Below are 56,645 nucleotides of genomic sequence, written 5' to 3'. Positions count from 1 at the left end.
CGGCGCGTGGGCTCGATCCCGACGACAAGGCCCACTACTTCGCCATGGCGGGGCGGACCGTGCGGGACTTCGTCTCCGCTCAGTTGCCGTTGTCCATCAAGGAGGTCCTGCACGCCACCGGAATTTCCGAAACCGTTGTGCGCCATTTCATTCCGCATCAGGCCAATGGCGCGATGCTGCGCGATCTCGCGCCCGCGCTCGAACTGCCCAATGCCAGCCATCATCTGGTGGTCGAGCAGTTCGCCAATACCGGTGTGGCGTCGGTGCCCATCGCCCTGGACGCCGCGCAGCGGGCCGGGGCCCTCGCGCCGGGGGATCACATACTGCTGTCCGCGTTCGGCGGCGGCATGTCCATCGGCAGCACCGTGCTGCGCTGGGGGCGCTGACCTGGATCCGAATCGACGCCGAATCGCGCTGGGCCACTTAGCATTCCTGAGCATGCGGGAATTAAGCGGTTTGCTTTACAAAATCAGGCACGGCCTGGACACCCAGGTGAGCCTCGCGCGGCTGCGGCGGCACCGCACCCTCGCGGACGCCGCGGCCGGGCGCACCGTGCTGATCACCGGGGCCTCCTCCGGCATCGGGCGGGCCGCCGCGCTGCGACTCGGCGCGGCCGGGGCCACCGTGCTGCTGGTCGCGCGCCGCGCCGACGAACTCGACAGCGCCGTCGCCGAGATCGAGGCCCGCGGCGGCCGCGCGGTCGCCTACCCATGCGACCTCAATGATTTCGACGCGCTCGACGCCATGGCCGCCAAGGTGCTCGCCGACCACGGTCGCGTCGACATTCTCGTCAACAACGCGGGCCGCTCCATTCGCCGCCGCCTCGACGAGTCCTACGACCGCTTCCACGACTACGAACGCACCATGCGGCTCAACTACTTCGCCGCGGTCCGGCTCATCCTCGCCTTCACACCGGCCATGCGCGCGCACGGCGACGGCCAGATCATCAATATCCTCTCCCTCGCCAATCTCTACGGCGGTCCCGGCTATGCCGCCTACGTCGCCTCCAAGGCCGCCCTCGACTCGCTGGCCACCAACCTGCAGGCCGAAACCCACACCGAGAACCTGAGATTCACCGCCGTCTACCTGCCGCTGGTGCGCACCGACATGATCACCGCCAATCCGGTCTACCAGCAGGCCACCGCCAACGCCCTCACGGCCGAGGAGGGCGGTGACATCATCTGCGACGCCATCATCGACCGACCCCGCCGCCTGGCCCCGGTCATGGGCCGCATCGCCGCCCTCGTCGACTCCGTTCTCCCCGAACGCGCCGACGCCATCCGCAACGCCCGCTTCACCAGCGGAATGTAGTGCGCGCCTTCATCGAATCGAAATGACGCGCGCCGTCGCCGTCGCCGTGGCGACGAGTTCCTCGTCCGCGCTACGCAACTCGCCCGCCAAGAACGCGATGTCACCGTCGCGGCGCAGCACTCGGCCGGTACCGCGCAGCCGCCCGACGCGGGCGGGGCGCAGGAAGCTCACCTGCAAATCGAGGGTGGATTGGAATTCGCCCGGACCGAGGGTCGCCAGCAGCGCGGGCCCCACGGTGTCGTACAGCATCGCGGCGAGGAATGCGCCCAGCACCTCACCCATGGGGTTGGTGAACGCCTCGGTCGCGGTGAACGCCACATCGATGGTTCCCAATTCGGGGTCGGCATCGACGAATTCGAATCCCAGCGTCTGCGCCGCTCGCGGCATTGGAGCACGCCCCTCGACCGCATCCCAGAAGATCCCCGTCCGCGCCTCGCTCATCCGACCAGTCTGCCGCGAAAAACACACTGCGCCACGAAAACAGCCGAGTGCCCGGCCACCGCATGGTGGCCGGGCACTCGCACCTATCTCCGCTAACGACCAGGCCCGGTCACCGTCAGGTGACCGGGCCTGGTCTTGTTCAATTCCGTTGCCGGAGGCGCGGACTAGAAGTCCATGCCGCCCATGCCGCCGGTCGGGTCGCCCGCGGGGGCGGCCTTCTCCGGCTTGTCGGCGACGACGGCCTCGGTGGTCAGGAACAGGGCCGCGATGGAGGCCGCGTTCTGCAGGGCCGAGCGGGTGACCTTGACCGGGTCGGCAACGCCGGCGGCCAGCAGGTCGACGTACTCGCCGGACTCGGCGTTCAGGCCGTGGCCCGCCGGGAGGTTCGAGACCTTCTCAGCGACGACGCCGGGCTCCAGGCCCGCGTTGAAGGCGATCTGCTTCAGCGGCGCGGACAGCGCGACGCGAACGATGTTCGCGCCGGTGGCCTCGTCACCGGTCAGGGACAGGGCGTCCAGCGCGGGGGCGGCCTGCAGCAGGGCCACGCCACCACCGGCGACGATGCCCTCCTCGACGGCAGCCTTCGCGTTGCGGACGGCGTCCTCGATGCGGTGCTTGCGCTCCTTGAGCTCGACCTCGGTCGCGGCGCCGGCCTTGATCACCGCAACACCGCCGGCCAGCTTGGCCAGGCGCTCCTGCAGCTTCTCACGGTCGTAGTCCGAGTCCGAGTTCTCGATCTCGGTGCGGATCTGCGAGACCCGGCCCTTGATGGCCTCCGGGTCGCCCGCGCCCTCGACGATGGTGGTCTCGTCCTTGGTGATGACGACCTTGCGGGCGGTGCCCAGCAGCTCCAGACCGGCGGTCTCGAGGGACAGGCCGACCTCTTCGCTGATGACCTCGCCACCGGTCAGGATGGCGATGTCGGCCAGCATGGCCTTGCGGCGGTCGCCGAAGCCCGGGGCCTTGACGGCGATGGACTTGAAGGTGCCGCGGATCTTGTTCACGACCAGGGTCGAAAGCGCTTCGCCCTCAACGTCTTCGGCGATGATCAGCAGCGGCTTGCCGGCCTGGATGACCTTCTCCAGCAGCGGCAGCAGGTCCTTGACGGTCGAGATCTTCGAGCCGACGAGCAGGATGTACGGATCCTCGAGGACCGCTTCCTGACGCTCCGGGTCGGTCACGAAGTAACCGGAGATGTAGCCCTTGTCGAAGCGCATGCCCTCGGTCAGCTCCAGCTGGAGGCCGAAGGTGTTGCTCTCCTCGACGGTGATGACGCCTTCCTTGCCGACCTTGTCCATGGCCTCGGCGATGAGCTCACCGATGGACGAGTCGCCCGCGGAGATACCGGCGGTGGCGGCGATCTGCTCCTTGGTCTCGACCTCCTTGGCGGTGCCGAGCAGCGAGGAGGTCACGGCCTCCACGGCCTTCTCGATGCCGCGCTTCAGGCCGAGCGGGTTGGCGCCGGCGGCCACGTTGCGCAGGCCCTCGCGGACCAGCGCCTGGGCCAGCACGGTGGCGGTGGTGGTGCCGTCACCCGCGACGTCGTCGGTCTTCTTCGCAACTTCCTTGACGAGCTCCGCGCCGATCTTCTCGTACGGGTCCTCGAGCTCGATTTCCTTGGCGATGGAGACACCATCGTTGGTGATGGTGGGGGCGCCCCACTTCTTCTCCAGCACCACGTTGCGGCCCTTGGGGCCCAGGGTCACCTTGACAGCGTCGGCGAGGCTGTTCAGGCCACGCTCGAGTCCGCGGCGAGCCTCTTCGTCGTACGCAATTGTCTTGGCCATTGCGTTGAGATCCTCCAGATCAGGGATGGGCATGATCTGGTCAGCTTCGGTGCCCGCGACGGACGACCGGAGGTACCGGCCTCACCGTTCCGACCTAGCACTCACGGGTACGGAGTGCCAAAGCCATTTCTAGCACTCGACCCCAACGAGTGCAAGGTTGCCCGGAACCGGCGAATGGCCGCACGAGTCGTCTCGGCGGCCGAGTCCCCCGAGGAGCTACCGGAAACGCACCCGAGGACTACGAGAAGTGCGAACGGTCGTCCACGCGCAGCAGCAGGGCGATCAGGGCATCGGTGCGGCGCTCCTCCGGCGTGCGGGGCTCGCCGTGCTCGACGGTCACGAGTTCGGCGTCCTGCAGCAGCAGTTCGGCCTCGATGCGCATGATGGCCCGGATGAATGGCGGTGCGACCTCGGGTGGGAGGTCACCATTGACGATGTAGCCGCCGTCCGGCGTGTCCTCGGTGGTGACATAACTGAGCGCGCGCAGCAGATCGGCGCGCTTTTCCCCCGCAACTAGGTCGGAACCCTCGTCGCCCGCCATTCCACAATCGTATCTGGCGCATCATTCACACCATGGGACCCGGTGCGGCGGGATCGGTCACGAGCCCTACAACACCAGGTCGATGGCATGGTGGAGCGACACGCCGACTACTCCGAGTCGGGGGCGGGGGCGGTCAGACCGGGGATCGGCAGCGCGCCGAGCAGCTTCCCGATATCGGCCGACACCGAGTCCTTGTCCAAGCCCAGTCCGGTCAGCACACCGGAACCGTTCTCGAGATCCAAGAGGGCCAGGAGGAGATGCTCGGTGCCGATGTAGTTGTGGCCGAGGCGCAAGGCCTCACGGAAGGTGAGTTCGAGAACCTTGCGGGCCTGGGCATCGAAGGGAATCAGAGCGGGTACCGGGTCGCCGGTGGCGGCGGGGAGCGCGGCGGTGGCGACCCGACGCACGGCGTCGGTGGACACCCCCTTGCCCTCGATCACCTTGACCGCCAAGGATTCCGGCTCGGCCAGTAGCCCGAGGATCAGGTGTTCGGGACGGGTTTCGAGATTGCCGACGGCCCGGGCCTCCTCCTGCGCGGCCATCACGACGTGGCGGGCGCGGGACGTGAAGCGAGCGAACCCGGCATTGGGATCCAGGGCCGCGGCCTGGCTCGGGTCGGCGGGCGCCTTGGGCACGAAGCGTTTCTGCGCGGCCTGTTTGGTGACGCCCATGCTCTGGCCGATATCGGTCCAGGAGGCGCCGGAGCGGCGGGCCTGGTCGACGAAGTGGCCGATCAGATGGTCGGCCACCTCGCCGATGTGGTTGCCGAGGACCACGGCGTCGGAGAGTTGTTCCAGGACATCGTCGGGACGGGCCTTCTTGATGCCCTCGATGAGATCGTCGAGGCGGATGGAGTTCGTCATGCGTCAACTCTAGGTTGACCGCCTTGCTGTGGTCAACCTCTGGTTGACGATTTTACGTAGCTGGTTCAGAGCTTCGCCGCCCGTCCGACCGCGCTCACGATCTGCTCCTTGATCCAGGCCGCCGGGCGACCGGTGATCGCCACGCTGCCGTTCGAATCGTCGGCCTTCATGAACTGCACCAGACCGTCGTGGCGACCCAGGCTCATGCAGGTGAGCAGGAACCGGGGCTTGAACCCCGCGGGCTGCTTGCCGCGCGACCGGGCCGCGACCGCCGCGCCCAGGTACTTGCCCGCGGGCTGCGCGGCCTGGCACGACATGCGCGCCTCGCGGCCGTTGAAGCCGACCATGACCGCCGCGTCACCGACCGCGTAGACGTCGGCGAGGTCGCGCACCCGCAGCCGGTCGTCGACCAGGACCCGGCCGCGCCCGTCGACCGGCAGACCCGACCGGGCCGCCACCTCGGGCACCGTGAAACCCGTTGTCCAGAGCACGATGTCGGCGTCGATGCGACCGCCGTCCACCAGGTCGAGGCCGGTGGCGGTCACCGCCGCCACCTTCGCGACCCGCACCTGAATGCCGAGGCGGTCCAACACCTTTCGAATGTGCGCCACGGCCTTGGGGATCAGCCAGCCGCCCGGTTCGTCCGAACTGACCAGCACGACGTCGAGATCGGGTCGGGTTTCGGCCAATTCGGTGGCGGTCTCGAGACCGGTCGCACCCGCACCGACCACGGCCACCCGACCGGTGAGCGCGGGAATGCGGCGCACATCCTCGGAAGTGGCGACGGTGTGGGCGAATTCGGCCGCGCCGGGCACCATCGAGAGGTCGGCGCGGCTGCCGAGGGCGTAGATCAGGGTGTCGTAGGCGACGGCGTCGCCGCTGGCCAGTTCGACGCGGCGGGCGGCGGTGTCGATGCGTTCCGCGCGTCCGTTGATGAACTCGATCCCCTTGGCGGCCAGGGTTTTCCGCAGTTCCCAGCGCGCCACGTCCTGTCCGGCGACGACCTGGTGCAGGCGCACCCGGTCGACGAATTCGGTGTGCAGGTCGATGACGGTGACGTGCGCGTCCTTGGCCTTGACGGCTTCCCGCGCCGCGGCCAGTCCCGCGTAGCCCGCGCCCAGGATGACGATTCGATGCTGTCCGGTCATGAGAGTGCTCCCTTTCGCTTCAGGTACACCGTCGGCCCCATGCGGCGACCGACACCCTCTAGACCGGACAGCCCCGCGATCCCTGACAGCTTCCGGACGTGTCCTGCGCCACAGGCCGAATCGTGGCGCGAAACCCGCCGCTATCCAGCGGTTTCGTCGGTGAGCGCGCGCTCCACACGGGCGAAGTAGGCCAGCTTGTCCGGGTTCACCACGAACTGAAGCCCGGCGATCCGCTCCCCGTCGAAGGTCACCGACATGACGCCCACCAGGCTCTGCCCCTGATGGACCACGAAGGCCGGAGCGGCATTGATCTCCTCGATCGCGAAGGTGGCATCGGGAACCTTGGCGAACAGACCCGCCAGGTAGCGCAGCACGGCCGCGATGCCGACAATGGGCCGCTTGGCCGCGTGGACCTTCGCGCCGCCATCGGCCACGGCCACGATATCGGCGGTGAACATGGACTCGAGCGCGGCCAGATCGCCGGATTGCGCCGCGCTCAGGAACTTCTCGACCAGCTCGCGCGCATGCGCCGGCGCGGACTCGAAGCGCGGGCGCTCCTCCCGCACCCGGTGCGCGGCCCGCCGATACACCTGCTGCGCATTGGATTCGGTGAGCCCGAGCATGTCGGCGATCTCGCGGTGCGCGTAGCCGAAGGCCTCGCGCAGCACGAAGACGGCGCGCTCGGTGGCGCTGAGCCGTTCGGCCAGGGTCAGGAAGGCCATCGAGACCAGTTCCCGCTGTTCGGCCGATTCCAGCGGGCCGAGTTCGCCGCGGCCGGTCGGGACCGGTTCGGGCAGCCAGGGGCCGACATAGGTCTCGCGGCGGGCGCGCGCCGAATCCAACCAGCTGCGGCACAGATTCACCAGGACGGTGGTCAACCAGGCTTCGGCGGAACGGATTTCGGCGCGATTGGTGGCATCCCAGCGCAGGTAGGTCTCCTGCACGGCGTCCTCGGCCTCGGCGGCCGAGCCCAGCATGCGATAGGCGAGCGCGAACAAGCGCGGCCGATGTCGCTCGAATTCGACCAGCCCGTCGGCGTCCATCGGTACCCCAGTCCTCGTATTACGCAATCGTTTGAGGACGATACGCCTGCGGCGGCGGCCCGCGGCGGTGAGTATCCACACGTTGCCACGGTGCGCCCGGCCGCTGATGGGTCGCCAATGGATCCCCAATGGAGATCGACGGCGAAATTACCTGGGAGCCACCCGGATTACTTGGGGGCCACCCGGATTGCGACGGCCACCGGCATATTGGCATACGTCGAGGCCAGGCAGGCCAGCTTGGCCGTGCCGAGGGCCATATTGGCATTGCCCTCCAGGAAGGATCCGGGATGGGCGGCCAGGATCTGATCGATCACCTGCTTCTCCGCGTCGTCGGTGAGATCGCGGAAGTCGCCGCAGGTGGTCTGGGCCCCGGCGGGCGCGCTGCTCTTCTTGGCGACCGTGACGCTGGTGGGCGCGTCGGCGGGCGGCTGGACCACGGGAGCGGCGGCGGTGGTGGAAGCGACGGGGGTAAGCGGTCTGGCGGTGGTGGTGGTCCCGGCCTGCTTCAGTCCGTTCGCATCACCGGATTTGTCCGAACCACAACCGGCGAGACTCAACGCCATCGCACCTGCCGCGAGGGCGACGATCGAAAGACGCTTCATACCCTGCTTTCCGAACTTCCCGAAAGTGCCTGACACCGGACCCGGCCCGGCGCTCGCAGAGCGTACCCGGCACAGGCCACTCCCGGAAGACAAAGCTCGGAAGAGGACGGGGCCTCAGTGCAGGTGCTGCTGCCAGTCGGCCGGCACCCGCCCGCGCGGGCCCGGCACCGGCTGGTCCGCCGGATGCGCGTGCGGCGGCGCGAGTTCCGGGCCGCCCTCGTACATCTCCTTGTTCGAGAAGTTGTAGTACCACTCCTCACCCGGTTCGAAACTCTGGATGAACGGGTGGCCGGTGCTCTCGAAGTGCTTGGTGCCGTGTTGGTTCGGCGACATGTCGCAACAGCCGATGTGCCCGCACTGCGCGCAGCGGCGCAGGTGCACCCACCAGCCGCCCGCGGCATCGCACTCCACGCAGCCCGCACCGCTGGGCGGCACGGTGGGGTCGATGCCTTCGATCTGCTCGGTCATCAGTTGCCTTCCGTAGTGGCCTCGAGGGGCAGGCGGACGATGAAACGGGTGTTCCCGGGCTCGGATTCGACGCGGATGTCGCCGTGATGCTTGTTCACCACGATCCGGAACGAGATGTCGAGCCCGAGGCCGGTGCCCTCGCCGACCGGTTTGGTGGTGAAGAACGGTTCGAAGATGCGGGTGCGGATCTCGTCCGGGACGCCGGGCCCGGTGTCGCCGATTTCCACGGCGGCACAGTCGTTCTCACGATAGGTGCGAATGGTCAGCGTGCCGCGCCCGGCCATGGCGGCGACCGCGTTGTCGATCAGGTTGGTCCACACCTGGTTCAATTCCGCCGCGTAGCAGGGCACCTGCGGCAGCGCCGGATCGTATTCCTTGACCACCGTGATGTCGTCGCCGATCTTGCGGGCCAGCATGACCAGCGTGGAGTCCAGCAGTTCGTGCAGGTCCACCACCTGGAACGGGGCCCGGTCCATCTGCGAGTACTGCTTGGCCGCGTTCACCAGCGAGGAGATGCGGGTGGTCGAATCGGTGATCTCGTTCATCAACAGCTCGGTCTCGACCGTGTAGTTGAGCCAGCGGATCGCGCCCTCGAAAACGTCCGCGCCGCAACCGGACAGGGTGCCGGCCACCTTCTCCAGCCAGTCGGTGTCGAATCCGGCCTGCACGAAATTGGGCGCGAGATCCCAGCCGTTGGCGATGCCGTGGTCCTCGAGCCAGTCGCCCAGTTCGTCCTCGCGGTCGGCGGCCTCCATGGAGGTGAGCTTGGGGGCCTTGGCGACCTGCGCGGCCGCCTCCTCCTGCAGCTGCACCAGCGACTCGAGCGCCTTGGAGTCGAACTTGCCGTGCGCCATCATCTTCAGCTTGTGCCGCATCCCGGCCACGCGGTCGCGCAGCGAGGAGGTGGCGCGCACGGCGGCCGCGGCCGGATTGTTCAGCTCGTGGGTCAACCCCGCCGACAGCGAGCCCAGCGCCAGCAGCCGTTCGCGCTGGCCGATGACCTCATTGGCATTGCGGTTGCCGAAGAAGACGCCCTCGAGCAGGTGCAGGGCCATGGGGAACCAGTCCTGCATCATCTTCGCGAAGGTGCCCGCGTCCAGGACGAAGAACTTCGACGGCCGGGTCACGTAGAACGAGGCGGTGTAGTTCTGGTCGACCTTGTCGCCCATGTAGGCGGTCCACGCGCCCGCGTAGGAGCCGACGTGCTCGGTGCGCACGAGCTCGAGCTCCTCGCCGCCCGACATCTTGGTCATCAGCACCTCGCCGTCCATCAGGACGTAGAAGCAGGTGGCCGGATCGCCCTCGCGGAAGACGAGTCCGGGTTCGAACATCTCGACCCGGCCGTCGCGGCACAGCCAGGCCAGCTGTTCGTCGTTCAGCTTCTCGAACAGGAACAGCTGTCGCAGTTCGTTCGGGTCGCAGATCAATCGGGTGTTGCCCATGTGCCCTACTCCTACTGTTTCGCGAGCCAGCGGTGCACCAGCATGACGGCCATCGCGCCCTCGCCGACCGCCGAGGCGACCCGCTTGGCGGATTCCGATCGCACGTCACCGGCCACGAACACGCCCGGGACGCTGGTCTCCAAATGCTGTGGCGGGCGCGGCAGCTCCCAGCCCGCGGGCCGTTCGCCGTCGACCATGAGATCGGGTCCGGCGAGCACGTAGCCGTTGTCGTCCCGCTTCACGATGCCGTCGAGCCAGTCGGTTTCCGGGGCCGCGCCGATGAACAGGAACAAACGCTCCGCGTCCACCTTTTCTTCCGTGCCGGTCTCGTTATTGCGCAGCACGATCCGCTCGAGGTGGTCGTCGCCGTCGGCGGACACCACCTCGGTGCGGGTGTGCACCTTGATGTTGGGCACCTGTTCGATCTGCTGAATCAGGTAGTGCGACATGGACGCTTCGAGGGATTCGCCGCGCACCAGAATGTGCACGGTCTTGGCCCGCCGGGACAGGAACACCGCCGCCTGCCCCGCCGAGTTCGCGCCGCCCACGATGTAGACGTCCTTGTCGGCGCAGTCGCTGGCCTCGGTCATGGCCGAGCCGTAGTAGACGCCGCGGCCGGTGTACTCGTCCACGCCGGGCGCCGGGTGATGGCGGTAGTTGACGCCGGTCGCGATGAGCACCGAATGCGCCGCGACGCTGCCGCCGTCGGCGAAGCGCACCACGCGGGCCGCACCGCACGCCTCGAGCGCCACCACCTCGCGCGCGGTAATGAGTTCGGCCCCGAATTTCACGGCCTGCCGCCGCGCCCGGTCGGCCAGCTGCGCGCCCGAGACCCCGTCCGGGAAGCCCAGGTAGTTCTCGATGCGCGAGCTCTGTCCGGCCTGCCCGCCGGTGGCGGTGCGTTCGACCAGCACCGTGCGCAGTCCCTCCGACGCGCCGTAAACCGCCGCGCCCAAACCGGCCGGGCCGCCGCCGACCACGATGAGGTCGTAGAAGTCGCTGGTGGCAACGGTGTTCAGGCCCACGCCCTGGGCCAGCTGCGCGTCGGTGGGCATGATCAGCACATCGCCATTGGGGTTGATGATCACCGGGCACTGGTCCTCGGTGGCATTGGCGGCGGTCAGCAGCCGCGCGCCCTCCGGCTCGTCGACCTGGTACCAGCGATACGGCAACTGGTTGCGCGCCAGGAACTCCCGCACCTCCGAGCAGCGGGCCGACCAGCGGTGGCCCACCACCTTGGTCTCGGTCACCGGCTTGTGCTCGTCCCCGCGCCAGGCCTCGAGCAGGGCATCGACGACCGGATACAGCTTCTCCTCCGGCGGATCCCACGGCTTGAGCAGGTAATGATCGAGGTCGACCACATTGATGGCCTCGATGGCGGCATTGGTGTCGGCGTAGGCGGTGAGCAGCACGCGCCGCGCCCACGGATGCAGGTCCATGGCCTGCTCGAGGAATTCGACGCCGTTCATACCGGGCATGCGGTAGTCGGCGATCAGCACCGCGACCGGCTGGCCGCGCAGTTTCATCTCCCGCAGCGCCTCGAGCGCGTCGGCGCCGGACTCCGCCCGCAGAATCCGATAGTCCGCCCCGTACCGGCGGCGCAGGTCCCGCACGACCGCACGCGAGACGCCCGGATCGTCGTCAACGCTGAGGATGGCCGGTTTCACGGCAGCTGGTGAAGTCACCTATCGAGTATGGAACCCGGAGTCAAATCCGATGATGCTGAACCAGATCCAGCTCGGTCGGCGTGAGCAGGCGCTCTAATCGTTCTTCGAGGGCCCCGTTGGCCTTCTTGCGTACGAAATGCTTCGGCGTCGTGGTGGACTCCGCATCGGTACCGGATTCTTCGGCAGGAAGGAGCGGAACCGTTCTGGTCTTGCGATGCAGGAGCGAGCGCAGGTTCACGGCCGATCACCTCACGTTTCCCAGTCGGAAGCTGGTGGCAGTGTCTGATGCTTCGTCTATCCCACATTGTGCTCCGCTCATTACATTTCGGACATCTGCACCGCCGTAATGTGATCTAGTTGATTTTCACCAAGGGGAATGAACTCGACGCGCGAGCTATACGTGCTGGTGAGGTGGCGTGATCCGGGCCACGCGGCCCGGGTGACCCACGCCACCCCGCACTACGATGCGGGTACCGATCGTTACGTCCCCGGAGGCAGCGTTGCCGAACAAACTCGAAGCCAGTATCGATATCGCGGCCGCGCCGGAAAAGGTCTGGAGTGTCGTCTCCGATCTCGAGCGCATTCCCGAATTCAGTCCGCAGACCCTGCGCATGCGGCCGCTCGGGCGCCCGGTGCGCACCGGGACGTGGACGGTGAACCTGAACAAGGCCTCGGGCTACGTCTACCCGACCACCTCGAAGGTGGTGCGATTCGAGCCGAACAAGGCGATCGCCTTCCGCATGACCGAGAACCGGACGGTCTGGAGCTACACCCTCGAACCCACCGCCGACGGCACCCGCCTGATCCAGCGGCGCGATGTCCCCAACGGCAAGCTGCCGTGGTGGCTGCAGAAGACCATCGACACCGTGTTCGGCGGCGAACAGCCCTTCGAGGCCGCGCTTCTGGAGGGCATGCACGAAACCCTCGGCAAGATCAAGCAAACCGTGGAGAGCTGAGCGTAGGTTCGGCCTATGCGACGACTTTCAGCGATCTGCGCCGCGACCGTCGGCGTCGCGCTGCTGCTCACCGGCTGCGGCGGCTCCGACTCCGGTGACCGCACGGTGACCGTCACCGGAACCGGAAAGGTGCAGGGCACACCGGATGTGCTCAATGCCGATCTGGGCACCGAGGTGAGCGCGGGCGATGTGTCCGCGGCCGTCGACCAGGCCAATGCGAAGGCCAAGGCGATCACCGACGCCATGGTCACCGCGGGGGCCAAGCGCGAGGACATCAAGACCAGTGACCTGTCGGTCCAGCCCACCTACGGGACGGACGGACACAACATCACCGGGTATCGCGCGACGAACTCCATGCACGTGGCCGTGCGGGAGCTGCCTAAGGCATCCGGAATTCTGTCGGCGGCGGTGCAGGCCGGGGGCAATGACACCCGCATCAATTCGGTGACATTCGGGTTGGAGGACAACACCAAACTGCTCTCCGACGCCCGCGCCCGGGCCTTCGACGACGCCAAGAGCCGGGCCCAACAGTACGCGGACCTGTCCGGTCTGAAGCTGAAGACGGTCAAGACCATCAGCGAAAACGGCAGCGGCGCAACGCCCACCCCGACGCCCATGTATCGCGACGCCGTGCCGGGAGCCGCGCCGAACATCAACCTCGAACCCGGCCAGCAGACGGTCACCTTCGAGGTGACCGTCGCCTGGAATATGGGTTAGCTACTTCCAGTTCGGCAGGGTCACGACCTGGGCCGCGTAGGACAGGCCCGCGCCGAAGGCGATGAGCAGGGCGGTGCCGCCGGGTTTGGCGTCGCCCTTGCGCATCATGGCCTCCATGGCCAGCGGGATCGAGGCGGCCGAGGTATTGCCGGTCTCCTCGATGTCATTGGCCAGCGCGCAGCTGTCGGGGAGTTTCAGCACCCGGGCCATGATCTCGATGATGCGGCCGTTGGCCTGGTGCGGAACCATGGCGTCGAGGTCTTCGGGGGTCAGGCCCGCCTGTTCGACGGCGTCGCGGCAGACCTTCTCCAAAGAGTGTGCGGCCCAACGGAAGACGGCCGTGCCCTCCATGGCGAGATAGGGGCGGACGGCGTCGAGGCCCTTTTCGTCGATCTCGGCGAAGAACTCCATCCAGTCCTTGTCCTGGCGGATGGCGTGATGCTGGGTGCCGTCCGAACCCCACACCGTGGGCCCGATGCCGGCTTCGTCGGAGGGGCCGATCACCACCGCGCCCGCGCCGTCGGCGAAGAGGAAGGCGGTGCCGCGATCGGTCGGGTCGATCGTGTCGGTCAGCCGTTCCACGCCGATGACCAGCACGTGGCGGGCGGTGCCGCCCTTGACCAGGTCCGAGGCCAGGGCCACCGCGTGGCAGAAACCCGCGCAGCCGGCCGAGATGTCGAAGGCGGCGACATTGTTCAGGCCGAGTTCGGTGGCGATCTGCGGGGCGGCGGCGGGGGTGAGCAGCAGCCAGGTCGAGGTGGCGACGATGACGCAGTCGATGTGGGTCCGGTCGATCTCGGCGGCCTCGATGGCGTCGCGCGCGGCGGCGGCGCTCATGGAAATGATCGTCTCCTCGGGGGAGGCGAAGCGGCGGGTGCGAATGCCGGAGCGCGTCCGGATCCATTCGTCGCTGGAATCGATGGGTCCGGCGACCTCATCGTTGGTGACGACTCGCTGCGGGCGGTACACGCCGAGCCCGAGCATTGCCGTGTGCTCTACCCCGTTGATCGAGGCAATTCGAGCAGCCATGGTCTTCTCCTATGTACTGCGCGTCGAACGTGACCTTCATCGGGTTCCCCACCCCAGAAGCGGACCTTCAGGACACCGCAGACATGAGGCTCCCTCACATTAACCGAGATACCCCCTGATACGTGTGCGTATGCTCACAATCGCGGGGTTTTGCCAGGTGGCTCACCGAGTGTTCACACCCGTGTTCGTTCGCGTTCGGTCACCGAGAACGCGAGCGTCGAACGCGCTTCCCGTATCGTGTGATCGCGGTCAACGACCGCACCTGTCCGCGCATGAAAGAGGAGCCTGTGGCCCGCCGACCCACCCCGCCCGGCACTCCGGAACAGACCGGCCTCGGTCACGTGGCCGACCTGGTTCGCAAAGCCGTTCCGCCGCTGCATCCCGCGGGTCTGCCGTTCGTCGCGGCGCCGCTCGCCGTGGCCACCCTGGGCTACCGGCGAAAGTGGTTGCGCCGCACGGGTTTGCTGGCCGCCGCGGCCTGCGCCGCCTTCTTCCGCCACCCGCACCGGGTGCCGCCGAACCGACCCGGTGTGGTCGTGGCCCCGGCCGACGGCGAGGTGGCCCTCGTCGACACCGCCGTGCCGCCCGCCGAACTCGGCCTGGGCGACGCGCCGCTGCCGCGCGTGAGCATCTTCCTGTCCGTGCTGGACGTGCACGTGCAGCGGGTGCCGGTGAGCGGCCTGGTCGAGCAGGTCGCCTACCTGAAGGGCCAGTTCCTGTCCGCGGACCTGCCCGAGGCCAGCGAGCGCAACGAGCGCAACAGCGTGGTCATCGAGACCGCGTCGGGCCAGCGCGTGGTGGTGGTGCAGATCGCCGGTCTGCTGGCGCGCCGCATCGTCTGCGAGGCGAAGGCGGGCGACAAGCTGAACATCGGTGACACCTACGGCCTGATCCGCTTCGGTTCGCGCGTGGACACCTACTTCCCGGCCGGTACCAAACCGCTGGTGACGCCGGGGCAGCGGACCATCGGCGCGGAAACGGTGCTGGCCGAACTGGATTCATGATGGAGCAACTCGCGCCCGCGCCGGATCAGCGCCGCCGCAATCGCACCGTCCGCCTGCTGCCCAGCATGGTGACCATCCTGGGCCTGTGCTCGGGCCTGTCCGCGGTGAAGTTCGCCATGGAGGGCAAGCTGGGCATCGCGCTGGCCCTGGTCGGCGCGGCGGCCATCTTCGACATGCTGGACGGTCGCATCGCCCGCATGCTGGACGCCACCACCAAGATGGGCGCGGAGCTGGATTCGCTCTCCGACGCCATCGCCTTCGGCGTCGCACCCGCCCTGGTGCTGTACGTGACCTTCCTGCACGCCGACAGCATCGGCTGGATCCTGGCGCTGCTGTTCGCGGTCTGCATGGTGTTGCGGCTGGCCCGCTTCAACACCCTGATGGACGACGACAATCGACCGGATTGGCAGCGCGAGTACTTCGTGGGCGTGCCCGCGCCCGCGGGCGCGCTGATCGTGCTGCTGCCCATCGCGCTGTCCGAGCAGTTCGGTGACGGCTGGTGGGTCAGCTTCCCGGTGGTGGCGGTGTGGACCGTGCTCACCGGTCTGCTGTGTGTGAGCACGCTGCCGACGCTGGCCATCAAGTCGGTCTCGGTGGCACCGCGCACCGCGCCGATTCTGCTGGTGCTGGTCGGTCTGGTCGCCGCGCTGCTGGTCACCTATCCGCTGATCCTGATGATGGCGTTGGTCGCGCTGTACCTGTGCCACATCCCCTTCGCCGTGCACTCGGCCCGCTGGGTGGCCGCGCGACCGGAGACCTGGCATCACAAGCCCGCCGAGCGTCGCGCGCAGCGCCGGGCCCAGCGCCGTCAGCGTCCGCTGGCCGGTCGGGTGCCGCGGGTCTCCACGGCCCGACTGCGGTTGCGTCGCCCGGGACAGCGGGATCGGTTCCCGGACCGCGTCAATCGCTGAAGCCGCCAATCGGTGAAGTCGGTCCGCACCCCCAGGCAGAATTGACGGGTGCCGGAAATCAAGCTGACCGCTCGCCGGAACCCCTCGAGCGCGGACGCCCGCTGGGGACTGGTGCGCCTGCACCCCGAAGTGATGATGGCGCTCGGCCTGCAGGCGGGCGACGGCGTCACGTTGACCGGCGGGCGGCGCACCACCGCGGTGGTCGGGCCGTTCCGGCCGGGGCAGGCGGTCGGCACCGGTGTCGCGCTGCTCGACGAGGTCATCCTGTCCAATGCGAAGGTGCGCGAGGACGGTGACGTCACCATCGCACCGGCGGCGGTCTACGACGCCCGCCGGGTCGCGGTCACCGGCTCCAGCCTCGCCATGACGGCCATCCCGGAATCGACACTGCGGCAAGCACTTCTGGGCAAGATCGTGACGGTCGGCGACACCGTCACGCTGCTGCCGCGCGATCTGCTGGCCACCGACAATCCGGCCGCCGCCCGGCAGGCGTTGCGGAATCTCGGGATCGCCTGGACCTCGGAGGTGCTCAAGGTCACGGTCACCGATCCGCAGCCCGGGGCGGTCACCATCCTGCCCAGCACCGTGGTGACCCTCGGCAGGAGCATCGGCGGCACCGACACTCCCCACGGCCTGCTCGACGACACCGATCTGCCCTCGCCCGCCCCGATCGTGGTGCGGGAGCGCCCGGCCTCGACCGCGCCCACGGCGGCGGTCGCGGTGGCGGATCTGGCGGGCGTGCAGAATCAGGCCGCCAAGCTGACCGAATGGTTGAATCTCGCGCTGGACGAGCCGGAATTGCTCAAGGCCCTCGGGGCCACTTCACATTTGGGGGTTTTGATCACCGGGCCCGCGGGCGTCGGCAAGGCGACGCTGGCGCGGGCCGTGGTGGGCACGCGGCGGCTGGTCGAACTCGACGGCCCCGCGATCGGCGCGATCGAGAGCGGCAGCCGATTACGCGCGGTCGCGGACAAGGTGACCGAAATCTGTTCCGGCGCGGGCGGAGTGCTGTTGATCACCGATATCGACGCCCTGCTGCCCGCCGATCCGGAACCGGTGGCCACGCTGATTTTGGACCAATTGCGCTGTGCCGTAGCGCGTCCGGCCGTCGCCGTGCTGGCCACCACCTCGAATGCGGTCGGCATCGACGCGCGACTGCGCGGGCCGGAGCTCTTCGACCGGGAGGTGTCGCTGCCCTTGCCCAAGGCCAAGGTCCGGGCGGCGCTGCTGGAACAGCTGCTGCGCAAGGTGCCCACCGACGGCCTGCGGCTGGAGGAGATCGCCACGCGGACACCCGGATTCGTGGTGTCGGACCTGGCGGCCCTGATCCGGGAGGCGGCGCTGCGGGCGGCCGCGCGGGCCAGTCGGGAGCACGCGGATCCGGTGTTGGCGCAGGAGGATCTGGTCGGGGCGCTGGAGGTCATTCGCCCGCTGTCGCGGTCGGGCTCGGAGGAATTGTCCATCGGCGGCCTGAGTCTCGACGATGTGGGCGACATGGCCGAGACCAAACAGGCGCTCACCGAGGCGGTGCTGTGGCCGCTGAAGCATCCGGATTCGTTCCATCGCTTGGGCATCGAGCCGCCCCGCGGGGTGCTGCTCTACGGCCCACCCGGCTGCGGGAAGACCTTTCTGGTGCGCGCGCTGGCCGGGACCGGGCAGCTGAGCGTGCACGCGGTGAAGGGCGCCGAGCTCATGGACAAGTGGGTGGGCTCGTCGGAGCGGGCGGTGCGCGAGTTGTTCCAGCGCGCACGGGATTCCGCGCCCTCGCTCATCTTCCTCGACGAGGTGGACGCGCTGGCTCCGCGTCGCGGCCAGTCCAGTGACTCCGGCGTCTCCGACCGGGTGGTCGCGGCGCTGCTCACCGAGTTGGACGGGGTGGAGCCGCTGCGGGATGTGGTCGTGGTCGGCGCGACCAACCGCCCGGAATTGATCGATCCGGCGCTGACCCGGCCGGGCCGCCTGGAGCGTCTGGTCTTCGTGCCGCCGCCGGATGCCGACGCCCGCACCGAAATCCTGCGCACCGCCGCCACACACGTGCCGCTGGCCAAGAATGTGAACCTGCGCCGGCTCGCTCGGGACCTGGAGGGGTATTCGGCCGCGGACTGTTCGGCCCTGCTGCGCGAGGCCGCCCTCGCGGCCATGCGCCGCGATGTGGAGGCCGGGGAGGTGACCGCCGACGATATGGCGGCGGCCCGCAAGGCGGTGCGCCCGTCGCTGGATCCGGTTCAGGTGGAGTCGTTGCGGCTGTACGCGGCGCAGCGCGATGCCTCCGGGCCGCCCGGCGATCCTTCCGGCTACGTCTAAGCGACCGATTAGTCCGTTCTGACGGTGGATTCGAAGTTTGCCGAATCCGCACAAAGTAGGCGAGTCGAACCGACCGGTCCGCCTATCGCCGGTAGGTTTGCGCAGGTGAGGTCGTATCAGGTCGCCGCCGAGACGATCACGGCACTGGTGACAGCAACGGTTGCCGGGTTGGCGCTGGCGCTGCCCATCGACTTCGGCTGGACCGCACAGACTTCCGCACTCCAGCTCGATCTGCTGGCCTACAGCCTGCCCCGGGCGATCTCGGCGGGGGTGCTGGTGTCCATGATCGCGGCGGTACTGCTCACCACCGTGGGCAGCACCAAGGTCGCGTGGGGCACCACGGTGGGCGGGCTGCTGGTGCTGCTGGCCAATCACACCTTCGGCCACGCCTCCGACCCCCATTCCTCGCTGTCCACCATGAATTTCATCGATTCACTGGCGGGCGGGCTGGTGCTGGGCGCGCTAGCCGCGGCGGTACTGCATCACCGGCTGTCCGCCTTCGCATGGACGCTGGGCATTCTGATCAGCCTGCTGCTGGGCTCGGTGAATCCGGTGCCGCGGATCGGCGGCAGCATGGACGAGACGAGCGCCGACCACTGGCATGCCACGGATATGCCGCCGCTGTGGATGCTGCTGCTGGCCCTCGGGTTGTCCGCGCTGGGTTTCCTGGCCAATCGCAATCACCCGGTCGCGCAACGCCTGTCGATCGAATTGCCGATGGCGCCGATTCTGGCGGGCGTGGTGCTGGTGCTGGTGACCCTGGCCAGTGCGGAATGGCTGGCCCGGCACGGTGGCAGTCTGGCGGGCATCGGCCTCGCGGTGGTGACGGCGGTGGGGACCGCCATGATCGCGGCCATGCTGCTGCCGGGCCGGGACGGCGAGATCGTGCTGCTGGCGGTGGGTCTGAGCGCGGTGGCCGCGGCCACGGTGGCGGCCGAGCTGCCCGCCTGGTCGATTCCGCTGCTGGTGGCGGTGGCGGCCTGCGGCATGTGGGCGGGCAGCAAGCATGGCGCTCCGCTGGCGTGCCTGGCGGCGACCATCATGCTCGGCCTCACCACGGCGCTCACGGCCGATACCGATTGGGCCTGGCTGATTGTCGGCGGCGCCGCGGTCGTCTCCTGGCTCATCGGTTTCGCGCTCACCTCGGCGCGGCCGCGCTATGTGCCGAGTCGGGTGCTGGGCACCATGGTGATCTTCGTGCCGTCGGCGGTGCTGGGCATGCGCGACTACGTGGCGCGCGGGGAGTACGCGGTGCGGTCCACCGGCAATGCGACGGTGTGCACGGTCACCTCGGGTAGTACCTCGACCCCGGCCTGGACGGCGGCGCTGGTGGCGGCGGGCTGCCTGGCCGGGTTGGTGGTGCTGCACCGCAGTCGCCCGCCGGGCGGCGAGGCGACGGACGCGGCGACACCGCGGCCGATCGACCCCGAATAGTCAGGCGCGCAACCCCGAATGGTCAGGCGCGCACGGCCGTTTCGAGCGCGGCGGCCGGTGCCGGAATCCGCGCGAACCAGGTCCGGTAGAACGCCGTCACATACGCGGCCAGCAGTCCGAGCACGATCAGTCCCGCGGGCACCGGATGCTCGGCGAAGCCGACCGAGAGGTACCGGTAGGACAGCAGCAGTCCAGCGAAGAGCGCGGCCCCGGCGGCCACCAGTCGCACCCGGGTGCGATCCCAGTCGCGTTCCGGTGCGCGCAGCGCGGATTCGACGGTCAGGCACAGCACCGCGCCCGCGACCAGATCGGCCCCGTAGTGGTAGCCGAACCCGAGGGTGGCCGAGAGGGTGGCGATCAGCCAGAACGCGCCGCCCCAGCGCAGCCAGGTGGGCGCGGGCGCGCCCGTGAAGGGATCGCGCCGGGAGTGGATGAAGATCGACAGCGCCCACGCGGTGTGCAGCGAGGGCATGCAGTTGCGCGGGGTGAAGTGGTCGAAGGCGATCGATCCGGGCGCGAGGTCCACCGGCGGCACCACGGCGGGCCAGTAGTGGCCCAGCGAGAAGGTGCTGTCCGCGCCGAACGCGAAAATCGGCCCCACGACCGGGAATACGACGTAGAAGATCGGCCCGATCAGTCCGAGCACCAGGAAGGTCCGCACCAGGTAGTGCCGCGGCCACTCCCCCGTCCGCACCACATTCCGCAGTTGCCAGACGGTCACGATCATGGCGCCCAGCGGCAGTTCGATGTAGACCCAGTGCAGCACCGCGGAGGCGACCGGACCGAGCCAGTCCAGCAGCTGCCCCATCATCCAGGACGGGTCGCCGAGCGCGTGGTCGACCAGGATCACGTGTTCGTCGAGGACGCGGGGTCCGGCCAGTACGGTGATGCCCAGCCAGACGTCGGCGACCTTGCTGGAGAGCACCAGCAGGATGCCGAGCGCGGCGGCGTGCAGCGCGTTGGCGCGCTCGCTGCCCTGCCACTTCCGGTAGGCGAGCGCGAGGATCGCGAGCAGCACCAGCACGGGCCCGTTGCCCATGGCCAGCGGGCCGCCGTTCAGCGATCGAATCCCTTGGTAGACAAGGTCGATGCCCAGGGCCGCCCCGACCGCGAAGGCGCGCCGCCGCCACGACAGCCCGATGAGGGCGAGCCCGAGTCCGGCCCACGGCACGGTGAAGGATTTGGCATTGCCGGCGAAGTCGTCCCAGATGCTCTCGAGGGGTCCGACGAAGTGATGCCGGGAGGCGACGATCTGCAGGGCGATCAGCGCCACCGCACCGATGCCCAACACCGCCGCGAGGCGGGCGCGCGGCGACGGCGTCCACGTTTCCGGTCGGCGCGCGGCACCGCCGGATCGTGAGCGCGGGTCGTCGAGCAGCATCCAGCCATAGTAAACGCCGCATGAACGCCAGCCCCGTGCCCAGTTGAACGTGGGCAATGCGGTCGGGTGAACAGCCCCCGGTCAGCGGGTTATCGTCGCTGGCCACGCGTACAGCGCACGCAACTCGGCGTAACCGAAATCACAAGCGTACAAGACGCCTTTGGTTCCGGTGCTTCTGGCGTCTCCGGTCCTACTGCTCGAGTTCGTGCACCAGGGAGTCGACGACCGCGACCAGATCGCCCTGGGCGGCCGCGGCCACCCGGCGCTGGCGCTGATAGGACGCGCCCCGCTTGGGGATGTCGGCGACCAGGGCCAGTTCGTTCTCGCAGCCGAGGCTCTTGGCGGTCGGTTCGAGCCGGTTGAGCAGGTCCATCAGATCGTCGGTGACCAGCCGCTCATTGCTGTCGGCGTCGGTGATGATGATGGCGTCGAGCCCGTATCGCGCTGCGCGCCACTTGTTTTCCTGCACATGCCAGGGCGGCAGGATGGCGGGCAGGGTCTCGCCGGACTCCACGCGCCGGTCGAGATCCACGATGAGGCAGTGGATCAGCGCCACGATGGCGGCCAGTTCGGACTTGGTCGGGGTGCCGTCGCAGACGCGGACCTCGATGGTGCCCCACTTGGGCGCGGGCCGAATGTCCCAGTGCATGCCGCCGAGTTGTTCGAACACACCGGTTTTCGTCTGGTCCCGCACGAATTCCTCGAACTGGCTCCAGTTTTCGAACTGGAAGGGCAGTCCGGCGGTGGGCAGCTGCTGGAACATGAGCGCGCGATTGCTGGCGTAGCCGGTGTCCACGCCCGCCCACATGGGCGAGGAGGCCGAGAGCGCCAGCAGATGCGGGTAGGACGGCAGCAGCGCGTTGAGGATCGGGAAGACCTTGTCCGGGTGGGAGATTCCGACGTGCACGTGCACGCCCCAGATGAGCATCTGGCGGCCCCACCACTGGGTGCGCTCGATGAGTTCGTCGTAATGCGCACTGCGCGTGAGCTGTTGGGTGGACCACTGCGCGAACGGGTGGGTGCCCGCGCAGAACAGGTCGACGCCGACCTCGTCGGCGGCGCGGCGCACGACGTCCTGGGTGGCGCGCAGTTCGTCGACCACCTCGCCCACCGTGTCGTGCTTGCCGGAAACCAGCTCGACGGTGTTCTTCAGCAGTTCCTTGGTGATCTGCGGGGTGCCGTCCCAGGCGCGCAGATCACCGCAGGCCTCGAAAACCGCTGCGGCGGTGTTGGACAGGTCGCGCGTGCGCTTGTCGACGAGCGCGACCTCCCATTCCACACCGAGCGTGGGCCGGGGCGATGAGTTGAAGGGGACCTTCGAAATGCCTACCCCGGCCATGGCTCACCTCGAGTGGGTTCAGGACACGACGCCGCAGGCGACCCGAGCGCCCGCGTCGCCGGTCGAGAGGGTTTCCTGATCCGGTGCGGGCGCGTACCGGGTGGGAATGTTGCCGAAGTTGTCGGCGCCGTTGTGGATGATCAGGGCCTTGCCCTTGATCTCGTCCAGGGTCACCGAGTCGGTGGTGGTGGTCAGCTTGGCGGTGCCGTCCTTGAGCACCTCGAGCGAGGTCAGGTCGCCGCTGGACGGGTGCGCGGTGGCGTCGCCGACCTGCAGGTGGCCACCGGCGGAAAGGAAGTCGCCGGGCGCGCCGCCCGAGGGCGCGACGGAGTTCGGCTCGCACTTGCCGACCGAGTGCAGGTGCAGACCGTGGAATCCGGGCTTGAGGCCGTGCGCCTCCACGGTCACCTCGAGGTGGCCGCCGACATTGGCGAAGGTGGCGGTGCCGACGGTCTGGCCGTTCGAGTCCTTGAGGGTCGCCGACACCGAATCACGCGGCTCCGCGGCATTGCCCAGACCGCTCGAGGTACCGGCCGGGGCGGGCGAGCTGGTGAAGACCGCCGGGGTCGTCCCCTTGACGTCGCTCGATTCCTGGCTGTTGGAGCAGGCGGTGAGGCCGAGGGCCGCGACCGCGAGCACCGGAGCAACAGTCCACCAGGACGGGCGACGAGTTGTGGACGAGGCCATCGGGGAACTCCTTTACGAGTCCGAGTTTATCGGGAAAGCAGGGTGGACATAGTTCGTACCGGACAAGATGATGCCAGAGGCGTGTGTGTGTCCCGTGGAGGGGCCATCCGGGTGTTCTGGGCGGGCTAGCCGCCGGTGACGATGACGATGACGCCGGTGGGCGAGTCCGAGATGCCCGGGAATCGGGGTTCGGCCGAACAGCCCAGTTCGGCGGCGATGGCCTGGGCCAGCGCCTGCTCCTTGGGTGAACTGCCGTAGTACACGGTCGTTTTCGGGATGACACCGTTCGGGTAGTTCCCCACCTCGGTGACGTTGTAACCCTCACCGCTGAGTTGATCACCGGTCTTCTTGGCGAGCCCGGGGATGGTGCCGTTGTTGTAAACCCGTACGGGAACGGTCTTGTCGATGCCCGCGGCCGCGGTGGTGGTGGGCGCGGGCGGTGTGGTCGTGGTGGTGGTCGGCAGCGCGGCGGTGGTGGTCGGCGCGACCGGCGGGGTGGTGACCTGGGCCGAATTCTGCTGTGCCGCAGTGGTGGTGGGCGCGGCGCTGCTGGTCTGCGAGCTCGACTCCGAGCTCGCGCCGGAGGAGTCCGAACTCGACAGCGACATCGCGCCGATCCCCGCGAACACGATGGACAGCGCGATCAGAACCATCGCCAGGGCCCGCAGCGGCGGACCGCCGGACGGCGAATTCGGAGTGCTCACGCGTCGAGCCTACTGGGTTATACCTGGAAACCGAGACGGCGTGCGGCCCTGGTCTTCTGGCGGCTGGCGCGCAATCGGCGCAACCGCTTGACCAGCATCGGGTCCGCGGCCAGCGCCTCGGGCTTGTCGACGACGGAGTTCAGCACCTGGTAGTAGCGGGTGGGCGAGAGGTCGAACAGCTCGCGGATGGCTTCCTCTTTGGCGCCCGCGTACTTCCACCATTTGCGCTCGAAGTCCAGAATGTCGAGTTCGCGGCGGGAAAGGCCGTGCGCCCCATCCTCGTCGGCGACATGCTCCGGGCCACCGGGGGAGCCCGCGGGGATACCGTCCTCGCTTGCGGAGATGTCTCGTGCCGCTGCGCTGTCCATAGTGCTCCCTCGCCGAGTGGTCACCAGACGAATATGGTGCTTGTGCGTCGCCGATCATTCAACCACGCGGCGGGACCTTCCCGATGCGTACCGCTCGGCGTGTTTCGGTGACTCATCCCCGGCGTGTCGCATGGGGAACGGCCAGCGTGAGCAGCCCGGCAACCACCCAGTAGGCTGCTCAGCATGGCTATTCTCCCGATTCGCATTGTCGGCGACCCGGTTCTGCACCGCGCGACCACCCCGGTCACGCAGTCCCCGGAAGAGCTGGCCGAGCTGATCGCGGACATGTACGAGACCATGGACGCCGCCCACGGCGTCGGGTTGGCGGCCAATCAGGTGATCATCAAGGCCGAAGACGAGCTCTCCCCGCGCATCTTCGTCTACGACTGCCCGGACGAGGTGTCCGACGGCAAGATGGTGCGCCGCCGCGGCTGCGTGGTCAATCCGGTGCTGGTGACCTCCGAGATCCCGGAAACCATGCCGGATCCCGACGATGACGAAGAGGGCTGCCTGTCGGTGCCCGGCGAGCAGTTCCCCACCGGCCGCGCCGACTGGGCCAAGGTGACCGGCACCGACGAGAAGGGCGAGCCGGTCGAGATCGAGGGCCGCGGCTTCTTCGCCCGCATGCTGCAGCACGAGACCGGCCACCTCGACGGCTACCTGTACGTGGATGTGCTGGTGGGCCGCAATGCGCGCGCCGCCAAGAAGGCCATCAAGCGAAACGGCTGGGGCAAGCCGGGTTTGAGCTGGGTGCCGGGCACCGTCCCGGATCCATTCGGGCACGACGACGTCGACGAGGACGACGACTGATTCGCCCATGACCGATTCCGAACTCCCGCCGATCGGCAAGCGGGTTGTGGTTCGCTATCGCCTGCCCGCGGGATATCCGCAACCGCTGACGGATGTGATCGGCGAGCTCACCGCGACCGACCCCCTGACCGTGCGCACCGCCGACGGCCAGGTGGTCTCCATCGCCTGGGATCAGGTGGTGGCCTGGAAACCGGTGGGACCCAGGCCCATTCGGACCAGCGAGATCCGGGCCCTGGAGTCGGCGGCGGCCGACGCCTGGCCGGGCCTGCACCGGTCCTGGGTGGACGGCTGGCTGCTGCGCGCCGGGGACGGCTACACCAATCGCGCGAATTCCGCGGTGCCGCTGGGCGGTACGGACGGTCCGGCGCTGATGAACGCCGAAACCCTGTACCGGATCGGCGAGTGGTACACCGCGCACGGCCTGCCCATGGTGTTGCAGCTGCCCGATCGGCTGGCCACGGCTCCCGCGCAGTGGCGCGAGTGGAACGAAACCCGGGTGCTGGCCGTCGAAATCGCGAATCTGGTCCTGCCGCAGGGCCCGTCGATGGTGCGGTTCACCCCGGAACCGGACGGGGCCTGGCTGTCCATGCACCGGCATCGCGGCGGGGACACCGATGTCGGGTCCACGCCGGTGGTAGAGGTGCTCACGGCGGTGCGCGACGGCGAAGTCGCCTTCGCCACACTGGGTTTGCCGACGCCGCTGGCCATCGGCCGGGCCGCGGTGACCACCGCCCCGGACGGCCGCCAGTGGGTCGGGCTGACCTGCGTGGCGGTGGCGGTCGGGCATCGGCGGCACGGACTGGGCGCGCTGGTGTGCGCCGAGATGATCCGCTGGGGGCAGGCGCGCGGGGCCACGCACGCGTACGTGCAGGTGTCGGATGACAATGACGCGGCGCTGGCGTTGTATCAGGAGATGGGTTTCCTGGAGCACCACGGCTACCGGTACGCCGCGCCCTGATTCTCGCTTTTCGAAAGACTATTGCTGAAAGGTCCACCACCCCCATGCGCATCGCCACCTGGAACGTGAATTCGATTCGCACCCGGCAGGATCGGGTGCTGGCGTGGCTGGACCGCGCCGATATCGACGTGCTCGCCATGCAGGAGACCAAGTGCAAGGACGAGCAGTTCCCGTTCGAGGCGTTCGAGGCCGCCGGATACGAGGTCGCGCACATCGGCCTCAGCCAGTGGAACGGTGTCGCCATCGCCTCGCGGGTGGGGCTCGAGGATGTGGAGATCGGATTCCCGGATCAGCCGGGTTTCGACAAGGACGCCGGTGAGTCGCTGCTGAGCGCGCCGGTGGTGGAGGCTCGTGCGCTCGGGGCGACCTGCGGCGGGGTGCGGGTGTGGAGCCTGTACGTGCCGAACGGCCGCGCGCTCGACGATCCGCACTACGCCTACAAGCTGGAATGGCTTGCGGCACTGCGCGCCGCGGGCAGCAAGTGGCTCGCGGAGGATCCGGACGCGCAGATCGCGCTGGTCGGTGACTGGAATATCGCGCCGACCGACCTGGATGTCTGGTCACCGGAGTTCTTCCAGGGCAAGACCCACGTCTCCGACCGCGAACGCGACGCCTTCGAGGCCATCAACGAGGCGGGCTTCACCGACGTGATGCGCCCCTTCCACCCCGGCCCCGGCGTCTACACCTACTGGGACTACACCCAGCTGCGCTTCCCCCGCAAGGAAGGCATGCGCATCGACTTCATCCTCGCCTCCCCCGCCCTGGCGGCCCGCGTCACCGACGCGAACGTCGACCGCGAGGAGCGAAAGGGCAAGGGCGCGAGCGACCATGCCCCGGTCGTAGCCGATCTCGCCGACTGAGTTCTCTTCTCGCCTCACAGGCCAATCGATGGTCGGTCGACCGCTTCCATACAGTCAGAATGACCGCTACGGCAGACTCAGCGCCTCGGATCGTGGAAGGTGATCCCCGGCGCTAGATGTTGCCCGATCGGTTCCCAGCTGTGGGAACTACGGAGATCAGGGTCCAAAATTGACCAGGATCCCAATACTGTTCAGTGCAACTCCAGGGGGCAGACTGTATGCAGCATTGCATAGCATGTGGTAGCGAGCTCTCGTCCGACGAACTCACCAGCTGCTCGGTCTGTGGGTCCCAAGACCTGGCGCCTGGCGGGAAACTCAAGACCGATAAAGGGTTTCGTCTTGGTTTCACTGTGTTTGGCTGCGACGACTGCGGGACAGTGTTCGGTGTCGCGAAAAGCCCAAATGATCGGTGCGTGCGATGCGGGTCAGAGCTGCAGTTGGTCGATCGAGCGGCAGAACTCCGCGCTCAGGGCTTCGGAGCCGATCTGATTCGGCTGCAGGAGCGTCTAGAGTTCGCGCAGAATATGGAAATTGCAGATCGCGGTCATCGGGTTTCTGCGGATGATTATCGGCAGTGGTTGCCGACAGCGTTCGAGACTATCCTGAACTGGGCCGATCGGCTCCCGAAACACATGGGGGAAGGCGACTTCGACGATCCGCAGGATACAGATACACAGATCGCGTGGTCGCGTCTACTCGAGCTCACCAATGAAATGCTCGACTTCGCAGCAAATCTCAAGGCGAGCCCTCCCCCACCAGTACTCCTTGCAACCCATCGTGCTCTGATTCGCGGCGTTTTGCTTTTCGGGGCCGCGTCCGTCAAGTTCCTGACGACTTTGACCGCTCCAACCGCTGGTATCGCCCTAGAGCGAATGCGGAGCGGTCAGGAGATGCTGGACGCCGCGTGCACGACGACTGTGGCTGCGGCCAATTTGATGACTCCGCTCGACCCTCTGGCGGTTACCGCCGCCAGTGGATCGTCAATCAGCCATGTGTTTCCCGAGCTTAAAGAGATCGTCCGTCAGGATCCGGTAATGCTTCGCCCCTTGATCCCACTCGTACCTGTCGCGAGAGGGATGCATGATCAGCAGCGCCGATCACGTCGAGTCGCGGCGGTACAGATCGCGTTCGATGCCGCATCCGCTGTCGAGCCGCAGTGGATCGGTGATTTCGACTACTTCCTTGGCGTCTGCTCAGCCGCCTGGCGGAAGCTTATCGACCAGCACCGGCGACTGAATCACGTGCTGACTCATCCTGATCGGATGCGACCGGGCTGGGTCGACGAGGTGTTGGATATTGGAGCCAAGGCGGTAGAGGGTCCGTATCGCGCGTACGGAAGTCTCGTACTGACTGCATCGAAAGTAGCGAATGGCTCGATTGCCATACTCGACGCTTCAACGGCCTCGAACAATTCATTTGGCGCGGTCCGGAGTGGTCTGACCACCTTCAGCCCCGAGTTGGCCGAGGGCATCCACCCTGTCATCAGAAACGCATCCGCACATTACGACTATCGAATCGACGATGACGTCGTCAGAATAAGCCACCGTCCACCTCGAAGTAGCGAACCGATAGTGGAAGAGCATTCGTTCGATGACTTACTCGCTGCGGTTTCGAACCTCTCCGAGCACACGGTAGCGATGGCAATCGGTGTCATGCGCTGGATGTGGTTGCACGGCACGGTTGCGGACCGTGAACGATTCCGGAGAGACTGGCTATCCGCCTGAGGCGCTGATGGCCATAGACGGAACATCTGTCTTCCCGCTGGCGTGCAGCACGGTTTCTGTCAGTTCAACTTGGCCCAACCGCCTCAGAACTAGACCGGTCGGGTTTTGATGGCGTCTCGGGATATGAAGACGTCGTAGTTTCCGGGTGTTGCGATGACCGCGTTGCCGTAGGCGGAGCGCACGAAAGGCTTTGTGTACCAGGACTGGTTCTTCATGTCCTGGAAGAAGTCCTGGTCGCTGCCGTTGAGGAAGATCTGGTTCTGTTTGGTGGCGATGCCGTCCAGGCGCTGGCCGTACAGGCGCGTCACCTTGTAGCCGGAGTTGAAGCCGAGGGCGTTGACCCAGGGCTCGAGCTCCACGATATTGGCCTGCAGCACCCACATGTCGCCCTCGACCTTGTAGGTCTCGTGCTTGTCGGCGTGGTCCTTGTCGCCGTAGAGGGTCAGATCCACGTCCATCATGTGTTCTTGCCCGGCAATGGGTTTGGCCTCGATGTGGGCGGCCTTCACCTCGCCCGTGAGCCCCAGGAACGTCTGTAGCAGCGTGGTGATCCAGAGGATCACCACGGCGACGAGCACGAGCCCGACGGCACCCGCGCCCCGCCCGGCCAGCACCCGCCAGCCCACCTTGCGCGCCCTGAAGACGGCCGTGATCAACAGACCGATGGCCGCGATGGCGAGCACCAGCAACAGGATCTGGATCCAGCCGAAGGAAACCGGGAAGACCATGCGGTAGTTGTACCCCGCGGGCACGACAGTTCACCGCAGGTCACAAACGAAATGTGCGTGTCCCCTCGGCGAGCCTGTATGACTCGCCGAGGGGACACGCACCGAGAATCAGAAAGCCGCTTCGTCCAGCTTCATGATGTCGGTGTCGAGGTTCTCGACGACCGAACGCACGCCGCTGATCAGCGGGAGCTTGTTCTTCGCGAACCACGAAGCCACACCGACCTTGCCGGTGTAGAAGTTCTTGTCCTTGGCGTCCGCGCCCGCGTCCAGCGCGGCCTGCGCGATGGCGGCCTGCTCGAGCAGTCGCCAGGCGATGACGAGATCGCCCACGGCGTAGAGGAATCGGACCGAGCCCAGGCCGACCTTGTAGATCTCGTCGGTCTGCTGCTGCGAGGCCATCAGGTAGCCGGTCAGCGTGGCCGCCATGGCCTGCACGTCGGCCAGCGCCGCGCCGAGCAGCCCGCGCTCGACCTTGAACTGGTCCGGCCCGGCGTCGATGAACTTCTGGATCAGACCCGCGACGTGGCCGAGCGCCACGCCCTTGTCGCGAATGATCTTGCGGAAGAAGAAGTCCTGCGCCTGGATGGCGGTGGTGCCCTCGTACAGCGAGTCGATCTTGCAGTCGCGGATGTACTGCTCGATCGGGTAGTCCTGCAGGTAGCCCGAGCCGCCCAGGGTCTGCAGCGATTCGGTCAGGCTCTCGTAGGCGCGGTCCGAACCGCAGCCCTTGACGATCGGCAGCAGCAGGTCGTTGACCCGCTCGGCCAGCTCGGCGTCCACACCGTAATTGGCCTGTGCCACATCGGCGTTCTGGTAGGAAGCGCAGAACATGTACAGCGCGCGCAGGCCCTCGGCGTAGGCCTTCTGGGTGGCCAGCGAGCGACGCACGTCCGGGTGGTGGGTGATGGTGACGCGCGGCGCGCTCTTGTCGGCCATCTGGGTCAGGTCCGCGCCCTGCACGCGCTGCTTGGCGTACTCGAGGGCATTGAGGTACCCGGTGGACAGCGCGCCGGTGGCCTTGGTGCCCACCATCATTCGCGCGTTCTCGATGACCTTGAACATCTGCGCGATGCCATTGTGAACGTCGCCGACCAGGTAGCCCACGGCCGGAATGTCGCCGCCGAAGGTGATCTCACAGGTCGGCGAGGACTTGATGCCCATCTTGTGCTCGACGCCGGTGACCAGCGCGCCGTTCTTGGCGCCGAGTTCCATTGTCTCGGTGTCGAACAGGAAGCGCGGCACCACGAACAGCGACAGGCCCTTGGTGCCCGGTCCCGCGCCCTCGGGGCGGGCCAGCACCAGGTGGAAGATGTTGTCGGCGGTGTCGCCCACGTCGCCGCCGGAAATGAAGCGCTTCACGCCCTCGATGTGCCAGGTGCCGTCGGCCTGCGCGATGGCCTTGGTGCGGCCCATGCCGACATCGGAACCGGCGTCGGGCTCGGTGAGCACCATGGTTCCGCCCCAACGGTTTTCCCACGCGTACGCGGCCCACTTCTGCTGCTGTTCGGTGCCCTCGTCGAAGAGCACCTTGTGCATGAGCGGACCCATATTGAAGAAGGAGGCCGAGTTGTTGGCCGCCACCAGCATTTCCTGGATGCCCCAGATCAGCGCGTTCGGCGCGGGCACGCCGCCCATCTCCTCGGACATGCCCAGGCCCGAGTAGCCGGCCTCGTTGACCGCGGCCACGGTCTTCTTCAGCGATTCGGGGACGGTGATGGTGTGCTGATCCGGAATGAACTCGACCGGGTTGCGGTCGGCGTCGACGAACGACTCCGCGATCGGGCCCTCGGCCAGGCGCTTGGCCTCGGCGAGCATCTCCCGCGCGGTGTCGGCGTCCAGGTCACCGTAGGCGCCCTTGTCCAGCAGCTCGCCAATGCCCAGTACCTCGAACAAGTTGAACTCGATGTCTCGTAGGTTCGCCTTGTAGTGGGACACGGAAGGGCCTCCTCGGGCATAGGTAATCGATCAAGCGATGTTGGAGATCAAGCGCAGGTTGCCGTACGCCCGTACCGTTACGCAAGCGTAGGTACGTCTCTTCATCCGAAATGACCGGATCGACCGGGCCCGATCTCGAAAAGTTAACCGCGCCGTTATGCGCTGGAGCGGGCGCTACGGCCGTACAGCTGCTTGGCCTGCTGCGGAGTGACGGTGACCGGATTCACCGGAACCCCGGCTCGCATATGTTCCGCGAGCAGACGACCGGTCATCCGGCCGATGAAGTGCTTGGCGACCGTCAGTTCGAGCCGGTCGTTCTTCAGGGTCTTCATGGCCAGGCGCACCGCGGGCGGATAGGCCGCGTCGAGCAGGCCCGGCTGGTCGAATCCGCCGGTTTCCCGCATCCACTTCGGCAGCGTCGCGATGGCGGCCGGGGCCACCAAACGGCTTCCCGCCCAAAGCTTCACGCCCTTCTCCGACGGCGTGAACAACAGGTAGTGCATGCCGCGACGGGCACGTTCGGAGCTACACAGCCGGGGGCGCACCCGCTCGAAGTACTCGCGGACCTCGGCGCGGGAGGTGGGGACATCGGACGGCTTGCAGGTCTGCAGTTCGGCGGCGACGACACACTCCCGCCAGTACTGCGCCTCCTCCTCCGGCGTCAGCGGGCCCGGGCCGTACATCTCGTAGCACTTGAGCACCGAGTGCCAGCCGGTGACGTGAATCCACAGCTGCGAGTCGGGATTGTTGGCGCTGTAGCGCTTTCCGGTGATCGGCTCGATCCCGGTGGCCTTGGCGTGCACCTGCATGAGGTGCTCGGACGCCTCGATGGCCATGCGGCTGTCGGCCACCGCGGCGATCAGGAAGTAGGCGAAGGTGTGGTCGAGCCGCCCGCGCGGATCGCTGTAGATGCCGCCGACATCGGCGACCGCGGCGGTCAGATCCGGATCGAAGTGCTCGAGGGTGACCGCGCGCTGGAATCCGATGAGCGCGGTGGGCGCGGTCCAGACCTTCCAGGTCGGCGAGCCGGGTCCGAAGAAGCCGTAGTCGACCTCGCGGATGGTGCGGGCAGGTGCGTCGAATTGCGGACGTTCGGTCACTGCCGTCATCGTTTCTGCTCCTTTGCAGTGTCGATGGCTAGGCCGGAAGCCTATTCATTCACGAATGTAGCATTTGGGTTCAGGGATTCATCTCGTACACACCCGCCAGCGCTGTGACCTGCGTCAACACTGCCTCGAAGCGGGCCTGGTCGGCGATCGGTCGGCGGACCAGATCGAGGGCTCGGACCTGTTGGGCCTTGGTGGCGGTGGGCTTGGTGTGCAACGTCAGGGCGTGGCGGGAGAACTCGCGGACGAACAGGTCGAAGAGTTGGTCCAGCACCGCCTCGTCGGCCCCGGCGATCTCGGCCTGCTCGAGGATGAGCTGCGCGTACGGGAGGGTGGTGAACAGCTCGCCGAGGGCGAAGAGGAAGTCGACGTCCTGCTGCTGCGCGGCGGTCGGGGTGGCGGCGGCCAGCAGTGCCTGGAAGGCCAGGGCCTGTTCGAGGAAGACCGCGACATTCGGAATGTGCGCGAACTTCTCGAAGACCGGCCGCCAGTCGCCGAAGCGAATCTTGCCCAGACCGCTGCTCGGGCCCTGCCGGAACAGGAACTCGTCATCGGCGGCATCGCGGCGGGTGGGCACGGGAGCGTGTGCGGCACGGGCGAATTCGGCCCGCAGCGCCGGGACCGCCTTGGCGGCCGGGCCGGTGGCGCGGCGACTGGTCCAGCTCAGCGCGCCCGAGACCGCGCGCACCGCGCCCTTGGGTGCGACGCCCGCACCCGGCAGGTAGCGCAGCGCGGCCAGCCCGGCGTCGGCCGGATGGAACATGAAGTTGGGCATGAACTTCAGCGACAGCGCCATGTTCACGTGCACCGTGCCTTCGAGGCGCGGCAGCCCGAACATGCCGACCATGGCCATGGGGAAGTACATGTCGTTCTCGAAGCCGCGCGCGGCGATGACGTCCGCGAGATCCTCGTACAGCTGCTGCCCGTGCCGGGTGACCGACATCTTCTCGATGGCGTTGAACAGCAGGTAGCGCCGGTCGTTCGCATTGGCCGAGCGCATGTAGTCGATGGCGCGCTCGCTGTAGAGCTTCATGCCGATCAGCCGCGCGTAGCTGTCCGCGAGCAGGGATTTCACCTGGGGGAACTCGGTCACGCGGTGCCCGAACAGGATTCGGCCGTGGGCGTGGGTGACGGCCTCGAACATGGCGTGCTCGCACGCGCCGACCGCGCCGAAGCCGAGGTTGAACTTGCCGACGTTCACCGTGTTCATGGCGGCGTCGAAGGCGGCCCGGCCGGTGTGCAGGATGTCGGACTCGGCGACCGGGTACGCGTCGAGATCGAAAGCGGCGACATACATCTGGGAGTCGACGACATTGCGGCGCAGCTTGTAGTTCTTGTGCCGGGAGTCGGCGGCGAAGAACAGGTACCCGGAGTACTCCTCGTCGGTCATCTTCCGCAGGAAGTCCGAGGAGTCGATGATCGGCTTGTCGGCGCGGCGGCCGAAGACCGACACCATGCCCGCGAGATTCCCATTGCCGATGTAGTGCTTGCCGCCGGTGGCGGTGTAGCCGCCGTCCGGCTGCGGCTCGAGCACCATGTCGGTGGAGTAGATGTCCGCGCCGTGTTCCTTCTCGGACAGGCCGAACGCGAAGATCTCACCGGATTCGAGCAGCGCTGCCGCGCGGGCCTTGGCCTCGGCATTGGGGCTCTGCCAGATCGGGCCGAGACCCAGGATCGTCACCTGCCACACGTACCAGAATTGCATTCCGTAGAAGCCCAGGATCTTGCTCATCATGGCGATGCGCGCGGTGTCCCAACGCTTGTTCGGGTCGCCGCCCGCCTGCTCGGCCGGGGTCAGGAAGGTCGCGAAGACGCGCTCGCGCTTGATGAAGTCCAGGAAGTCCGCGTACCAGACCCGATCCCGGCTCTCGGCGAGCAGCCGGACCTTGCCGAAGGCTTCGAAGTAGTCGACGGTGGCGCGCAACAGCCGCCGGGTCTCGGCGTCGAATTCGGCGAAGTCGCAGGTCTTCGGGTTGAACAGGCTCTGACCCATCGGGATCCGTCTCCTCCGGCCGGGGAGGAGTCCGCTGCTCCTCCGGATGTTTTCCTTCGTGAATGTAGCATTTTTGTACACCGGTGAATGAAACGATCTTGGAAACCCATCCGACCTGCCGTTCCCGCCTTCGCGGGCGCTGCTACCCTCGGTGCGCATGGGCACCGATTCGGCCACACGACCCCGCGAGCGCGCGCGGCACCTGGGCCCCGAACGCCGCCGCCCGCAGGTCCTCGACACCGCGCTGGAGATCGCCGTCGCCGACGGCATCGCCGCGGTGACCATCGCCGCGGTGGCCGACCGCATGAAGGTGACCCGGCCCGTCGTGTACGCCTGCTTCACCGATCGGGTGGAGTTGCTCGAGGCCCTGATTCGCCGCGAGGAGGAGTACCTGGTCGCGGGCATCCTGGACGTGCTGCCGCGCCGCCGGGTGGAGGCCGACGAGGCCGTCTTCGTGGAGGGCTTCCGCGCGCTGCTGCACACGGTGTCCACGCGCCCCGACAGCTGGCGGCTGCTCTACGGCAATCCCGATCCGGCCGTGGCGGATTCGTTCGGCAAGGGCCGACTGCTCGCCGTGGAGCGCTGCACGCGCCGCCTGCGGCCGACCCTGAGGGCCTGGGGCACCGAGGACGCGGAGCGCAAACTCTCGGCACTCGTCGAATTATGGGTCTCGGCGGGTGAGGGCGCGGTCCGAACATTGCTGACCGATCCGGGTGAATGGACTCCGGACACGTTGGGCGAGTTCGTCGGAGCGGCCGTCTATCGGGCCCTGCGGCACGCCTGAGCCAAGCTCGAGCACACCTGCCCGAACCGGGGTCCCGCCCGCAATCCGATGGCTACGATGGGAAAGGGACCATCGGTCAATGCGGGAGACGGCAATGACGTTCTATCGGCAACTTGGTTCGGTGCCGCCCAAGCGGCACACGCAGCATCGGGATGCGCAGGGTCGGCTCTATTACGAAGAGCTGATGGGAGAAGAGGGCTTCTCCGGCGACTCCTCGCTGCTCTATCACCGGAGTCTGCCTCCGGCCATTGTGGATTCGTCGGTGTGGGTGCTGCCCGAACAGCGGCTGTACCCGAATCACCCTCTGCGACACCGGCATTTGAAGCTGCACGAACTCTTCCTCGGCGACAAGCCGTCCGACAGCGATGTGGTGACCGGGCGGCGGCTGCTGCTCGGCAATGCCGACGTGCGCATCTCGTACGTGGCGGCGCTGCGGGAATCGGCGCTGTACCGCAATGCGATCGGCGACGAGCTGGTCTATATCGAATCCGGTTCGGGGCGGGTGGAAACCGTCTTCGGGTCGCTGCCGGTGCGGCAGGGGCATCAGGTGCTGCTACCCCGCGCGACCACGCACCGCTGGATTCCCGACGGTCCGGAACCACTGCGCGCGTATGTGATCGAGGGTTCGGGCCACATCGCGCCGCCCAAGCGGTATCTCTCGAAATACGGTCAGTTCCTGGAGCATTCACCCTATTGCGAACGGGACCTGCACGGCCCGACCGAACTCGTGGCGGCCGAGGGGGAGAATGTGGAGGTGCTGGTCAAGCACCGGCCCGCCGGTGAGATTGTCGGCACCAGCATGGTTTACGCGACGCACCCCTTCGACGTGGTGGGCTGGGACGGCTGCCTGTACCCGTTCACCTTCGACATCGCCGACTTCGAACCCATTACCGGGCGCGTGCATCAGCCGCCGCCCGCGCATCAGGCGTTCGAGGGGCAGAACTTCGTGGTCTGCAATTTCGTGCCGCGCAAGGTCGACTATCACCCGCTGTCGATCCCGGTGCCCTACTACCACTCGAATGTGGACTCCGACGAGATCATGTTCTATTGCGGCGGAAACTACGAGGCGCGCAAGGGATCCGGGATCGGACAGGGTTCGGTGTCGGTGCATCCGGGCGGGTACGCTCACGGCCCGCAGCCCGGAGCCTACGAGCGCAGCATCGGCCTCGAGTTCTTCGACGAGCTGGCGGTCATGGTGGACACCTTCCACCCGCTGCAGCTGGGCGAGGGCGCGTTGGCCTGCGAGGATCCCGGTTACGCGTGGACCTGGTCGGGTCGCGGGCCGAGTCAGTGGATTTGAGTGGATGGGTGGGTGACGGGGAAGGTGAACGGGGAGATGAGCAGTCGCGTGCGTATCGAGGTGCCCGAGGGTTCCGGGTTCGGACCCACGCATTTGCCCTACTGCGTGTTCCGCCCGCTGGGCGAGGAGCCGCGGGTGGGCGCGCGGCTGGGTGATTCGATCATCGATCTGGCTGTCGCGCTGGACGATCCGATGTTCCACCAGCCCAGCCTCAACGCCTTCATGACGCAGGGTCCGCAGTGCTGGCGGGAGGTGCGCGAGCGGGTGCGCGCGGCCGCCGAATCGGAGCTGCCCGCGGCGGCCGTGCACGAGGTGCGGGCGGTGCGGCTGGATCTGCCGGTCGAGATCGGCGACTACGTGGACTTCTACGCCAGCCTCGATCACGCCACCGCGCTGGGGCGCATGCTGCGGCCCAATGCCGAACCGCTGCTGCCGAACTGGCGACATCTGCCGGTGGGGTACCACGGGCGCTCGGGCACGGTGGTGGTGTCGGGCACCGATATCGTCCGGCCGCACGGTCAGCGCAAGACCGATTCCGGCACACCGGATTTCGGGCCGAGTCGACGGCTCGACATCGAGGCCGAGCTGGGTTTCATCGTGGGCGCGGGGTCGGAGCTGGGCCGTCCCATCGAGACGGGCGAGTTCGCCGAACACGTCTTCGGGGTGGCCCTGGTCAACGACTGGTCGGCGCGGGACATCCAGGCGTGGGAGGGGCAACCGCTGGGCCCGTTCCTCGGCAAGTCCTTCGCAACCACCCTGTCGGCGTGGGTCACTCCGCTCGACGCGCTGGCCGCCGCCCGGATTCCGCTGCCCGCGCAGCATCCCGAACCGCTGCCGTATCTGCGGGACACGGCGGCCTGGGGATTGGACATCAACCTGAGCGTCGAATGGAACGGGCAGGTCGTCTCCACTCCCCCGTACCGGCGCATGTACTGGTCTCCGGCGCAGATGCTCGCGCACATGACGGTGAACGGGGCCTCCACCCGCACCGGGGATCTGTTCGCCTCCGGCACCATTTCGGGCGCGGACCGCAGTGAGCGGGGATCGCTGATGGAAATGACCTGGGGCGGCACCGAACCCCTCGAGCTGAACGGGGTGCAGCGCACCTTCCTCAACGACGGCGACGAGGTGACGATCACCGCCACCGCGCCCGCCGTCGGCGGTGGTCGCCTGAGCCTGGGCGAGGTGCGCGGCCGCGCCGTGAAAGCCGTTTAACCCTTTCCCACTCCCCTTGCGCCCGCCGCGGCTTCGGCCGCGGCGGGCGCGATACTTCCCGAGATAGCCATGGGCTATCTGCATGAGCGTCGTCACTGACCCTACCGAGCGGTAGATCAGGAACGCTACGGTTCCGAGCGTCGGGAGACCCTCGGAGGTGGCGTCAGTGTTGACCAGTCTTGCCCGGTTCGCCATGGCGCGCCCGCGTGCCGTGCTGGTGGCCGCGCTCTTGCTGATGCTCGTCTGCGGTGGGTTCGGTGCCACCGCGAAGTCCCACATGGTCGGCGGCGGGTACCTGACCGGCTCGCTGGAGTCGGTGCGCGCCAATGACTTCATCACCGAGAACTTCCCCGGCGGCAATCCGAACCTCATCGTCATGGTGAGCGGTGACGGCGGCGTCAACGCTCCGCAGGTGCGCGCCGAGGCGCAGCGCATTACCGACGACCTCGGCCGGAATCCGAATATCACCGGCGTGCAGTCGTATTGGACCACCGCGACCGCCCGACCCGATCTGGCCGCCGCGCTCAAGAGCAAGGACGGCCAGCGCGGGCTGATCATGGCCACGGTGACCGGCACCGATACCGATGTGCAGAACCGCGCGGCGGAGTTGGCCAACCAGTTCAATGGCGATCGCGACGGCGTGCGGGTGCGGGTCGGCGGCATGGCCGGATCGTTCGCGGATATCAATCACCAGGTCGAGAAGGATCTGGTGGTGGCCGAGGCCATCGCGGTGCCGGTGTCCGGGCTGCTGCTGGTGCTGGTGTTCGGCAGCGTGGTCGCGGCGGCGCTGCCGATCGGGGTGGGGCTCTTCGCGATTGCCGCCACGCTCGGGATTCTGCGCGGGCTGACCACGGTCATGCAGGTGTCGATCTTCGCGCTGAACATGACCAGCGCGCTGGGGCTGGCCCTGGCCATCGACTACAGCCTGTTCATTGTCAGTCGGTATCGCGAAGAGCTGGCCGCGGGGCGCGATACCCGTTCGGCCATTCTGCGTTCGGTGCGGACGGCGGGCCGCACGGTCGTCTTCTCCGGCTTGACGGTGGCGCTCGCGCTGGCCGCGCTGGCGGTGTTCCCGCAGCCGTTCTTCAAGTCCTTCGCGTACGCGGGCGTGGCGGTCGTGGCGGCCGCGGTGGGCGCGTCGGTCCTGCTGCTGCCCGCGGCCCTCATGCTGCTCGGGGATCGCGTGAACGCCTGGGATCTGCGAAAGCCCTTGCGCCGCCTGGCCGGGCGCACGGCCATCGCGCCCAGGCGGCCGGCGGACACCTTCTGGTATCGGCTGGTCACCCGGGTGATGCGGCGGGCCCTGCCGGTCGCGGTCATCGCGGCGGCGGTGCTGCTGGGGCTCGGATCTCCGTTCCTGCAGGCGCATTTCGGGACACCCGACGACCGGGTGATCGGCACCTTCGCCTCCAGCCGGCAGGTGGGTGACGCGCTGCGACACGACTTCAATGCCGATATGGCGTCGAGTGCCGTGGTGGCCCTGCCCGGATTCCACGGCGACAGCGGGGAAATCGGCGGGTACGCCGCCGCGCTGTCGCGGGTGCCCGGGGTTCCGGCGGTGCTGTCGAGTGAGGGCGTCTACGCGAACGGCACCAAGATGGCGGCCGGCATCCCGCAGATGGCGGGACCCGGCGGAACCTATCTGTCGGTCGGCACCAGGGTCGCGCCCTACTCCGCCGAGGGCAAGCGGCAGCTGTCGCAATTGCGCGCGGTGGACGCGCCCGGCGAGGTCCGCTTCGGCGGTGCGGCCGCCCTGAACGAGGACACCATGGACTCGGTGATCAGCCGACTTCCCTTGGCGGGCGCGCTGATCGCCGTCATCACCCTGATTCTGCTGTTCCTGTTCACCGGCAGCGTGGTGCTCCCGGTGAAGGCGCTGCTGCTGAACATGCTCTCGCTCACCGCCACCTTCGGCGCGATGATCTGGATCTTCGAGCAGGGCCATCTGTCCGGCCTCCTGGGTTTCACCGCCACCGGCAATATCGACCTGTTCATGCCGATCCTCATGTTCTGCCTGGCCTTCGGCATGTCCATGGACTACGAGGTGTTCCTGCTCTCCCGCATTCGCGAGGAGTGGCTGGCCTCGGACCGCAGTAGCGAGGCCAACACCCGCTCGGTCGCCCTCGGAGTGGCCCGCACCGGCCGAATCTTCACCGCCGCGGCGGGATTGATGGCGGTGGTGCTGCTGGCCGTGGCCACCTCCGAGGTCGCACCCATGAAGCTGTTCGGGATCGGCTTGGCACTGGCCGTGGTCGCCGACGCGACCATCATCCGTGGCCTGCTGGCCCCGGCCCTCATGCGTCTGATGTCCACCGGCAACTGGTGGGCCCCGAAACCGCTTGCGGCACTGCACAAGCGGATCGGACTGGAAGAGTCGGGCCCGGAAGCCTCACCGACGGTAGCCGAGGGCGACCACACCGGCGGCGAGCAGCACCAGCGAGCCGATGACGGCGAGGCCGAGACCCATGCCGTCGGCGAAGTCGGCCGGATGGCGAGCACCGTCCCCCGTGTGTGAGGCCATCAGGGTACCGATCATCGCGACACCGATGGTGAGCACCGGGGCGGCGAAACCCATACCGAACGACAGCAGCACCAGGTAGACCGCGTACAGCGGATACGGGGTGCCGGCGTCCGCGGTGGCGACCAGCAGCAGGCCCGCGCCGATGGCGGCCAGCCCACCCGCGGCCGGAATCCGGGGCCCCAGGGCGGCTTCCAGCCGAGAATCCCTTCACGTATTGCAGGTACTGCGAGTTCACGAAGAACAAGGCGAACAGCCCGAAAAACGTGGTGGCCGTGCCCAATACGGCCACGGACAGCGACCGAGACCGGAACACGCGCGGGTCGATGAGCGGATGCGGCGAGCGCAGCGAATGCCAACCCAGCACCACGATCAGGATCGCGCCGAGCCCGAACCCGACCAGCACCTCCGGCGCGCCCCAGCCGTGCGAGGGGCCCTCGATAATGCCGTAGAGCAGCGCGGTCGATCCGGCCATGAGCAGCAGCGCCCCGGTCAGATCCTGATTCGCTTCGCGCCGTGGGGTTTTCGGGGTCACGACCGCCACCGCGATGAGCAGTGCGAGTCCAGCGGGGACCATCACCCAGAACAACGCCTGCCACGGCAGATACTGCTGCAACAGCCCGCCACCGATATTGCCCAGTGCCCGGACGCGCCGCCAGCGCGCCCACGGCGAAGAATCGGAGCGCTGCGGCAGCATCCCGCTACCTAGTTTCAGGGCCAGCCCAGTAGTGAGGCAACCAGGGATGTGGCGCGTGTTAGCGCCTGCTGCCCGGCGTTGCCGATCGGCTCGTCAAGCGCCGAGACTGGCAGCCACTGCGTGAGTTCTGGCAATAGGAGGCCGGTTGGCGTGGGCACTGCGACATCGAAAGCCATTGCACCCTCGGGCAATTCGCCGGGTATAAAGGGACACACGAACACTCGTCCGGTCTCGGCTTCGATATGAGTGGCGCTGGACAGAACGGCGACGTAGATCTCTGTGTCGGTATCGCGGCGGGGACAAATTGCGCCAGGACGGATCACAGGCCCACTTTCCGATTGAGTTGATAGATGCGCTGGGCGTATTCGTCAATTCCGAGCGTAGGGACAGTGACGGACTTGTAGCGTTGCAGCGCCGCCCGCAGGTTGGCCTCCCGCACCGCTCGCTCCATATATTCGGAACGGTTGAGACCTGCGGCCTCTGCGGCGGCATCCGCGTCAGCGGCAACCGAATCGTCGATGGTGATCGATAGCTTCGTCTTGGCCATCCATACATCCTACTCGCCATCGGATAATTTATCCGACCGTATCCGGCGCACGATCGGCGACCCGATCCTGGTCCGCGCGGGCCGGGTCATGGTCCCGACCCCACACGCGCTGGCCATCCAGGCCGAGGTGCGGGAACTGGTCGATCGTGTGCAGCGGCTCTTCTCGGCCGCCCATAGCACCGATGTCCGGTCGGTGACCCGCGATCTCACCGTGTTGGCCCACTACGCCATGGCCGCGGTGTTCGGCCCGGCTCTGGTCGAGCGCGCGGCGGCCGAGGAGCCGGGCATCACCCTGCGCTTCCTCAACGAGGGCCACACCGACACACCCATGCTGTGGGATGGCCATGCCGATTTGGAGATGGGCATCATCGGCGATCGCGCGCCGGAAATCCATATCGCGCAGGTCTACGAGGACCGTATGATCGGGGCGGCCCGCCTCGGGCATCCGCTGGTGCGCGGCAACAGAATTCGGCTGGAGGACTATGTGAGCGCCCGCCACCTTGCGGCCTCGCGCCGGGGACGCCTCACCGGCCCGATCGACGACGCGCTCGCCCGGCAGGGCCTGCGTCGCGAAGTCACCGCCTCGGTCGCCGGAATCACCGGCTCGCTCTTCTTCCTCCGCAATAGCGATCTACTGGGCAATATCCCCGCCTGCGCGGGCCCGATGGCGGAGCAACTGGGTCTCACCACCTTCGAGCTGCCGGTCGAAACCCCGCCGCTCCCTTACGCTTTGGCCTGGCATCCCCGCAACGACGCCGACCCGGCCCACCGCTGGCTGCGCGACGCCCTTCGCGAGATCATGCTCGACGCCCGGCCGCGCTGAGCCGTCGCCGATCAGCGCATCGCCGCTCGGCCCGCGTCGACGACGGCGACGAAGTGGTTCAGGTCGGCGACGAGGGTTTCGACGGAGTCGGGGGCGCCGCCGTCGTCGTGGTGGTGCAGCCAGTCGGCGACGAGTTCGAACATGCCGCCGATGGTGGCCAGCGCCAAGGCCAGCATGCCGGGGTGTTCGCGCGGATCGTCCTGCAGCCATTGCTGTTTCAGGAATTCCGCGGACCAGCGGCGATTACTGCGGCGCTGGGCCTCCACGGCGGGGGAAATGCCGCCCGCCTCGCCGAAGGTCACCTTGGCCAGTCGCGGGTCGTCGGCGATGGCGTGCACGAAGGCGGCGACGACGGCCGCGCGGCGGGTCGGCCAGTCCCGATCCGCGGTCTCGGCGGCGACCTCGGCGACGCGTTGCTGGATGCCGGTACTGATCTGGACGAGCAGGGCGGTGTAGCAGGCTTCCTTGCTCTCGAAGTGGTCGTAGAAGCCCTTGGTGCCGACGTAGGCGTGCTGGCAGATCTGTTCGATCGAGGTCAGCGAATAGCTTTGCCGGGCAAAGAGTTCGGTGGCGGCGGACAGCAGTTGACGACGGCGCTGGGCGCTGCGCTCGTCGGCGTCCAGGCCACGGATGCGACGCCGTACGGGGGTCCGGTCGGTCGGCGCGGCAGATTTGCTGCGGGACATGCCTAGACGATAGCCAAGCTATTTTCAGAAAGACATCTTGTTGGTAACTGGATACCGTGTTGTAATCGCTGTCACGTCGATGAGGAAGGGAACAGAGACGTGGCAATCAATGGGGATCGCCGAAGACGAGGGACGCGGCTGCTCGCGGCCGCCCTCGCGACGGCATTGACGGCCGCCTCGGCCGTACTACTAGGGGGTTTCACCGCCGGAACGGCTGCCGCGCAACCGCTTCCGTTGAACGTGGACCCGTTCTACCAGGCGCCCGACGGCTTCGAATCCGCCGAGCCGGGCACGATCCTGCGCAGTCGCGAAGTACAGCTGGCGGTGCTGACCGTGCTGCCGGTGCACGTGCGGTCCTGGCAGCTGCTCTACCGCACCACCGACCTGTTCGGACAGCCGACCGTCGCGGCCACCACGGTCGCGATCCCCGAGGGGGCCAACACTTCTCACAGCCGCCCGCTGGTCTCGCACCAGTTCTTCTACGACAGCACCTCGCCCGCCTGCGCGCCCTCGTACGTTCTGCAGCAGGGCGGCGGACTGCCCGCGCTGGAGGGCATTCACTCGACGGTCGAGTACCTCGAGCTCGCGGCCTCCATCAGTCAGGGCTACGCCATCAACGTGCCCGACTACGAGGGACTCAACGGCCATCTGGCGGTGGCCAAGGAACCGGGCTACATGATTCTCGACAGCGTGCGCGCGGCCGAGAGTTTCCAGCCGCTGGGTCTGGACGGCGCGAATACGCCTGTGGCCCTGTGGGGTTACTCCGGTGGCGGCATGGGCAGCGGCTGGGCGGCGGAGATGCAGCCGAGCTACGCGCCGGAACTGAACATCAAGGGCATTGCCATGGGCGCGCCCGTGTCGGATGTCGAATCGCTGCTGCACGTCAACGGTTCCATGTTCGCGAGCCTGATCGGCGTCGGCATCGCGTCCCTGCGCAACGCCTATCCGAAGTTCGCGGAGACCACCGACAAGTACCTGACCCCGGAGGGGCGGGCGATCATGGAACGCACCGCCAATCAGTGTCTGGTGCGCAATGTGCTGAACCTGATGTTCACCGACTACCAGCGCATGCTGACCATCCCGATCGCGGATTACCTGGCCTTGCCCGAGATCAAGGAGGTCTTCGATTCGACCGTGCTGGGCAGCAATCCGCCGACCGCGCCGACCATGGTCTACCAGGGTGTTTACGACGAGGCCGTGCCCTGGTACACCAACGACCGGATGGTCCAGCAGTGGTGTGACGGCGGCACTTCCGTCTACTACAAGCGCGATCACCTCAGCGAGCATCTGACCCTGACCACGCTGGGCATGGCCGACGCCTTCAACTGGATCAAGTCGCGGCTCGCCCCGGGCGCGGGCGATCCGGTCGGCTGCCGCACCGACAATGTGATCACCATGCTCGGCAGCCTGGATGCTCTCGCCACCCAGACCGAGATCAATCTGAACGCGGCGTTCGGCGCGCTCGGCTGGCCCATCGGTCCGCAGGAGCACTGAGAGCGAGCTCGTATATTTTTCCGCCGCCGGTCCACACCCTTGCACTGCCGGGGTATGGTCGGCTGCGGAAAAGTACGCATGCCAACGGGGGCTCGCACCAGCGGGCTGAGAGGACGGCTAGTGGGCCGTCGACCGTATGAACCTGACCGGGTAATGCCGGCGTAGGGAGGATTCTCAAATGTCATCGAATCGTGTCTCCAGCACATCTGCGCCTGTCGACACCGTGACAACCGGTCCTATCGAGGGCAGCGTCAAGCACTACGAACAGATCGAGGCCGACGGCACGATCCTGAATGTTCCGGTGCGGCGCATCAACCTCACCAATGGCGAGCACTTCGACGTGTACGACACCTCGGGCCCGTACACCGACGACAGCGCCACCATCGATCTGGAAGCGGGTCTGCCCAAGCTGCGCGACGGCTGGGACAAGCCGCAGGTCGACGGCCCGCCGACGCAGCTGAACTGGGCGCGCCAGGGCATCATCACCAAGGAGATGGCCTTCATCGCCGCGCGCGAAGGCGTTTCGCCCGAACTGGTGCGTGACGAGGTCGCCGCGGGCCGCGCGGTCATCCCCGCGAACCACAAGCATCCCGAGTCCGAGCCGATGATCATCGGCAAGAAGTTCGCGGTGAAGATCAACGCGAATATCGGCAACTCGGCCGTGAGCTCCTCCATCGCCGAGGAGGTCGAGAAGATGGTGTGGGCCACCCGCTGGGGCGCGGACACCATCATGGATCTGTCCACCGGCAAGAACATTCACGAGACCCGCGAGTGGATTCTGCGCAACTCCCCCGTCCCGGTGGGCACCGTGCCGATCTACCAGGCGCTCGAGAAGGTCAACGGCGATCCCACCAAGCTCACCTGGGAGATCTACCGCGACACCGTGATCGAGCAGGCCGAGCAGGGCGTGGACTACATGACCGTGCACGCGGGCGTGCTGCTGCGCTATGTGCCGCTGGCCGCCAAGCGCGTAACCGGCATCGTCTCGCGCGGCGGATCCATCATGGCCGCTTGGTGTTTGGCGCATCACCAGGAGTCGTTCCTGTACACCAACTTCGCCGAGCTGTGCGAGATTCTCGCCAAGTACGACATCACCTTCTCCCTCGGTGACGGTCTGCGTCCCGGCTCCATCGCGGACGCCAATGACGAGGCCCAGTTCGCCGAACTGCGCACCCTGGGCGAGCTCACCAAGATCGCGAAATCCTATGGCGTGCAGGTGATGATCGAGGGCCCCGGCCATGTGCCGATGCACAAGATCGTGGAGAACGTGCGGCTCGAGGAGGAGCTCTGCGAGGAGGCTCCGTTCTACACCCTCGGCCCGCTGGCCACCGATATCGCGCCCGCCTACGACCACATCACCTCGGCCATCGGCGCGGCCATCATCGCCCAGGCCGGTACCGCGATGCTCTGCTACGTGACTCCCAAGGAGCACCTGGGCCTGCCCAACCGCGACGACGTGAAGGTCGGCGTGATCACCTACAAGATCGCCGCCCACTCCGCCGACCTGGCCAAGCAGCACCCGCGCGCCCAGGAGCGCGACAACGCGCTGTCCAAGGCGCGCTTCGAGTTCCGCTGGACCGACCAGTTCAACCTCTCGCTCGACCCCGACACCGCGCGGGAATACCACGACGAGACCCTCCCGGCCGAGCCCGCCAAGACCGCCCACTTCTGCTCCATGTGCGGTCCGAAGTTCTGCTCCATGCGCATCTCGCAGGACGTGCGCGACTACGCCGAGAAGCACGGCCTCACCGACGTGAACGCCATCGAGGCGGGCATGGCGGAGAAGTCCGAGGAGTTCGCGGCGGCCGGTAACAAGGTGTACCTGCCCGTCGTGTCGTAAGACGAATTCTCCTCTGGGCGGATGGCTTTCGGGCCATCCGCCCAGAGTCGTATTCAGGCCCGGTTGGAGATCTGTTGGATGGCCCAGCTATTGCCGTCCGGGTCGTCGAAGAAGACGAATCCGGCGTTGTCGAGGGGGTCACCGGCCGAGGGCGGGCCGGGCAGGACCTGGATGTCGCTGACATCGACGCCGCGTTCGACCAGTTCGGCGTGGGCGCGGCGCAGATCGGGGACGACCAGTTGCAGGCCCTTCAGATATCCGGGCTCCATCTTCGGCACCGTGCCGCCCGCACCGATCACGATGGAGCAGCCGGAGCCCGGCGGGGTCAGCTGGCAGATGCGCATGCCCGGGCTGGGCACGACATCGTGGTCGACGTGGAAGCCGAGCTTGTTCGCGTAGAAGTCCTTGGCGCGGTCGACGTCCGACACGGGGACGATGACCACTTCGAGGGTCCAGTTCATGGCAAATCCCTTCCGTTTCGAGTGTTCCTCCGGAAGTCGGAGCCGAGTCGTGGAAATCATCATGGTTCCGCGGTCACTTTGTCAGCGCGTTGCCAGCGGTGGGCGAACTCGTTCGGGCCGGGTGGCGGACCCGGCAGGTCTCCCGTGGTGGCGAGGCCGTCGATGAGCAGCGCCAGGACACGGCGGCGGAGTTGGCGGGTGCGGTCCGGGTCGGGGAGGGAGATGGCGGCGCAGGATTCGAGGATCAGGCCGAAGTCGGCGACCTCGATGGTCGGGCGCAGGCGGCCGGATGCGCGTGCCCTGCGCAGGATCTCCGCATTGAGTTCGGCCGAGCGCTGGACCTCCGGGACGATGGACTCGTCGGGGGTGAAGGTACCGGCCAGATGGACGACCAGCGAGTGCACGTCGGCGTCGACCACGCGCTCCAGGAAGTCGACCAGGGTCTGCCAGCCGTCCGAATCCCGCAGCGCCGCTTCGGCTTCCGCGTTGTAGCGGCGTAGCCCGTCGTAGCAGAGGGTGCGCAGCAGCTCCTCCTTGCTCGGATAGCGGCGGTACAGGGCGCTGATGCCCACCCCGGCGCGCTCGGCGACGGCCGAGATCGGGGCCTTCGGTTCGGCCAGGAACACGTCCCGCGCGGCGGCCAGGATGAGTTCGTCATTGCGGGCGGCCTGCGCCTTGCGACCGGGTAGGGAGCGCTGAGCTGCGGTTTCGGCTGTCTTCGGCATGAATCGAGAATAGCACTTGAACGGAACGATCCGTTCCGCTACGGTTGAAACAGAACGAAACATTCCGTTCCACCAAGGAGAGAATGATGAACACCCAGCCCGCCGCCTCCGCCATCCGCCCCTTCCGCATCGACATCCCCCAGGCCCAGCTCGATGACCTGAACGAGCGGCTGCGCAAGGCCGTTCTCCCGAACGAGCTGCCGGGCGTGGGCGACGCGTACGGCGTCACCAATGCGCGGGTGCAGGGCCTGGCGCAGTACTGGCTGAACGAATTCGATTGGCGGGCACTGGAAGCCAAGCTGAACGCCTACCCGCAGTTCACCACCGAGATCGAGGGCGAGGACATCCACTTCCTGCATGTGCGCTCGCCGCGCGAGGACGCCGTCCCGGCGGTCCTCATCCACGGCTGGCCCGGCTCGATCCTCGAGTACCTGGATGTGATCGAACCCCTGACCAACCCCGCCGATGCCCAGGCCCCGGCCTTCCACCTGGTCATCCCCTCGCTGCCCGGCTTCGGCTTCTCGGGCCCGACCCGCAGCACCGGCTGGGGCACCCGCCGCACCGCCCGCGCCTTCGTGGAGCTGATGGCCCGGCTCGGCTACGAGCGGTTCGGCGCGATCGGCAATGACGCGGGCTCGATGGTCGCGCCGGAAATGGCTCGCATCGCCCCGGATCGTGTGGCGGGAATGCATGTGACGCAGCTGTTCTCGTTCCCGTCCGGTGATCCGGCCGAGTTCGCGGACCTGTCCGCCGAGGATCAGGCGGCGCTCGCGCACCTGCAGTGGTTCATGGACAACAAGTTCGCCTTCAACACCCTGCACAGCCAGCAGCCGCAGACCCTGGCCTTCGCGATCTCGGATTCGCCGATCGGCCTGCTGGGCTGGAACTCCCAGCTCATGGGCGAGAGCCTGGACGCCGACTTCATCATCGGCAATATCGCGATCTACTGGCTGACCGACACCGCGGCCTCCTCGATCCGCTTCTACTGGGAGGACGCCCACGACACCGAGCGCACCCCCGGCCCGACCACCGTGCCCACCGCGTTGGCCATGTTCAAGGGTGATTTCCAGTCCATCCGCCGCTTCGCCGACCGGGATCACAAGAACATCGTGAGCTGGCATGCCTACGATGTGGCCTCGATGCGTTCGGACGGTGCGAACGACGCCGCCGGGCACTACGCCGCGCACGAGGTGCCCGAGATCCTGATCGCCGATATCCGCGAATTCTTCGCCCGCGTGAGCTGATCTCGCATGTTCGCGAGACGCGCATCGATGTTTCCCGGCGGCCTCCGTTGATGTACTGAATTCACCTTCGCAACAACGAATTACACGAGGTGAGAGCAATGAAGGTAGCAATTTTCGGAGCCACCGGGACCATCGGTCGCCACGTCGTCGCCCGCGCCCTCGCGGCCGGATACGAGGTCACCGCCCTGACCCGCGACGCGTCCCACATCTCCACACCGCACGAGCGGTTGCGCGTCGTGGTCGGCGACGTCCTGGACCCCGCCGCCGTCGAGCGCACGGTCATCGGCCAGGACGCCGTCATCGTCACCCTCGGCGCGGGCCGCAAGGGCGTCGTCCGCGCCGAGGGCACCCGCCGCATCATCGAGGCCATGGACCGCACCGGCGTCAAACGCCTGATCTGCCAATCCTCCCTGGGCGTCGGCGACAGCCGCGGCAACCTCGACTTCGTCTGGAAATACATCATGTTCGGCATGCTGCTGCGCCAGGCCTACGCCGACCACGTCCAGCAGGAGCAGTACGTCATGGCCAGCGACCTGGACTGGACCATCGTCCGCCCCAGCGCCTTCACCGACGGCCCGGCCACCGGCAACTTCCGCCGCGGCTTCCCCGCCACCGAATCCGGCCTGTCCCTGAAGATCTCCCGCGCCGACATCGCCAACTTCCTGGTCGACCAACTCACCGACCCCACCTACCTCCGCCGCACCCCCGGCATCTCCAACTGAGCCGGACTACGCGTGTTCGTGCATACCGCCCCAGGACGGGAAGGGATCCGGGTACCGCAGCCACGCCTGCGGCCCGGCTTCCAACTCGGCGTCGGTGAGCAGGGCCGAGTTCAGCAGATCGCGGACGTGGGGGCGGTCGAGTTTGATGCCGATGAAGACGATTTCCTGGCCGGGCTGCATATCGAGGGCCTCCCAGTAGGCACCCGCCTCGAAGGTCAGGTTCGGGCCCGCCTGTGACCAGATGGCGGCGAGGTCGGGGCGGCTGGCCAGCCAGAAGAAACCCTTGCTGCGCAACAGCCTTTGGAGTTGTTCGAGGGCGGCGTTCAGGCGCTCGGGGTGGAAGGGGCGGTCGGCGGTGAAGGTCAGGCTGCTGATGCCGTATTCCTCGGTCTCGGGAGTGTGGCCGCCCGCCAATTCCTCGTCCCAGCCGTCGAATTGGGCCGCCAGATCGGGGTTGTAGCGGCCGGTGTCGAGGACCTCGGCGAGATCGACCACACCGTGTGCGGCATGCACCACGCGGGCGGCGGGATTCAATCGCCGGATCGTGGCCTCCACCGTCCCAAGGGCATTCGCGCTCACCAGGTCGGTCTTATTGAGCACCAGCACATTCGCGAACTCGACCTGGTCGATGAGCAGATCGGCGATGGTGCGCGCATCCCCTTCGCCCGCTTGCAGATTCCGCTCGGCCAGCGCCTGCCCCTTCACCACCTCCGCCAGGAAGGTCGAGCAGTCGACCACGGTCACCATGGTGTCCAGTCGCGCCAGCTCGCCCAGCCGGAACCCGTCCTCGAACTCCCACTCGAAGGTGGCCGCCACCGGCATGGGCTCGGAGATGCCGGTGGATTCGATGACCAGCTGATCGAATCGACCCTCCCGGGCCAGCTTTCCCACCGATTCGATGAGGTCCTCGCGCAGCGTGCAGCAGATGCAGCCGTTGGTGAGTTCGACCAGCTTCTCCTCGGTCCGGTCCAGGTGGCCCTGGCCCGCGACCAGGGCGGCGTCGATGTTCACCTCGCTCATGTCGTTCACGATGACCGCCACCCGGCGGCCCTCCCGGTTGGCGAGGATGTGGTTGAGCAGGGTCGTCTTGCCCGCGCCGAGGAAACCGGACAGCACGGTCACCGGGAGTGGATGCAGGGTCGGGTCCGAAGTCATGCGGTTAATGATAACGGTTTTCAATTAGGGTCGACGCACCGGCCCGATTCGTCCCCACTAGGGTCTGTGACGTGGAACTCCTACCGCTTGCTCCGAATGGCACCACCCCGGTTCGCGCCCTGACCATCGCGGGCACCGACTCCGGCGGCGGCGCGGGCATCCAGGCCGACTCCCGCACCATGGCCATGTGCGGCGTGCACGCGTGCGTGGCGGTGGCCGCGGTGACCGTGCAGAACACCCTCGGCGTCAGCGGCTTCCACGAGATTCCGCCGCAGATCGTGGCCGACCAGGTGCGAACCGTGGTGGGCGACATCGGAATCGGCGCGGCCAAGACCGGCATGCTGGCCTCCACCGCCATCATCGAGGCGGTCGCGGGCGTGTGCCGCGAGGTCGGCATCGGCCGCGACGGCGATATCCCGCTGGTCGTGGACCCGGTCGCGGCCTCCATGCACGGCGACGCCCTGCTGCACGCCGAGGCCCTGGACGCGGTGCGCCACACCCTGATTCCGCTGGCCACCGTGGTCACCCCGAACCTCGACGAGGTCCGCCTCATCACCGGCATCGACGTGATCGACGACCGCACCGCCCGCGCGGCCGCCGAGGCGCTCATCGCCCTGGGCCCGCGCTGGGCCATCGTCAAGGGCGGCCACCTGCGCACCTCAGAGCAGTCCACCGACCTGCTCTTCGACGGCGACACCTTCCACGAACTCCCCGCCAAGCGCCTGAACACCGGCAACGACCACGGCGGCGGCGACACCCTGGCGGCCGCCATCTGCTGCGCGCTGGCCCACGGTTATTCGGTCCCCGACGCCGTCGCCTTCGCCAAGGAATGGACCTTCCGCAGCCTGGAAGCCTCCTACGACCTCGGCGCGGGACATGGTCCGGTCTCGCCGCTGTGGCGGTTGCATCTCGGCGCGATGTAGCCGCGGCCACGCTCCCAGGAACCTCCCAGGCGGGCCGCAGGTGGGATAAAGGCTGGTGATCGAAGTTTGTCACCATGAGCGACACCGTGACCGCCGTCCGGGAGGCGGAATCCGCAGAAGCAGTGACCGCGCCCGTCGTGGATGTGGTCGTTCCGGTCTACAACGAAGAGGTCGACCTCGGCCCCTGCGTGCGCAGACTGCACGCCTTCCTCGCCCTGAGCTTCCCGTTCACCGCGCGAATCACGATCGCCGACAACGCTTCCACCGACTCCACCCTCGAGGTCGCCAAGCAGCTGGCGGCCCAGCTGGACGGCGTGCGCGTGGTGCATCTGGACCGCAAGGGCCGCGGTCGCGCGCTGCGCGAGGTGTGGCAGGCCTCCAATGCCCAGGTCGTCGCGTACATGGACGTCGACCTGTCCACCGATCTCAACGCGCTGCTGCCGCTGGTCGCGCCGCTGGTGTCCGGGCACTCGGACGTCGCCATCGGCACGCGGCTGGCCTCCTCCTCGCGGGTGGTGCGCGGACCCAAGCGCGAGATCATCTCCCGCTGCTACAACCTCATTCTGCGAGCCTCGCTGCAGGCCAAGTTCTCCGATGCGCAGTGCGGCTTCAAGGCCATGCGCGGTGAGGTGGCCAAGCTGGTACTGCCGCTGGTCGAGGACGGCGAATGGTTCTTCGACACCGAACTGCTGGTGCTGGCCGAACGCATCGGGTTGCGCATCCACGAGGTGCCGGTGGACTGGATCGACGATCCGGATTCTCGGGTGGACATTGTCGACACTGCCCGCAAGGACCTCCTCGGCGTCTGGCGGGTCGGCCGCGCGTTGACCACCGGACGGCTGCCGATCAATGAGCTGCGCGCCGCGATCGGGCGTGAGCCGCTGGTGGAGGGCGTGCCGTTGGGCATGGTCGGGCAGCTGGTGCGGTTCGGCATCGTCGGCGTCACCTCCACGCTGGCCTATCTGCTGCTCTACGTTGTGCTGCAAGGGATTACCGGCGCGCAGGTGGCCAACTTCCTGGCGCTGCTGATCACCGCGATCGGCAATACGGCGGCCAACCGCGCCTTCACCTTCGGGGTGCGCGGCTCCAATCAAGCGGTGTCGCACCACTTTCAGGGGCTCGCCATCTTCGGTGTCGGCCTGGCGCTGACCAGTGGTTCGCTGTTCGCGCTGCACCACTGGGCGCCCGACGCGGCGGTCCACCTCGAACTGGTGGTGCTGGTGGTCGCCAACCTGGTCGCCACGCTGCTGCGTTTCGTCGGCCTGCGGTGGGTCTTCCGCAATGCCGGTAAGCATTCCGAGCCGGAGGTGGTCCGATGACCGCGACCATCACCGAACGCCCGATCACCCCGCCCCCGGCCGAGCCGCCCGCCACCCGTGGCGATCGTCGTGAGTATCTGGCGCTGGCGGCCCTGCTGATCGGCACCGGTATCGCGTACCTGTGGAATCTGTCGGCCAATGGCTGGGCCAACTCCTTCTACGCCGCGGCCGTGCAGGCGGGTTCGGTGTCGTGGAAGGCGTTCTTCTTCGGCTCCTCCGATGCCGCCAACTCCATCACCGTGGACAAGACGCCACTGTCGTTGTGGCCCATGGAGATCTCGGTCCGGATCTTCGGGCTGCACAGCTGGAGCATGCTGCTGCCGCAGGCGCTGCTGGGCGTCGCGTCGGTGGCGCTGCTGTGGGCCACCGTGCGCCGGACCTTCGGCGCGAGCGCCGGGCTGTTGGCCGGTCTGGTGCTCGCCGTGACTCCCATTGCGGCCGTGATGTTCCGGTTCAACAATCCGGACGCCATGCTGGTGTTCCTCATGCTGGCCGCGGCCTGGGCCATGAATCGCGCGGTGGCCGACGGGCGCTGGCGGTGGCTGTTGCTCAGCGGCGGATTCGTCGGACTCGGCTTCCTGGCCAAGCAATTGCAGGTGCTGCTGGTGGTGCCCGCGTTGGCGTTGACCTATCTGATCGCGGGTCCACCCGCGCTCGGCAAGCGCATCGCGCAGCTGTTCGGCGCGGGCGCGGCCCTGGTGGCCGGTGCGGGCTGGTGGGTGCTGGTGGCCGAGCTGTGGCCCGCCTCCGATCGACCGTACTTCGGTGGCTCGCAGCACAATTCGATCATCGAGCTGACGCTCGGCTACAACGGGCTGGGTCGCCTCAATGGCGACGAGACCGGCAGCGTGGGCGGCTTCGGCGGCGGCGAGCAGCTGCCGACCGGCGGAGGCGGCATGTGGGGGACGCCCGGCATCGGGCGGCTGTTCGAGCCGCAGCAGGCCGGTCAGATCGCCTGGCTCATTCCGGCCGCCCTGATCCTGCTGATCATGGTAATCGTCCTGCGCGGCAAGGTGACTCGCACCGATCCGCAGCGGGCGACGCTGATTCTGTTCGGCGGCTGGCTGGTGGGCACCGGGCTGGTGTTCAGCTTCATGAAGGGCATCTTCCACCCGTATTACACGGTGGCGCTGGCCCCGGCCGTGGCCGCTTCGATCGGCATCGGCGCGGTGCTCGCCTGGCGGCATCGCGACCTGCCGTGGGTGCGCCTGGCCGCCGCGCTCGCACTCGGCGCGACCACCGCGACGGCGTGGATCATCCTGTCCCGCAGCACGTCCTTCGTGCCGTGGCTGCGCTGGGTGATCCTGGTCGGTGGCATTGTCGCCACCCTGCTCCTGCTGATTCGCCTGCCGCGCAAGGCCGGTCTGGTCGCCGCAGCGGTCGCGGTGCTGGTCGGGCTGGCCGGTCCGATCGCCTACACGATCAGCGGCCTGACCACCGCGCATCAGGGACCGATGCCCTCGGCCGGACCCATGGTTCGGGGCGGTTGGGGACCCGGCGGGCGCGGCGGCGACCGGCCGATGGGTGGACCCGGCGGTCCGCACGGGATGGGCGTCAACCACGGTGAGCCCGCGGGCATGCCGGGCGGCCCTGCCGGAAACACCGGTGGCCCGGGTGATTTCGGTGGCGGCGCGGGCAACATGATGATGGCGAGCAAGCCCAGCGACCAGGTCACCGCGCTGCTGAAGGCCGACGGCTCCGACTACACCTGGGTGGCCGCCACCGTCAGCTCCAACTCGGCCGCGGGCTTCCAGTTGGCGACCCAGCTGCCGGTCATGCCGGTCGGCGGCTTCAACGGCAGCGATCCGTCGCCGACGCTGGCCCAGTTCCAGGAGTACGTGCAGGTGGGCCGGATCCACTACTTCATCGCGGGCAGTCAGATGGGTGGTGAGCGCGGTAATGGCAATACCAAGAGCGAGAGCGCTCAGATCACCGCATGGGTCAAGGAGCACTTCAACTCGCAGGAAGTGGACGGCATCACCCTCTACGACCTGACCTCGCCCAAAACCGAATAGTCGGTGAGTTTCCCACCGCGACAAGAACACTGAGCGCTCGTACCCGATCGGGTACGAGCGCTCGGCACTTCTCGATACACTCGATTGTGACGGTCGTCACGATCCAGGGAATCAGCTATGACCACGCCGCATCCCCTCAGCGATGAGCACCGAGAAGCCTTCTGGCGCAGGTCCGGATGGGACCCCGCCCTCCCCGAGGCCGAGCGCGAGCTCATAGAGCATCGCTGGGACGACGAATCCATCGCCATGGCAGAGGTTTTCGGCTTCTGACACCTACGGCCACCGAATCGCGGTGCTGGCCAACGTGCTCTATCTAGGGCTGGCCCTTTTCATCGCCCTGGGGCGTTTCTGGTTGCTGCCCTGCTGATCCGCGCGGCGTGGGCAGGGCCGCGTGCAAGGTGGCGGCCCACTGCTGGACGATTTCCTTGCGGCGCAAGGAATCATCGGTGAGGACGTCGGCGAGGCCGAGGCCGCGGGCCAGGTCGAGGGTGGCTTGGACCAGGTGGTGGGCGACGGGGTCGGAGTCGTCGACGCCGAGGGCTTCCACCGCCATGCGGTGGGAGATGCGGCCGAAGCGGGCCTCCATGGGGACGATGCGTTCGCGCAGGGCCGGGTCGGCGGCGGCGTGCGTCCAGACCTGTAATGCCGCCTTGAACAGGGGGCTGGTGTAGGACTCGACCAGGCCGGAGACGACGGCTTCGGTGCGGGCCGCGCCCTCGGCGACCTCGGCCACCGCGAGCGCGTCGGCCTTGGCCTGGTCCATGCGGGTTTCGAACATGTACTCCAGCGCGGCGGTGATCAGATCCTCACGGGTGGGGAAATGGTGTTGGGCCGCACCGCGCGACACCCCGGCCCGTTCGGCCACCACGGCGACCGTGGCCGCGGCCCAACCCGTCTCGGCCAGGCAGTCGATGGTGGCCTCCAGCAGCCGCTGCCGGGTGGCCCGGCTGCGGTCCTGCTTGGGTTCGTGGGGTGTCGCCATGGTTGCCTATTCTGCCCAGTTGGGCGGGCGGCGCTGCAGGAAGGCCGTCATGCCCTCGATGACCTGCGGGGTACCGAAATAGCTGGCCGAACGTTTGGCCAGTTCCTCGGCGGAGCGGTCGAAGGCGGCGAGCAGCTCGGCGTTCACCAATCGCTTGCTCTCGGCGAGTCCCTGCGGCGCGCCCTTGCGGAGTTCACCGAGCAGGCGGCCCACCTCGGCGGCCGGATCGTCGGCGGCCACGGTGATGAGGCCGATGCGTTCGGCCTCGGCGGCGTCGAAGATCTCGCCGGTGGAGAAGTACCGGGCCGCCGCGCGCGGGGCCAGGCGCGGCAGCAGGGTCAGCGAGATCATGAACGGGGCCAGGCCAATGCGCACTTCGGTCAGGCCGAAGCTGCTGTCGTGGCCCGCGACCACCAGATCGCAGGCGGCGATGATCCCCATGCCGCCCGCCCGCACATTGCCGTTCACCTGCGCCACAACGGGTTTCGGCATGACCAGAATGTCGCGCAGCACCGAGATCATCCAGCGGGTGCGGATATCGGCGGCGGCGGCCGGGTCGGCGTCCACCGCCTCCTTGAGATCCGCTCCGGCGCAGAAGGTATTGCCGGTGTGGGTCAGCACCACGGCTCGCACGGCGTCATCGGCCGCCGCCTGCTCCAGTCCCTCGAGCAACTCGGCCACCAGCCGCGAGGACAGGGCATTGCGGTTGTGCGGGGAATCCAGTGTGAGCGTGGCGAATCCGTCCGCCACCTGGTAGCGGACGAACGGGCCCGCGGGCGCGTCACTCATCAGTAGGACCTCGGCAATCCCAGCGAATGCTGCGCGACGAAGTTCAGGATCATCTCGCGGCTGACCGGGGCGACCCGGGCGATGCGGGCGGCGGCCAGCATGCCCGCCAGGCCGACGTCGGAGGTCAGGCCGGAGCCACCGTGGG

The 56,645-nt window shown here is 67.6% G+C and carries 55 protein-coding genes and 1 riboswitch (2 of these 56 cut by a window edge); of the genes, 25 read left to right on the top strand and 30 right to left on the bottom strand.

Features of this window, described 5'->3' with window-relative positions; genetic code table 11:
• Both VMT65_RS37015 and VMT65_RS37010 read left to right on the top strand, forming a co-directional pair.
• Positions 1-386, top strand: partial view of a 3-oxoacyl-ACP synthase III family protein gene (locus VMT65_RS37015; RefSeq protein ID WP_326313355.1) — the 3' end only. It extends 664 nt beyond the left edge of the window; the window shows 386 of its 1,050 coding nt (coding positions 665-1,050); the start codon falls outside the window, past its left edge; it ends in the stop codon at positions 384-386.
• A 52-nt stretch (positions 387-438) separates the two neighbouring features.
• Positions 439-1,311, top strand: a complete 873-nt coding sequence (locus VMT65_RS37010; RefSeq protein WP_326313354.1) for an SDR family NAD(P)-dependent oxidoreductase — start codon at positions 439-441, stop codon at positions 1,309-1,311.
• Between the two features lie 9 nt (positions 1,312-1,320).
• Here the strand turns inward: VMT65_RS37010 and VMT65_RS37005 are convergent, their stop codons facing one another.
• From VMT65_RS37005 to VMT65_RS36955, 11 genes are all read right to left on the bottom strand, one after another.
• Positions 1,321-1,752 carry a PaaI family thioesterase gene (locus VMT65_RS37005; RefSeq protein ID WP_326313353.1) on the bottom strand — a complete coding sequence of 144 codons (432 nt, stop codon included), beginning with the start codon at positions 1,750-1,752 and terminating at the stop codon, positions 1,321-1,323.
• A gap of 164 nt (positions 1,753-1,916) precedes the next feature.
• Positions 1,917-3,539 (bottom strand): chaperonin GroEL, encoded by a 1,623-nt coding sequence (gene groL / locus VMT65_RS37000; RefSeq protein ID WP_326313352.1) that lies wholly within the window; start codon positions 3,537-3,539, stop codon positions 1,917-1,919.
• A gap of 238 nt (positions 3,540-3,777) precedes the next feature.
• Positions 3,778-4,080, bottom strand: coding sequence for a hypothetical protein (locus VMT65_RS36995; protein ID WP_326313351.1), 303 nt, complete (start codon positions 4,078-4,080; stop codon positions 3,778-3,780).
• A gap of 107 nt (positions 4,081-4,187) precedes the next feature.
• Entirely contained in the window at positions 4,188-4,943 is a 756-nt protein-coding gene (locus tag VMT65_RS36990; protein WP_326313350.1) for a Clp protease N-terminal domain-containing protein, read from the bottom strand.
• A 65-nt stretch (positions 4,944-5,008) separates the two neighbouring features.
• Positions 5,009-6,091, bottom strand: coding sequence for an NAD(P)/FAD-dependent oxidoreductase (locus VMT65_RS36985; protein WP_326313349.1), 1,083 nt, complete (start codon positions 6,089-6,091; stop codon positions 5,009-5,011).
• Positions 6,092-6,231: 140 nt separating this feature from the next.
• Positions 6,232-7,134, bottom strand: coding sequence for an RNA polymerase sigma-70 factor (locus VMT65_RS36980; RefSeq protein ID WP_326313348.1), 903 nt, complete (start codon positions 7,132-7,134; stop codon positions 6,232-6,234).
• Positions 7,135-7,301: 167 nt separating this feature from the next.
• Positions 7,302-7,736, bottom strand: coding sequence for a hypothetical protein (locus VMT65_RS36975; RefSeq protein ID WP_326313347.1), 435 nt, complete (start codon positions 7,734-7,736; stop codon positions 7,302-7,304).
• 114 nt (positions 7,737-7,850) lie between these two features.
• Positions 7,851-8,204 carry a UBP-type zinc finger domain-containing protein gene (locus VMT65_RS36970; protein ID WP_326313346.1) on the bottom strand — a complete coding sequence of 118 codons (354 nt, stop codon included), beginning with the start codon at positions 8,202-8,204 and terminating at the stop codon, positions 7,851-7,853.
• On the bottom strand, positions 8,204-9,646 hold the full coding sequence (locus tag VMT65_RS36965; protein WP_326313345.1) for an ATP-binding protein: 1,443 nt from the start codon (positions 9,644-9,646) through the stop codon (positions 8,204-8,206). Before VMT65_RS36965 ends, VMT65_RS36970 begins: the two co-directional genes overlap by 1 nt.
• A gap of 11 nt (positions 9,647-9,657) precedes the next feature.
• A complete protein-coding gene (locus tag VMT65_RS36960; RefSeq protein ID WP_326313344.1) occupies positions 9,658-11,331 on the bottom strand; it encodes an FAD-dependent oxidoreductase in 1,674 nt (557 codons plus the stop codon).
• A gap of 22 nt (positions 11,332-11,353) precedes the next feature.
• The gene (locus VMT65_RS36955; protein ID WP_326313343.1) at positions 11,354-11,551 is read right to left on the bottom strand and encodes a hypothetical protein; all 198 of its coding nucleotides are present in this window, start codon (positions 11,549-11,551) and stop codon (positions 11,354-11,356) included.
• Between the two features lie 262 nt (positions 11,552-11,813).
• Between VMT65_RS36955 and VMT65_RS36950 the strand changes: the two genes are divergently transcribed.
• On the top strand, positions 11,814-12,269 hold the full coding sequence (locus VMT65_RS36950) for an SRPBCC family protein (protein ID WP_326313342.1): 456 nt from the start codon (positions 11,814-11,816) through the stop codon (positions 12,267-12,269).
• A 15-nt stretch (positions 12,270-12,284) separates the two neighbouring features.
• Entirely contained in the window at positions 12,285-12,986 is a 702-nt protein-coding gene (locus VMT65_RS36945; protein WP_326313341.1) for an SIMPL domain-containing protein, read from the top strand.
• Here VMT65_RS36945 and VMT65_RS36940 read toward each other — a convergent pair whose 3' ends face one another.
• Complete coding sequence (locus VMT65_RS36940; RefSeq protein WP_326313340.1) at positions 12,987-14,015, bottom strand: beta-ketoacyl-ACP synthase III; 1,029 nt, start codon at positions 14,013-14,015, stop codon at positions 12,987-12,989.
• Positions 14,016-14,302: 287 nt separating this feature from the next.
• Between VMT65_RS36940 and VMT65_RS36935 the strand changes: the two genes are divergently transcribed.
• The 4 genes from VMT65_RS36935 to VMT65_RS36920 all read left to right on the top strand — a co-directional run bounded on the left by VMT65_RS36935 (position 14,303) and on the right by VMT65_RS36920 (position 19,668).
• A complete protein-coding gene (locus VMT65_RS36935) occupies positions 14,303-15,019 on the top strand; it encodes a phosphatidylserine decarboxylase (RefSeq protein ID WP_326313339.1) in 717 nt (238 codons plus the stop codon).
• A complete protein-coding gene (gene pssA / locus VMT65_RS36930) occupies positions 15,016-15,930 on the top strand; it encodes a CDP-diacylglycerol--serine O-phosphatidyltransferase (RefSeq protein ID WP_442790388.1) in 915 nt (304 codons plus the stop codon). The genes VMT65_RS36935 and pssA overlap by 4 nt, the downstream gene beginning before the upstream one ends.
• A gap of 48 nt (positions 15,931-15,978) precedes the next feature.
• Positions 15,979-18,234, top strand: a complete 2,256-nt coding sequence (locus tag VMT65_RS36925) for an AAA family ATPase (RefSeq protein WP_326313338.1) — start codon at positions 15,979-15,981, stop codon at positions 18,232-18,234.
• Positions 18,235-18,339: 105 nt separating this feature from the next.
• Positions 18,340-19,668 carry a hypothetical protein gene (locus VMT65_RS36920; protein WP_326313337.1) on the top strand — a complete coding sequence of 443 codons (1,329 nt, stop codon included), beginning with the start codon at positions 18,340-18,342 and terminating at the stop codon, positions 19,666-19,668.
• Between the two features lie 22 nt (positions 19,669-19,690).
• On the opposite strand, the gene VMT65_RS36915 is transcribed toward VMT65_RS36920, so the two are convergent.
• The 5 genes from VMT65_RS36915 to VMT65_RS36895 form a co-directional block, all read right to left on the bottom strand.
• Positions 19,691-21,049 (bottom strand): phosphatase PAP2 family protein, encoded by a 1,359-nt coding sequence (locus VMT65_RS36915; protein ID WP_326313336.1) that lies wholly within the window; start codon positions 21,047-21,049, stop codon positions 19,691-19,693.
• Between the two features lie 190 nt (positions 21,050-21,239).
• Positions 21,240-22,388 carry a glutamate--cysteine ligase gene (locus VMT65_RS36910; protein WP_326313335.1) on the bottom strand — a complete coding sequence of 383 codons (1,149 nt, stop codon included), beginning with the start codon at positions 22,386-22,388 and terminating at the stop codon, positions 21,240-21,242.
• An 18-nt stretch (positions 22,389-22,406) separates the two neighbouring features.
• Positions 22,407-23,075, bottom strand: a complete 669-nt coding sequence (sodC, locus tag VMT65_RS36905; RefSeq protein ID WP_326313334.1) for a superoxide dismutase[Cu-Zn] — start codon at positions 23,073-23,075, stop codon at positions 22,407-22,409.
• Positions 23,076-23,200: 125 nt separating this feature from the next.
• On the bottom strand, positions 23,201-23,779 hold the full coding sequence (locus tag VMT65_RS36900; RefSeq protein WP_326313333.1) for a LytR C-terminal domain-containing protein: 579 nt from the start codon (positions 23,777-23,779) through the stop codon (positions 23,201-23,203).
• A gap of 17 nt (positions 23,780-23,796) precedes the next feature.
• Positions 23,797-24,147, bottom strand: coding sequence for a DUF3263 domain-containing protein (locus VMT65_RS36895; RefSeq protein ID WP_326313332.1), 351 nt, complete (start codon positions 24,145-24,147; stop codon positions 23,797-23,799).
• Between the two features lie 183 nt (positions 24,148-24,330).
• On the opposite strand from VMT65_RS36895, the gene VMT65_RS36890 reads away from it, so the two are divergent.
• From VMT65_RS36890 to VMT65_RS36875, 4 genes are all read left to right on the top strand, one after another.
• The gene (locus VMT65_RS36890; RefSeq protein ID WP_326313331.1) at positions 24,331-24,957 is read left to right on the top strand and encodes a peptide deformylase; all 627 of its coding nucleotides are present in this window, start codon (positions 24,331-24,333) and stop codon (positions 24,955-24,957) included.
• A 7-nt stretch (positions 24,958-24,964) separates the two neighbouring features.
• Positions 24,965-25,915, top strand: coding sequence for an N-acetylglutamate synthase, CG3035 family (locus VMT65_RS36885; protein ID WP_326313330.1), 951 nt, complete (start codon positions 24,965-24,967; stop codon positions 25,913-25,915).
• A 44-nt stretch (positions 25,916-25,959) separates the two neighbouring features.
• Positions 25,960-26,775 (top strand): exodeoxyribonuclease III, encoded by an 816-nt coding sequence (locus VMT65_RS36880; RefSeq protein ID WP_326313329.1) that lies wholly within the window; start codon positions 25,960-25,962, stop codon positions 26,773-26,775.
• 524 nt (positions 26,776-27,299) lie between these two features.
• Positions 27,300-28,499: a hypothetical protein gene (locus tag VMT65_RS36875; RefSeq protein WP_326313328.1), complete on the top strand. Its 1,200-nt coding sequence runs from the start codon at positions 27,300-27,302 to the stop codon at positions 28,497-28,499.
• An 89-nt stretch (positions 28,500-28,588) separates the two neighbouring features.
• Here the strand turns inward: VMT65_RS36875 and VMT65_RS36870 are convergent, their stop codons facing one another.
• The 4 genes from VMT65_RS36870 to VMT65_RS36855 all read right to left on the bottom strand — a co-directional run bounded on the left by VMT65_RS36870 (position 28,589) and on the right by VMT65_RS36855 (position 34,261).
• Positions 28,589-29,227 carry a hypothetical protein gene (locus VMT65_RS36870; RefSeq protein ID WP_326313375.1) on the bottom strand — a complete coding sequence of 213 codons (639 nt, stop codon included), beginning with the start codon at positions 29,225-29,227 and terminating at the stop codon, positions 28,589-28,591.
• Between the two features lie 108 nt (positions 29,228-29,335).
• Positions 29,336-31,162: an acyl-CoA dehydrogenase gene (locus VMT65_RS36865; RefSeq protein ID WP_326313327.1), complete on the bottom strand. Its 1,827-nt coding sequence runs from the start codon at positions 31,160-31,162 to the stop codon at positions 29,336-29,338.
• A gap of 155 nt (positions 31,163-31,317) precedes the next feature.
• Positions 31,318-32,271: an oxygenase MpaB family protein gene (locus VMT65_RS36860; RefSeq protein ID WP_326313326.1), complete on the bottom strand. Its 954-nt coding sequence runs from the start codon at positions 32,269-32,271 to the stop codon at positions 31,318-31,320.
• A gap of 70 nt (positions 32,272-32,341) precedes the next feature.
• The gene (locus tag VMT65_RS36855; protein WP_326313325.1) at positions 32,342-34,261 is read right to left on the bottom strand and encodes an acyl-CoA dehydrogenase family protein; all 1,920 of its coding nucleotides are present in this window, start codon (positions 34,259-34,261) and stop codon (positions 32,342-32,344) included.
• A gap of 157 nt (positions 34,262-34,418) precedes the next feature.
• Here VMT65_RS36855 and VMT65_RS36850 point away from each other — a divergent pair, with 157 nt between their 5' ends.
• The 4 genes from VMT65_RS36850 (at position 34,419) to VMT65_RS36835 (ending at position 40,075) form a co-directional block, all read left to right on the top strand.
• Complete coding sequence (locus tag VMT65_RS36850; RefSeq protein WP_326313324.1) at positions 34,419-35,045, top strand: TetR/AcrR family transcriptional regulator; 627 nt, start codon at positions 34,419-34,421, stop codon at positions 35,043-35,045.
• A 94-nt stretch (positions 35,046-35,139) separates the two neighbouring features.
• On the top strand, positions 35,140-36,345 hold the full coding sequence (locus VMT65_RS36845; protein ID WP_326313373.1) for a homogentisate 1,2-dioxygenase: 1,206 nt from the start codon (positions 35,140-35,142) through the stop codon (positions 36,343-36,345).
• A gap of 36 nt (positions 36,346-36,381) precedes the next feature.
• Complete coding sequence (gene fahA / locus VMT65_RS36840; RefSeq protein ID WP_326313323.1) at positions 36,382-37,560, top strand: fumarylacetoacetase; 1,179 nt, start codon at positions 36,382-36,384, stop codon at positions 37,558-37,560.
• Between the two features lie 166 nt (positions 37,561-37,726).
• Positions 37,727-40,075, top strand: a complete 2,349-nt coding sequence (locus tag VMT65_RS36835; protein ID WP_326313322.1) for an MMPL family transporter — start codon at positions 37,727-37,729, stop codon at positions 40,073-40,075.
• Positions 40,076-40,789: 714 nt separating this feature from the next.
• On the opposite strand, the gene VMT65_RS36830 is transcribed toward VMT65_RS36835, so the two are convergent.
• Entirely contained in the window at positions 40,790-41,098 is a 309-nt protein-coding gene (locus VMT65_RS36830; RefSeq protein WP_326313321.1) for a toxin, read from the bottom strand.
• Positions 41,095-41,322, bottom strand: a complete 228-nt coding sequence (locus VMT65_RS36825) for a ribbon-helix-helix protein, CopG family (protein WP_326313320.1) — start codon at positions 41,320-41,322, stop codon at positions 41,095-41,097. The genes VMT65_RS36830 and VMT65_RS36825 overlap by 4 nt, the downstream gene beginning before the upstream one ends.
• Before the next feature lie 88 nt (positions 41,323-41,410).
• Between VMT65_RS36825 and VMT65_RS36820 the strand changes: the two genes are divergently transcribed.
• Positions 41,411-42,145 (top strand): LysR substrate-binding domain-containing protein, encoded by a 735-nt coding sequence (locus VMT65_RS36820; RefSeq protein ID WP_326313319.1) that lies wholly within the window; start codon positions 41,411-41,413, stop codon positions 42,143-42,145.
• A gap of 11 nt (positions 42,146-42,156) precedes the next feature.
• Here VMT65_RS36820 and VMT65_RS36815 read toward each other — a convergent pair whose 3' ends face one another.
• Entirely contained in the window at positions 42,157-42,831 is a 675-nt protein-coding gene (locus tag VMT65_RS36815) for a TetR/AcrR family transcriptional regulator (protein ID WP_326313318.1), read from the bottom strand.
• 99 nt (positions 42,832-42,930) lie between these two features.
• On the opposite strand from VMT65_RS36815, the gene VMT65_RS36810 reads away from it, so the two are divergent.
• Both VMT65_RS36810 and thiC read left to right on the top strand, forming a co-directional pair.
• Positions 42,931-44,325, top strand: coding sequence for a lipase family protein (locus tag VMT65_RS36810; RefSeq protein ID WP_326313317.1), 1,395 nt, complete (start codon positions 42,931-42,933; stop codon positions 44,323-44,325).
• 74 nt (positions 44,326-44,399) lie between these two features.
• Positions 44,400-44,510, top strand: a riboswitch (TPP riboswitch).
• Positions 44,504-46,165, top strand: coding sequence for a phosphomethylpyrimidine synthase ThiC (gene thiC, locus VMT65_RS36805; RefSeq protein WP_326313316.1), 1,662 nt, complete (start codon positions 44,504-44,506; stop codon positions 46,163-46,165). It overlaps the preceding riboswitch by 7 nt.
• A 53-nt stretch (positions 46,166-46,218) precedes the next feature.
• Here thiC and VMT65_RS36800 read toward each other — a convergent pair whose 3' ends face one another.
• The gene (locus VMT65_RS36800) at positions 46,219-46,626 is read right to left on the bottom strand and encodes a VOC family protein (protein ID WP_326313315.1); all 408 of its coding nucleotides are present in this window, start codon (positions 46,624-46,626) and stop codon (positions 46,219-46,221) included.
• A gap of 59 nt (positions 46,627-46,685) precedes the next feature.
• Complete coding sequence (locus VMT65_RS36795) at positions 46,686-47,351, bottom strand: TetR/AcrR family transcriptional regulator (RefSeq protein ID WP_326313314.1); 666 nt, start codon at positions 47,349-47,351, stop codon at positions 46,686-46,688.
• 86 nt (positions 47,352-47,437) lie between these two features.
• On the opposite strand from VMT65_RS36795, the gene VMT65_RS36790 reads away from it, so the two are divergent.
• Positions 47,438-48,595, top strand: a complete 1,158-nt coding sequence (locus VMT65_RS36790; protein ID WP_326313313.1) for an epoxide hydrolase family protein — start codon at positions 47,438-47,440, stop codon at positions 48,593-48,595.
• A gap of 98 nt (positions 48,596-48,693) precedes the next feature.
• Complete coding sequence (locus tag VMT65_RS36785; protein ID WP_326313312.1) at positions 48,694-49,317, top strand: NAD(P)-dependent oxidoreductase; 624 nt, start codon at positions 48,694-48,696, stop codon at positions 49,315-49,317.
• A gap of 6 nt (positions 49,318-49,323) precedes the next feature.
• Here the strand turns inward: VMT65_RS36785 and VMT65_RS36780 are convergent, their stop codons facing one another.
• Positions 49,324-50,472 (bottom strand): GTP-binding protein, encoded by a 1,149-nt coding sequence (locus VMT65_RS36780; RefSeq protein WP_326313311.1) that lies wholly within the window; start codon positions 50,470-50,472, stop codon positions 49,324-49,326.
• 71 nt (positions 50,473-50,543) lie between these two features.
• Here VMT65_RS36780 and thiD point away from each other — a divergent pair, with 71 nt between their 5' ends.
• From thiD to VMT65_RS36760, 4 genes are all read left to right on the top strand, one after another.
• Positions 50,544-51,395 (top strand): bifunctional hydroxymethylpyrimidine kinase/phosphomethylpyrimidine kinase, encoded by an 852-nt coding sequence (thiD, locus tag VMT65_RS36775; RefSeq protein WP_326313310.1) that lies wholly within the window; start codon positions 50,544-50,546, stop codon positions 51,393-51,395.
• 74 nt (positions 51,396-51,469) lie between these two features.
• The gene (locus VMT65_RS36770; protein ID WP_326313309.1) at positions 51,470-52,714 is read left to right on the top strand and encodes a glycosyltransferase; all 1,245 of its coding nucleotides are present in this window, start codon (positions 51,470-51,472) and stop codon (positions 52,712-52,714) included.
• Positions 52,711-54,729, top strand: coding sequence for a glycosyltransferase family 39 protein (locus VMT65_RS36765; protein ID WP_326313308.1), 2,019 nt, complete (start codon positions 52,711-52,713; stop codon positions 54,727-54,729). The genes VMT65_RS36770 and VMT65_RS36765 overlap by 4 nt, the downstream gene beginning before the upstream one ends.
• 117 nt (positions 54,730-54,846) lie before the next feature.
• Positions 54,847-54,999, top strand: a complete 153-nt coding sequence (locus tag VMT65_RS36760) for a hypothetical protein (protein WP_326313307.1) — start codon at positions 54,847-54,849, stop codon at positions 54,997-54,999.
• Positions 55,000-55,042: 43 nt separating this feature from the next.
• Here the strand turns inward: VMT65_RS36760 and VMT65_RS36755 are convergent, their stop codons facing one another.
• The 3 genes in view from VMT65_RS36755 to VMT65_RS36745 are tightly spaced (at most 6 nt apart) and all read right to left on the bottom strand, a layout consistent with a single transcriptional unit that may run on beyond the window.
• Complete coding sequence (locus VMT65_RS36755) at positions 55,043-55,711, bottom strand: TetR/AcrR family transcriptional regulator (protein ID WP_326313306.1); 669 nt, start codon at positions 55,709-55,711, stop codon at positions 55,043-55,045.
• A gap of 6 nt (positions 55,712-55,717) precedes the next feature.
• Positions 55,718-56,500 (bottom strand): enoyl-CoA hydratase family protein, encoded by a 783-nt coding sequence (locus VMT65_RS36750; protein ID WP_326313305.1) that lies wholly within the window; start codon positions 56,498-56,500, stop codon positions 55,718-55,720.
• On the bottom strand, positions 56,500-56,645 hold the end of the coding sequence (locus VMT65_RS36745; protein WP_326313304.1) for an acyl-CoA dehydrogenase family protein. The gene runs 1,018 nt beyond the window's last position; only the last 146 of its 1,164 coding nucleotides appear in the window; the start codon falls outside the window, past its right edge; the stop codon is at positions 56,500-56,502. The genes VMT65_RS36750 and VMT65_RS36745 overlap by 1 nt, the downstream gene beginning before the upstream one ends.

Source organism: Nocardia sp. CDC153 (assembly GCF_035818515.1).
GTDB lineage: Bacteria > Actinomycetota > Actinomycetes > Mycobacteriales > Mycobacteriaceae > Nocardia.
Note: the sequence above shows the minus strand (reverse complement) of the source record. Positions and strands in the feature narration are given on the sequence as shown.

Bases quoted from the DNA above. Each gene is read 5' to 3' on its own strand.
- VMT65_RS36970 (WP_326313346.1), bottom strand. From the start codon at position 8,204: ATGACCGAGCAGATCGAAGGCATCGACCCCACCGTGCCGCCCAGCGGT.
- VMT65_RS36850 (WP_326313324.1), top strand. From the start codon at position 34,419: ATGGGCACCGATTCGGCCACACGACCCCGCGAGCGCGCGCGGCACCTG.
- VMT65_RS36825 (WP_326313320.1), bottom strand. From the start codon at position 41,322: ATGGCCAAGACGAAGCTATCGATCACCATCGACGATTCGGTTGCCGCT.
- VMT65_RS36845 (WP_326313373.1), top strand. From the start codon at position 35,140: ATGACGTTCTATCGGCAACTTGGTTCGGTGCCGCCCAAGCGGCACACG.
- VMT65_RS36795 (WP_326313314.1), bottom strand. From the start codon at position 47,351: ATGCCGAAGACAGCCGAAACCGCAGCTCAGCGCTCCCTACCCGGTCGC.
- VMT65_RS36855 (WP_326313325.1), bottom strand. From the start codon at position 34,261: ATGGGTCAGAGCCTGTTCAACCCGAAGACCTGCGACTTCGCCGAATTC.
- VMT65_RS36945 (WP_326313341.1), top strand. From the start codon at position 12,285: ATGCGACGACTTTCAGCGATCTGCGCCGCGACCGTCGGCGTCGCGCTG.
- VMT65_RS36910 (WP_326313335.1), bottom strand. From the start codon at position 22,388: ATGGCCGGGGTAGGCATTTCGAAGGTCCCCTTCAACTCATCGCCCCGG.
- VMT65_RS36985 (WP_326313349.1), bottom strand. From the start codon at position 6,091: ATGACCGGACAGCATCGAATCGTCATCCTGGGCGCGGGCTACGCGGGA.
- fahA (WP_326313323.1), top strand. From the start codon at position 36,382: ATGAGCAGTCGCGTGCGTATCGAGGTGCCCGAGGGTTCCGGGTTCGGA.
- VMT65_RS36860 (WP_326313326.1), bottom strand. From the start codon at position 32,271: ATGACGGCAGTGACCGAACGTCCGCAATTCGACGCACCTGCCCGCACC.
- VMT65_RS36995 (WP_326313351.1), bottom strand. From the start codon at position 4,080: ATGGCGGGCGACGAGGGTTCCGACCTAGTTGCGGGGGAAAAGCGCGCC.
- VMT65_RS36895 (WP_326313332.1), bottom strand. From the start codon at position 24,147: ATGGACAGCGCAGCGGCACGAGACATCTCCGCAAGCGAGGACGGTATC.
- pssA (WP_442790388.1), top strand. From the start codon at position 15,016: ATGATGGAGCAACTCGCGCCCGCGCCGGATCAGCGCCGCCGCAATCGC.
- VMT65_RS36800 (WP_326313315.1), bottom strand. From the start codon at position 46,626: ATGAACTGGACCCTCGAAGTGGTCATCGTCCCCGTGTCGGACGTCGAC.
- VMT65_RS36940 (WP_326313340.1), bottom strand. From the start codon at position 14,015: ATGGCTGCTCGAATTGCCTCGATCAACGGGGTAGAGCACACGGCAATG.
- VMT65_RS36780 (WP_326313311.1), bottom strand. From the start codon at position 50,472: ATGACTTCGGACCCGACCCTGCATCCACTCCCGGTGACCGTGCTGTCC.
- VMT65_RS36770 (WP_326313309.1), top strand. From the start codon at position 51,470: ATGAGCGACACCGTGACCGCCGTCCGGGAGGCGGAATCCGCAGAAGCA.
- VMT65_RS36785 (WP_326313312.1), top strand. From the start codon at position 48,694: ATGAAGGTAGCAATTTTCGGAGCCACCGGGACCATCGGTCGCCACGTC.
- VMT65_RS36980 (WP_326313348.1), bottom strand. From the start codon at position 7,134: ATGGACGCCGACGGGCTGGTCGAATTCGAGCGACATCGGCCGCGCTTG.
- VMT65_RS36885 (WP_326313330.1), top strand. From the start codon at position 24,965: ATGACCGATTCCGAACTCCCGCCGATCGGCAAGCGGGTTGTGGTTCGC.
- VMT65_RS36890 (WP_326313331.1), top strand. From the start codon at position 24,331: ATGGCTATTCTCCCGATTCGCATTGTCGGCGACCCGGTTCTGCACCGC.
- thiC (WP_326313316.1), top strand. From the start codon at position 44,504: ATGTCATCGAATCGTGTCTCCAGCACATCTGCGCCTGTCGACACCGTG.
- VMT65_RS36990 (WP_326313350.1), bottom strand. From the start codon at position 4,943: ATGACGAACTCCATCCGCCTCGACGATCTCATCGAGGGCATCAAGAAG.
- VMT65_RS36880 (WP_326313329.1), top strand. From the start codon at position 25,960: ATGCGCATCGCCACCTGGAACGTGAATTCGATTCGCACCCGGCAGGAT.
- VMT65_RS36965 (WP_326313345.1), bottom strand. From the start codon at position 9,646: ATGGGCAACACCCGATTGATCTGCGACCCGAACGAACTGCGACAGCTG.
- VMT65_RS36765 (WP_326313308.1), top strand. From the start codon at position 52,711: ATGACCGCGACCATCACCGAACGCCCGATCACCCCGCCCCCGGCCGAG.
- VMT65_RS36870 (WP_326313375.1), bottom strand. From the start codon at position 29,227: ATGGTCTTCCCGGTTTCCTTCGGCTGGATCCAGATCCTGTTGCTGGTG.
- VMT65_RS36790 (WP_326313313.1), top strand. From the start codon at position 47,438: ATGAACACCCAGCCCGCCGCCTCCGCCATCCGCCCCTTCCGCATCGAC.
- VMT65_RS36975 (WP_326313347.1), bottom strand. From the start codon at position 7,736: ATGAAGCGTCTTTCGATCGTCGCCCTCGCGGCAGGTGCGATGGCGTTG.
- VMT65_RS36915 (WP_326313336.1), bottom strand. From the start codon at position 21,049: ATGCTGCTCGACGACCCGCGCTCACGATCCGGCGGTGCCGCGCGCCGA.
- VMT65_RS36750 (WP_326313305.1), bottom strand. From the start codon at position 56,500: ATGAGTGACGCGCCCGCGGGCCCGTTCGTCCGCTACCAGGTGGCGGAC.
- VMT65_RS36815 (WP_326313318.1), bottom strand. From the start codon at position 42,831: ATGTCCCGCAGCAAATCTGCCGCGCCGACCGACCGGACCCCCGTACGG.
- VMT65_RS36755 (WP_326313306.1), bottom strand. From the start codon at position 55,711: ATGGCGACACCCCACGAACCCAAGCAGGACCGCAGCCGGGCCACCCGG.
- groL (WP_326313352.1), bottom strand. From the start codon at position 3,539: ATGGCCAAGACAATTGCGTACGACGAAGAGGCTCGCCGCGGACTCGAG.
- sodC (WP_326313334.1), bottom strand. From the start codon at position 23,075: ATGGCCTCGTCCACAACTCGTCGCCCGTCCTGGTGGACTGTTGCTCCG.
- VMT65_RS37010 (WP_326313354.1), top strand. From the start codon at position 439: ATGCGGGAATTAAGCGGTTTGCTTTACAAAATCAGGCACGGCCTGGAC.
- VMT65_RS36820 (WP_326313319.1), top strand. From the start codon at position 41,411: ATGGTCCCGACCCCACACGCGCTGGCCATCCAGGCCGAGGTGCGGGAA.
- VMT65_RS36760 (WP_326313307.1), top strand. From the start codon at position 54,847: ATGACCACGCCGCATCCCCTCAGCGATGAGCACCGAGAAGCCTTCTGG.
- VMT65_RS37005 (WP_326313353.1), bottom strand. From the start codon at position 1,752: ATGAGCGAGGCGCGGACGGGGATCTTCTGGGATGCGGTCGAGGGGCGT.
- VMT65_RS36875 (WP_326313328.1), top strand. From the start codon at position 27,300: ATGGAAATTGCAGATCGCGGTCATCGGGTTTCTGCGGATGATTATCGG.